The organism is Telluria sp. GW821-FHT07G12 (genome assembly GCF_059418525.1).
Map to the genome: position 1 here is coordinate 1 of NZ_JBWKQA010000011.1, position 57,671 is coordinate 57,671.

Sequence of the window (57,671 nt, forward strand, 5' to 3'; positions counted from 1 at the left end):
CAGTCAACGTGCGCGTAGTGACGATTTGCGGTTTCGTACTCGACGTGCGCGGTGTTGATGGTGATGCCGCGTGCTTTTTCTTCCGGAGCCGCGTCGATCTGGTCGTAGGCCTTGGCTTCACCGCCGAATTTCTTCGACAGAACGGTTGCGATTGCAGCCGTCAGGGTGGTTTTGCCGTGGTCAACGTGACCGATGGTGCCGACGTTCACGTGCGGCTTGGTCCGTTCGAATTTTTCCTTTGCCATTTTGATCTTCCTTTAAAAGATTTATTTTCTTTTGTGGGACAGGGCGTGAATTACCGCTTTTGCCCTGTCCCCAACTGACTAGATTTTACTGACTAAATTACTTCGACTTTGCAGTCACGATGGCGTCCATCACGTGCTTCGGAGCTTCAGCATAGTGCTTGAATTCCATCGTGTAGGTCGCACGGCCCTGGGTTGCCGAACGCAGCACGGTCGAGTAACCGAACATTTCCGACAGCGGGACTTCGGCCTTGATGATCTTGCCGCCGCCGCCCGGGATTTCGTCCATGCCCTGCACCATACCGCGGCGGGACGACAGGTCGCCCATCACGGTACCGGCGTAGTCTTCCGGCGTTTCCACTTCCACCGACATCATCGGCTCGAGGATGACCGGGTTGGCGCGCTTGCAGCCTTCCTTGAATGCCATCGAACCGGCCATACGGAACGCGTTCTCGTTCGAGTCAACGTCGTGGTACGAACCGAAGGTCAGCGTCACTTTGACGTCGACCACCGGGTAACCAGCCAGCACGCCGGCGGTCAGGGTCTCGCGAACACCCTTCTCGACTGCCGGGATGTATTCACGCGGAATGACACCGCCCTTGATGGCGTCGATGAACTCGAAGCCCTTGCCCGGCTCTTGCGGCTCGACGGTCAGGACAGCGTGACCGTACTGGCCGCGACCGCCCGACTGCTTGACGAACTTGCCTTCGACGTCCGACACACCCTTGCGGATGGTCTCGCGGTAAGCCACCTGCGGCTTGCCGACGGTCGCTTCCACGCCGAATTCACGCTTCATGCGGTCGACGATAATTTCCAGGTGCAGCTCGCCCATACCACCGATGATGGTCTGGCCCGATTCTTCGTCGGTACGCACGCGGAACGACGGATCTTCCTGAGCCAGACGGTTCAGTGCCAGACCCATCTTTTCCTGGTCAGCCTTGGTCTTCGGCTCGACGGCCTGCTGGATCACCGGCTCCGGGAACACCATCTTTTCGAGGATGATCGGGGCCGCCGGATCGCACAGGGTTTCGCCGGTGGTCGCTTCTTTCAGGCCGACAGCAGCGGCGATGTCGCCGGCGCGGACTTCCTTGATCTCTTCGCGCTGGTTCGCGTGCATCTGCAGAATACGGCCGACGCGTTCCTTCTTGCCCTTGATCGGGTTGAAGACGGTGTCGCCCGACTTGATGACGCCCGAGTACACACGGAAGAAGATCAGCTGGCCGACGAACGGGTCGGTCATGATCTTGAATGCCAGTGCAGCGAATTTCTCGTCGTCCGACGCCTGACGGGTGACCGGCTGGTCGTCCTCGTCGGTACCGCCGACCGGCGGAATGTCGACCGGCGACGGCAGGTATTCGATGACCGCGTCCAGCATGGCCTGCACGCCCTTGTTCTTGAAGGCGGTGCCGCACATCATCGGAACGATTTCCGAAGCGATGGTGCGCTGGCGCAGTGCCTGCTTGATCTCGGCTTCCGACAGTTCGCCTTCTTCCAGGTACTTGTTCATCAGGTCTTCCGACGCTTCAGCGGCGGTTTCGACCAGTTTCTCGCGCCATTCCTTGGCCGTTTCCAGCAGTTCGGCCGGGATTTCGCGGTAGTCGAACTTCATGCCCTGGGACGCGTCGTCCCAGTAGATCGCCTGCATCTTGACCAGGTCGACCACGCCGAGGAAGTTTTCTTCGGCGCCGATCGGGATCTGCAGCGGGATCGGGTTGGCCTTCAGGCGAGCGCGCATCTGCTCGTACACCTTGAAGAAGTTCGCACCGGTACGGTCCATCTTGTTGACGAATGCCAGACGCGGGACTTTGTACTTGTTAGCCTGACGCCACACGGTTTCCGACTGCGGCTGCACGCCGCCGACTGCACAGTAGACCATGCAGGCGCCGTCCAGAACGCGCATCGAACGCTCCACCTCGATGGTGAAGTCGACGTGGCCCGGGGTATCGATGATGTTGAAGCGGTGCGGCTCGAAGTTGTTGGCCATACCCTTCCAGAAGCAGGTGGTCGCTGCCGAGGTAATGGTAATACCGCGTTCCTGCTCCTGCTCCATCCAGTCCATGGTAGCGGCGCCGTCGTGCACTTCACCGATCTTGTGGTTCACGCCCGTGTAGAACAGGATACGCTCGGTGGTAGTGGTCTTACCGGCGTCGATGTGAGCGGAGATACCGATGTTACGGTAGCGCTCAATAGGGGTAGTGCGTGCCATAATTTTTCCTAAATCTTTGAATGGACAAAACCGGGCAACATTTTGAAATCAAAACGCGCCCGGCCTGAACAACAGCTACTGCTAATGCTTTAGAAGCGGAAGTGCGAGAACGCCTTGTTCGCTTCAGCCATGCGGTGGACTTCGTCACGGCGCTTCATTGCGCCGCCACGGCCTTCCGCGGCTTCCATCAGTTCACCACCCAGACGCTGCGGCATGGATTTCTCGCTACGCTTGTTTGCGGCTTCGCGCAACCAACGCATAGACAGAGCCATACGACGAACCGGACGAACTTCCACTGGCACCTGGTAGTTGGCGCCACCGACGCGGCGGGACTTCACCTCGACCATCGGCTTGGCGTTGTTGATCGCGGCCACGAACACTTCCAGCGGGTCCTTGCCCGATTTGGTCTGGATGTATTCGAACGCACCGTAGATGATGTTTTCTGCGACCGACTTCTTGCCGGACAGCATCAGAACGTTGACGAACTTGGCGACATCGGTGTTGCCGAATTTTGGATCCGGCAGAATCTCGCGCTTGGGTACTTCACGACGACGTGGCATTTCAATTCCTTCCTGTCTTCAGTTGAGTGCTTATTCCGCACTCGCGAAAGGCCCTCATGACCCTTCACTTACTCGGCCTTACGGCCGGCTCAACTTATCTGTTAAATGTGACCTCGGTGTGACGAGAGCCGAAAATTACTTCTTCGCAGCCTTCGCACGCTTGGCGCCGTACTTCGAACGCGCCTGCTTACGGTCTTTCACGCCCTGGGTATCCAGTGCGCCGCGGACCATGTGGTAACGCACACCCGGCAAGTCTTTCACACGGCCGCCGCGGATCAGGACGACGCTGTGCTCTTGCAGGTTGTGGCCTTCACCGCCGATGTACGAAATGACTTCGAAACCGTTGGTCAGGCGAACTTTGGCGACCTTACGCAGTGCCGAGTTCGGCTTCTTCGGGGTCGTCGTGTAGACACGGGTGCAAACGCCGCGCTTTTGCGGGCAGTTTTCCAGTGCCGGCGACTTGCTCTTCACAACCGCGGCTTCACGCGGCTTGCGAATCAGTTGATTGATGGTTGGCATCGTTCTTAATCCAACAAAATTGCTACTACGTTGATGACCCGGACCGTCTTGCTGCCCGGGGACTGAAACCTAGTCCCGGATTGCCCGCCGTACAGGCGACGAAAGCCACTCACCAGTGGGAGCGGCCTCAATGCGTATACGATGTGCAGATTAATTCGAGAACTCGCGAGTATAGACCCGATATAGTGCAAGGTCAACTAGCTTAGCAAGCCGGGCGGCCCGGCAGCAGGGAAAGATGGCAAAAACGCCAGGAGAATGTCGCGCTTGCGATACAGGCATTGTACGCTGGTTTCCACTCGGCAAAGGCGAGATAATGACCGATTCTTTTCCCCTGCTTTGGCTTCGATGCGTTTCCTGCTGCGTCCGCGCAACCTCTATGTCCTGCTGAGTTATTGCGTACTGTCGTGCATGCCTTTCGTGCCGCGGCTGCTCGGCCTGCCGGTCGCGCACCCGGGCCAGCTTGCCGGCATCGAACTGGTCTGCTGGATCGGCGCCTGGGCCTTCTTCAAGCGTCCCGCGTACTTCCACTGGATGCTGCTGCCGGCCTTCCTGGCGCTGCCGATGGAACTCTATCTATATGTGTTCTACGGCCAGGGCATCTCGACCCACCATCTCGGCATCGTCTTCGAGACCAGCCCGGCCGAGGCGCTGGAATTCCTGGGCAGCAAAGTCTGGCTGATGCTGGTCGTCTTCGCCGGCGTGCTGGCCTGGTTCATCACGACCTGGATCGCCGCCTGCCGCACCCGCGACCTCGACTGGAACGACGTCTCGCGCTGGGTGGTGATCGCCGTGCTGGGCTTTGGTGTGGGCGTGTTCTTCTACGGGCGTCACTTCGGGATTGCGCCGCCGCCCCTGCGTGCCGTGGCCGGCAGTTCGGCGCCCTTGAAAAACAGCGTTGCCGAAGTCACCGCCGCGCCGCGCCCGGGCAGCGTGCCGCCTGCGCACCGCCTGCCGCCGCTCGCGCACTGGGCCAGGCTGCCGCTCGACCTGGACGCCTTCGCCCATTCCTGGCCCTTCGGCCTGATGGCGCGCGGCATCGACTTCTATAAAGAGCGGGTCTACCTGGCCGACCTGAACCGGAGAAGCGCTCACTTCCGCTTCGGCGCCCATGCGGCGCGGCCGGCGGAGGAGCCGCAGGTGGTCGTGATGGTGATCGGCGAATCCTCGCGCTACGACCGCTGGAGCCTGAACGGCTATGCGCGCGAGACCAATCCGCTGCTGTCGCAGGAAACCAATATGGTGGTGCTGCCGGACGTGATCACCTCGGTGTCGGCGACCCGCCTGTCGGTGCCGGTGATCATCTCGCGCAAGCCGGCCATCGAGAGCCTGAAGGACGGGTTCTCGGAAAAATCCTTCCTGACGGCGTTCAAGGAGGCAGGCTTCAAGACCTTCTGGCTGTCGAACCAGATCTCCTTCGGCAAGTTCGACACCCCGGTCTCGGTGTTCGCCAAGGAAGCGGACGTGATCGATTTCCTGAACCTGGGCGGCTTTACGGACAACTCGAGCTACGACGAGGTGCTGTTCGGTCCGCTAAAACACGCGCTGGCCGACCCGGCGCCGAAGAAGCTGCTGGTGCTGCACACCCTGGGCAGCCACTGGAACTACAGCCACCGCTATCCGAAGCAGTTCGATAAATGGCAGCCCTCGCTATTCGGCGTCGACAAGCCGGTCTACACCGACATCCGCCTCAAGGAGCAGCTGAACAACAGCTACGACAGCTCGATCCTGTACACCGACTGGTTCCTGGCCCACGTCATCGACGCGCTGAAGGACACCGGGCAGCCGGCCTCGATGCTCTACGTGGCCGACCACGGCCAGACCCTGTATGACAACAGCTGCCGCCAGGTCTTCCACGGCCACAACACGCAATACGAATTCCACATCCCGGCCTTCGCCTGGTATTCGGACGCCTACCAGGAACGCTACCCGGACAAGGTCGGCCAGCTGCTGCGCCACCGGAAAGCGAAACTCGCCACCGAAAACATGTTCCACACCCTGCTCGACCTGGCCGACGTCCGCTACCCCGGCGAGCGCCTCGAATGGAGCTTCGCGAACCCCGGTTTCAAGCAGCACAAGCGCTACGTCGACAGCTACGGCTGGACCGACTACGACGACGCCACCATCAAGGGCGAGTGCCACGAAGTCATCGCCAAAGGCAAGCCGCTGCCGCGCAACTAAAAGTCGCCCCAAAATTCGGGGTCAGAGCACATTATTTTCGCTAAGCCGTTGAAGACAAATCGGTTTTTCCAGAAAATGTGCTCTGACCCCGAATTATTTGTGATCCCCAGTCACAAATAAATTCGTCAAATTTTGTGAGTTCGCAAACAGATCACGCCGATCTGTTCAGGAACAATGGCCCGGCTATCCAGACAGTCCGATCCCTTTCCGAAAGCGAGCACGCGATGAAACGCACCATCAGCATGGCCTTCCTGTGCCTGGCCGTCAGCGCCGCATGGGCCCAGCAAGGCGACGGTACCGATACCGGCAACCAGATCCACATCTTCAAGCCGGACAAGGTCGAGCCCACGCCGCAGCGCATGGCTGGCATCAAGGCGCCGGCCGGCTTCTCGGTGACGCCCTTCGCCACCGGCCTCAAGAATGCGCGGATCATCGCGGTGGCGCCCGGCGGCAACGTGTATGTGAGCCGGCGCGACCAGGGCGACGTGCTGCTGCTGCGCGACGCCAATGGTGACGGCCGCGCCGACGGGCCGCCGGAAATTGTCGTCAGCCGCGCCGGCGCCCACGGTCTGGCGATCAAGGAAAACAAGCTCTACCTGGTGACGGCCAAGGAGCTGTTCGTCGCCGACATCAAGGCCGACGGCCGCCTCGGCGAGCTCAAGATGCTGGCCGGCGACCTGCCCGACGCCGGCCAGCACGCCAACCGCACCATCGCCTTCGGGCCGGACGGCATGCTCTATATGAGCGTCGGCAGCACCTGCAATGCCTGCAACGAGACCAACCAGGAAAACGCGACCATCCTGCGCTTCTCGGCCGACATGAGCAGCCGCAGCATCGTCGCCAGCGGCCTGCGCAACACCATCGGCTTCGACTGGCAGCCGCAGACCGGAGAGCTATGGGGCTTCGACCACGGCATCGACTTCCTCGGCGACGAAGAGCAGCCGGAAGAACTCAACAAGATCGAGCAGGGCAAGATCTACGGCTGGCCGCACGTCTACGCCGCCGGCAGCATCTACCCGCAGAGCACCCCGGTCGGCCAGATCTCCAAGCAGGACTGGAAGGCCCACAGCACGCCCATGGTGCTGGGCTATGCCGCCCACGCCGCGCCGATGCAGCTGGTGTTCTACAAAGGCACGGCCTTCCCCGCCGAGTACCAGGGCGACGCCTTCGTCACCATGCGCGGCTCCTGGAACCGCAAAACGGCTTCCGGCTACGAGATCGTGCGCGTGCGCTTCCAGAACGGCCAGGCGCGCGCCATCGAACCTTTCGTGACCGGCTTCCTGACCGATGGCGGCAAGACCCACATCGCGCGCCCGGTCGGACTGGCGATGGCGAAGGACGGTTCGCTGCTGATGGCCGACGATGCGAATGGCGTCATCTACCGCGTCGCCTACACAGGCAGCGCGCGCGGCGCATCAAGCGCCGAACTGAAAGCGCCGGCCGGCCCGATGCAGCAGCAGGCCAGCAAAGGCAGCGGCGTCCCGATCGCCATCACCCGTCCGCAGACCCAGGCGCAGGGCAAGCTGAGCGTCAGCTCGTCCAGCTTCGCGAAGGGCGGCGCGATCCCGGCCAGGTACTCGGAATACGCGGACGGCGTCTCGCCCGCGCTGTCCTGGAGCGCCGTGCCGAACGCGAAGTCCTATGTGGTGATCATGGAAGACCCGGACGCGAAGCCGGTCACGCCCTTCGTGCACTGGCTGGCCTGGAACATCCCGGCCTCGACCACCAGCCTGCAGGAAGGCCTGCAGGAGCAGCCGCGCCTGACCGAGCCGGAAGGCGTGCTGCAGGGCCGCACCACGCGCGGCACGGTCGGCTGGACCGGCCCGCGTCCGCCGGTGGGCGATCCGGCGCACCACTACCACTTCCAGGTGTATGCGCTGGACGCGATGCTGGACCTGCCCTGGGGCGCCGAGCGTGACCAATTGCTCGATGCGATGAAGGGCCATGTGCTGGCCAAGGGCGAGCTGCTCGGCACCTACGCCCAGAAACAGAAGCCGCAGAAGTAAGCCTCAAGGCGCCAGCAGCACGGGATCGACTTCCCCGTGCCGCTGGCGCGCAAGCCACGCCGCCACCTTCTCGGCTTTCCGCTGAATCTCGACACCGAAGCCGCGCTGCGCCAGCAAGGCCACCCCATTGGTCTGCCCCAGCACACCGGGCTCCAGCAGCAAGCCCTCTCCCTCACGCACAATGCGCCAGGGCGCCAGCCGGTGCGCCAGCAAGGGCCCCAGCACCAGGTTGTGCGAGGAGACCACGACCAGCGAGCGTTCCGCCAGCTCGTCCAGCACCGCCGATGCCGCCGCCACCGACTCTTCGTGATTGGTCCCGCGGAAGATCTCGTCGACCAGGCAGATCACCGGTCGAAGCGCGCTGGCCGCCAGCAGCTCGCGCGCCCGCGCCAGCTCGGCCACGTAGAGGCTGTGCCCATCCAGTAGCGAGTCCTCGTTCTGCATGCTGGCCACCACCGGCAGCGCCGGCAGCACGGCATGGCGCGCATAGCAGAAGCCGAAAGCGCGCGCCGCCACCAGGTTCAAGCCCAGCATGCGCAAGAAGGTGCTCTTGCCGACCCCGTTCTGGCCCGAGACGAAGGCGCCCTTCTCCGTCAAGGCCAGCGACAGCCCGCTGGCGTCCTGCAGCAGCGGATGCACGCCCGCTTCCAGTTCCAGCGCACGGCCGTCACTGCGCCCGGCCCAGCACCACAAGCGCACCTCCCGCAGATGGCGCGCCAGCGCAAGGTCGGCCTCGAGATTCGCGCACAGCCAGTAGCACTCACGTAAAAACTCACGCTGCTCGGCCACGATGTCCAGGGTCTTGAAGTAGTGCTTGACGTTGGCCAGCATGAACCAGTCGCCATAGGCCGCCACGTCGGGCACGGCCTCGCCGACCACGCCGCGCGTCAGGCTGCGGCTGAGCGCTCCCGCACGCCCGCCCAGGCCCGCGAACTCCTCCGCCAGCGGCTGCCCGCTGCCATCCAGCAGCGACACCGCGCGCAGCAGCATCCGCAGTCCCCAGGTGGTGGCGCGCCAGGGCCCGACCCGGTCGGTATAGCGCATCTGCAGCGTCATCAGCCAGTACATGACGACGCCGAAGCCGATCCAGGCCCAGGGCGTCCACAGTACCGCCGCCAGCGACGCCGCCAGGCCGACCGGCAGCAGCGCAGCATATGCGAGCCAGAGCGGACGCGGCGGCGCCTGCCAGGCCGGATCGAACAGCAGCTCCGCCACTTCGACGTCCGCGCGGCGCAGCGCACGCAGGCTGCGGTGCAGGCCGTCCAACTGCTGCGAAGGCGCCTGCAGCAGGCGCTCGATCCGCGAACGCCGCGCTGCACACTCCTCGGCCGAGGCGCCCGCACGCAGGCGGCGGTACAGCACCTGGCGTCCGAAGATGCTGACGTCCGCGGACAGGCTGTCCGCATAGCGCTCGAGCAGCAGGTCGCGCCAGGTCTGGTCGTCGAGCGCGCCCTCATCGCCGGACGCCGTCAGCCTATGCAGCTGGGCGACGTCCGTCGGCGCAAACGGATACCTGGGCGGCTCAACCTCCACCGGCGTGAACCCGCGCAGGAACTGGGTCAAGGCGGGCCGCCAGGCAGTAAAGAATCGCAAAGTGTTCAAGCTCATGCACGGATAATAGTGACTGTTGGCAAAATTTCAAGTCCTGTCCGCAGTGTCCGTAGCACAGTTCGTCCGGACACGGCGGACAGCTCATCCAGCACAGCGCGCTCTATACAAATCAAAGGCTTAGCGAACTGGCACGGATCGTGCAAATACAGCACCGTCCAAACCCGAATGTCCACGACCATGATTCGCGATACCTCACAACAAGATGCCGTCATCGCCGCGCCGGCCGGCCATGCCATCAAGCGCCGCGCCCTGCTGATCGGCGGTGCCGTCGGCGTCGCTGCCCTGTGCTTCGCCCTGTTCTCCACCTGGCGCAGCAGCGAAGCATCGGTCAGCGCCGCGCGCGTGCGGGTGGCCGAAGTCAGCCGCGGCACCCTGGTGCGCGATGCCTCCGTCAACGGCCGCGTGGTCGCTGCCGTCAGCCCGACCCTGTATGCCAAGGCCTCGTCCACCGTCAATCTGAAGGTCGCCGCCGGCGACACCGTCAAGAAGGGCCAGGTGCTGGCCGTGCTCGAGTCGCCCGACCTGGCCGACGTGCTGAAGCGTGAAACCTCGACCTACGAAGGCCTGAAGGCCGAGGTGGCGCGCCAGCAGATCCTGTCGCGCAAGCAGAAGCTGCTGGCGCAGAAGGAGGCCGACACCGCCGAGATCGAGCGCCTGTCCGCCCAGCGCACCCTGGAGCGCTACGACAGCGTGGCCCAGGTCGGCGTCATCGCCAAGATCGACTACCAGAAAGCCAAGGACGCGCTGCAGTCTGCCGAAATCCGCGCCAGGCACGCCGCGCAGGCCGCCGCGCTGGAAGGCGACGACGTCCAGCTGGCCCTGAAGACCAAGGTCAACGAGCTGGAACGCGCCAGGCTGTCGATGGAAGAGGCGCAGCGCCGCGTCGACGAGCTGACCGTGCGCGCGCCGGTGGACGGCTTCATTGGCACCCTGAACGTGCAGAACCGCATGGTGGTGGCCGCCAATGCGCCGCTCATGACCCTGGTCGACCTGTCGCGGCTCGAAATTGAAGTGGAAGTGCCGGAGACCTATGTGGCCGACATGGGCCTGGGCATGAACGCCGAGATCACCCTGCCAAGCGGCACCGCCACCGGCAAGCTGTCCGCGCTGTCGCCGGAAGTGGTAAAGAACATGGTGCTGGCGCGCGTGCGCTTCGACGGCGAGCAGCCGAAAGGCCTGCGCCAGAGCCAGCGCGTGACGGCGCGCCTGCTGATCGAGGAAAAGCCGAACGTCTTGACCCTGCCGCGCGGTCCCTTCGTCGAGCAGGACGGCGGCCGCTACGCCTACGTGGTCCGCGACGGCATCGCCACCCGCACCCCGATCACGATGGGCGCGACCAGCGTCTCGGCAGTCGAAATCGTCTCCGGTTTGAAGCAGGGCGACAAAGTGGTGGTAGCAGGTACCGATGCATTCAATAACGCGACCCGCGTCTCGATCAATCAATAACAATCCATTCAAAGGACATGACCATGCTGCGCATGACTAACCTCTCCAAGGTGTACCGCACCCACATGATCGAGACGCACGCCCTGCGCGGCTTCGAGATCGAAGTCAAGGAAGGCGAATTCGTCACCGTGACCGGCCCCTCGGGCTCGGGCAAGACCAGCTTCCTGAACATCGCCGGCCTGCTGGAAGAATTCACCTCGGGCGAGTACATCCTCGACGGCGTCAACGTGAAGGGCCTGGACGACAACCAGCGTTCGCGCCTGCGCAACGAGAAGCTCGGCTTCATCTTCCAGGGCTTCAACCTGATCCCCGACCTGAACCTGTACGACAACGTCGACGTCCCGCTTCGCTACCGCGGCTTCAACACCTCCGAGCGCAAGAAGCGCATCGAGGACGCGCTGGCCAAGGTCGGCCTGGCCTCGCGCATGAAGCACTACCCGGCCGAGCTGTCCGGCGGCCAGCAGCAACGCGTGGCGATCGCGCGCGCGCTGGCCGGCACCCCCAAGCTCCTGCTGGCCGATGAACCGACCGGTAACCTGGACACCGCGATGGCGCGCGGCGTGATGGAGCTGCTGGAAGAGATCAACGCCGCCGGCACCACCATCCTGATGGTGACCCACGACCCGGAACTGGCGGTGCGCACCACGCGCAACGTCCACATCATCGACGGCCAGGTGTCCGACCTGGTGCGCCGCGGCCCGACCCTGGTCGACACCAAAGCCAGCGTCAACGCATAAGGAGAGCGGAACCATGTTTGGCTATTACTTCAAGCTGGGCGTGCGCAGCCTGCGCCGCAACCCGGCGCTGACGGCCCTGATGGTGCTGACGCTGGCCGTCGGCGTGGCCGCCAGCGTCTCCACGCTGACCATCCTGCACGTGATGTCGGCCGACCCGATCCCGGAAAAGAGCGCGCGCCTGTTCGTGCCGCAGTTCGACAACGGCCGGGTCGACGACTACACCCCGGGCGAAGACCCTGGCGACATGCAGATGAGCTACCCGGACGCCGCCAACCTGCTCAAGAGCGGCCAGGGCGAGCGCCGCAGCGCCATGTACGGCATACCGGCGGCCATCGAACCGCCGCGCAAGGACATCCCGGCCTTCCAGGCCACCGGTCTGGCGCCGACGCGCGACTTCTTCAGCATGTTCAACGTGCCCTTCCTGCACGGCCAGGCCTGGTCCGAGGCCGACGATGCCAAGGGCGCCGACGTCATCGTGCTCGGCCGCGAAACCGCCGAGAAGCTGTTCGGCAATACCAATCCGGTCGGCCAGCGCCTGATGGTGATGGGCTTCCCCTTCACCATCGTCGGCGTGACTGACAACTGGGCGCCGCTGCCGCGTTTTTACAAGCTGATCGGCGGGAACCGCTTCGGCACGCCCGAGGAATTCTTCCTCCCCTTCTCGACCGCGATCCGCCACGAGACCCCGCATAGCGGCAGCATGAGCTGCAACGCCAACCGCGATCCGGGCTTCGCCAGCCTGCTGACCTCGGAATGCACCTGGATCCAGTTCTGGTTCGAGACCCGCACCAAGAGTGACCGCGCCGAGCTGCAGACCTGGATCGACAACTACGCCGGGGAGCAGCGCAAGCTGGGCCGCCTGAAGCGCAACGCCCCGAACAAGCTGTACGACGTCAACGAGTGGATGGAAAAACTCAAGGTGGTGGGCAACGACAGCAAGCTGTCGGCCTGGCTGGCCTTCGGCTTCCTGGTGCTGTGCCTGGTGAACACGGTCGGCCTGCTGCTGGCAAAGTTCTCGGTGCGCGCTTCCGAGATCGGCGTGCGCCGCGCGCTGGGCGCTTCGCGCACCGAGATCTTCCACCAGTTCCTGATCGAGACCGGCGTGGTCGGCCTGGTCGGCGGCGTGCTGGGCCTGGTGCTGGCCTTCGGCGCCCTGGCCCTGATCGGCATGCAGAGCAAGGGCATGGGGAACATCGCGCACATGGACTGGCAGATGCTGGGCCTGACCTTCGTGATGTCGGTGTCGGCGGCGATCCTCGCCGGCCTGCTGCCGACCTGGCGCGCCTGCCAGGTGACGCCGGCCATCCAACTCAAATCGCAGTAATCGGGAGACATTCATGGAAATCCGTCCCATCCTGTCCGCGCTGATGCGCAATAAAACGGGCCCGATCCTGGTGGCCCTGCAGGTCGCACTGAGCCTGGCGATTCTGGCCAACGCCATGCACATCGTGAACGAGCGCCGCGCCGCGATGGCGCGCCCGTCCGGCCTGTCGGACGAACACGCGACCTTCTACATCATCTCGCGCACACTGAACAGCGACAGCGCCGAGCAGCAGCTGGCCAGCATGAAGCGCGAAGCCGACATCCTGCGCGCCGTGCCGGGCGTGGCCTCGGTGGCGAACGTGTCGCAGATGCCGCTGTCGCGCAGCGGCAGCAACAACAGCGTCACCGTCGACCGCAAGCAGAAAGTCCAGAGCACCAGCGCGTCGACCTACATCTCGGGCGATTCGCTGATCAAGACCTTCGGCCTGAAGCTGGTCGAAGGACGCGACTTCCAGCCGCAGGAACTGGTCGACCTCAACGAGAACACGAGCAACGAGCTGCCCAAGCAGGTGATCATCACCAAGGCGCTGGCCAACAAGCTGTGGCCGGATGCGCCTGCGGCCGGCAAGACCATGTTCTGGGGCACCGGCGAAGAGGCCCAGGGCGCGCTGGTGGTCGGCGTGGTCGAGCGTCTGCAGGCCGCCCACGTCAATCTGGAAGAGCGCTCCGAGTATTCGGCCATCGTCCCGGCACGCCTGTACGGCAACCCGGGCAATCTCTACGCGATCCGCGCCGAAGCCGGCCAGCGCGACCGCGTGATGAAGGAAGCCGAGGCGGCGCTTCGCAAATCCTCCGCCAGCCCGATGATCCTGCGCCTGAAGACCGTCGACCAGGACCGCAAGGAGCTGTACCGCTCCGACGCCGCCCTGTCCTGGATGCTGGTGACGGTCAGCGTCCTGCTGCTGATCATCACCTCGTCCGGCATCGTCGGCATGGCCAGCCTGTGGGTCACCCAGCGCCGCAAGCAGATCGGCGTGCGCCGCGCACTGGGCGCGCGCAAGCTGGACATCCTGCGCTACTTCATCACCGAGAACTTCATGATCACCAGCGCCGGCGTGTTCGGCGGCGTGACCCTGGGGCTGGCGCTGAACCATCTGCTGGTCAGCAAGCTGGAAATGGCGCGCCTGCCGGCCGGCTACCTGGTCGGCGGTGCGGTGGTGTTCTGGGCGCTCGGCATCCTGGCGGCCTACGGCCCGGCATGGCGGGCGGCGAGCATTTCGCCGGCGACCGCTACCCGCAGCGTCTGACGCCGGTGTATGCTTGCACCTATGCCTACAGTCCTGATCATTGACGACAACGCCGCCGTCGGCGTCGCCCTCGACGTGCTGTTTTCCCTGCACGACATCGCGGCGCTGCACGCGGCCTCGCCCGAGGAAGGTCTGGCCGTGCTGGCGCGCCAGCCGGTCGACCTGGTGATCCAGGACATGAACTTCACGGCCGACACCACGTCGGGCGAGGAAGGGGTGGCGCTGTTCCGCGAGATTCGCAAGCGCCATCCGGACCTGCCGGTGATCCTGCTGACGGCCTGGACCCACCTGGACGCCGCGGTCGACCTGGTGAAGGCCGGCGCCGCGGACTACCTGTCCAAGCCCTGGAACGACGACCGCCTGCTGGCGACGGTGACGAACCTGGTCGAACTGGGCCAGGCCAACCGCGCCCTCAACCAGCGCCTGCAGCGCGAGCGCCGCGCGCGCCGCGAGCTGGAACAGAACTACGACCTGCGCGGCCTGACCTGGGCCGACCCGGCCACCGAACGCGTGCTGACCCTGGCCTGCCAGGTGGCGCGCGCCGACGTGCCGGTCCTGATCACGGGGCCGAACGGCACCGGCAAGGAACGCATCGCCGAAATCATCCAGGCCAATTCGGCGGTCCGCAACGGGCCCTTCGTGGTGCTCAATTGCGGCGCCCTGCCCTCCGAGCTGATCGAGGCCGAGCTGTTCGGCGCCGACGCCGGCGCCTACACCGGCGCCTCGAAAGCGAGAGAGGGCAAGTTCGAGGCGGCCGACGGCGGCACCCTCTTCCTCGACGAGATCGGCAACCTGCCGCTGGCCGGGCAAATGAAACTGCTGCGGGTGCTCGAGACCGGACGCTTCGAGCGGCTCGGCTCGAACCGCGAGCGCCAGGTGAAGGTGCGCGTGATCAGCGCCACCAACGCCGACCTGCAGGCCATGATCCGCGCCGGGACCTTCCGCGAAGACCTGTTCTACCGTCTGAACGTGATCGAGCTGAAGCTGCCGCCGCTGGCCTCCCGCCCCGGCGACATCCTGCCGCTGGCCCAGGGTTTTCTCCCGCCCGGCAAAACCCTGCACCCGAGCGCGGAAAGCGCGCTGCTGGCGCACACCTGGCCGGGCAATGTGCGCGAGCTGAAGAACGTGATGGCGCGCGCCAGCCTGCTGGCGGTCGGCGAGGTCATCAAGCCGGCCGAACTGGGCCTGCCGCTGCCTGCCGGCGGCAGCCAGGAGGCGGAGCCGGACCGCGACGCCATCGTGCAGGCGCTGGCGCGCGCAGGCGGCGTCATCGCCCAGGCCGCGGCCGATCTCGGGCTGTCGCGCCAGGCGCTGTACCGCCGCATGGAGCGCCTCGGTATCGCGCGCGCCGCGTGAGTCTTTGGTGAGCCTGGCATGAGCCCCAAAGGGAAGCGCTTCAGGCTCTCGCTCGTCACCCGCTGGTCGGCCCTGGTCGGCACGCTGCTGGCGGTCGGGATCCTGATCGCGCTGGCCCTCGACCATCTGCTGCCGGGCCAGCCGCTGGCCGTGCTCGGCATCTGCCTGGTGTGCGTGGTGCCGATCGCCCTGATCACGATCCGCTCGCAGATCCAGCCCATCCTGTCGCTGTTCCGCGCCCTGGAAGGCACGGTGGCGAGCTACCGCGACGGCGACTTTTCCTTCAGCCTGCACTGGGGCCAGAACGACGAATTGTCCGACCTGATCGAGGCCCACAACGCGCTCGGCCAGGTGCTGCGCGAACAGCGCCTCGACCTGGTGCAGCGCGAGCTGCTGCTCGACACCATGGTGCAGAACACACCGGTCGCCATGCTGCTGGTGGCGGAGCTGGCGAATGCGCCGCGCACCATCGTGTATGCCAACCTGGCCGCGCGCCAGCTGCTGTCGAGCGGCCGCAAACTCGAAGGCTACGCACTGAACGAGGTGCTGGAGCAGGCCGCGCCGGCCCTGATCGAAGCGCTGGGACGCGGCGGCGACGGCCTGTTCACCGCCGGCGAAGGCGAGGACGAAGAGGTCTACCACCTCGCGCGCCGCAACTTCAGCCTGAACGGCCGCAAGCACGAACTGCTGCTGCTGCGCCAGCTGACCACGGAATTGCGGCGCCAGGAAGTGCAGACCTGGAAAAAGGTCATCCGCGTCATCAGCCATGAACTGAACAATTCGCTGGCGCCGCTGGCATCGCTCGCGCATTCCGGCGCGGAGCTGGTGCGGCGCGGCCAGACCGAGCGCCTGCCGCAGATCCTCGAGACCATCGGCGAGCGCACGCGTCACCTGGAGAGTTTCATTCTCGGCTACGCCCGCTTCGCCAAGCTCCCGACGCCGCGCATCGACGCCGTGCCCTGGGAGGCCCTGGTGGCGCGCCTGGCCGGTCAGGTGTCGTTCCGGGTGATCGGCGAACTGCCGCCCGAGCCGGCCCAGATCGACACGGCACAGATGGAACAGGCCCTGCTCAATCTCCTCAAGAATGCGCATGAATCGGGCTCCTGGCCCGACCACGTGGAGCTGCAGATCCGCCGCGTGCAGGAAGTGGTCCGCATCGACGTGCTGGACCGCGGCAGCGGCATGAACGACGCCGTGCTGACCAATGCCCTGGTGCCCTTCTACTCCACCAAGCGCAGCGGCACCGGCCTGGGCCTGGCGCTGGCGCGCGAGATCGCCGAAGCGCACGGCGGGCGCATCACGCTGGCCAACCGCGAAGGCGGCGGGCTGGCCGTGACCATGATCCTGCCGGTGGGGCCGGGGTAAAATACCCCTATGCCTGCCCCCACCGACCCACGCTTCTCCCAGCCCGGCCACCCGCCTGCCACCATCACCGAATTCGAAGGCGTCCGCTCGCTCCACCTGGGCACGTCCTGGGTGCAGGGGTCGATGCGCCTGGCGCGGCCGGATGCGATCGAGCTCGAATACGTGCAGATGATGATGATGTGGATGCTGTTCGTGCAGCAGCCGCGCCGCATCGTGCAACTGGGGCTGGGCAGCGCGGCGCTCACCAAGTTCTGCTACCAGAAATTCCCGGAGGCGCGGGTGGCGGCTGCGGAGCTGAATCCGAACGTGATCGCGATCTGCCACGAATACTTCGGCCTGCCGCCGAACGATGCGCGCCTGGATGTGCGCGAGATGGATGCCCTCGACTTCGTGATGGACCCGGCCAACCGTGGCACGGTCGACGTGCTCCAGGTCGACCTGTACGACGAGGAAGCGCGCGGCCCGGTGCTCGATACACCCGAGTTCTACCAGGCCTGCGCCGATTGCCTGCGGGACGGCGGCGTGATGACCGCCAACGTGTTCGGCGACTTCATCAACTACGACAAGAACCTGCAGGCGATGGAGCTGGCCTTCGACGCCGTGGTCTGGCTGCCCGAGGTCCACGATGCCAACATCGTCGTCATCGCCTTCAAGGAGGCGCCGCAGATCGACTTCGCGCTGCTGTACGAACGCGCCGCCGAGATCAAGCGGCGCTACAACCTGCCGGCCAAGAACTGGGTCAATGGTCTGAAGGAGTGGATGCGGGATCACCAGGGGTGACGGCGGCCCGTTCGAGGACGCCCGCCATGGTCTGCATCTCCGCAGCCTCCTGGGCTCGCACCTGATACTGCTTGTACGCCGGGACCACCACCGCCGCCATCACGCCTATCATCACGATCGGAACGATGGCGGCAGCGCCGGAGCCCATGCCTGTGCGCGGCACGAACAGCGCCACGAAGGCAGCCAGCTTGTTGCGTGAAGGCTGGCGCAGCTCGTGGCCGGCGGCCAGCGCGCGCACCGCAGCCATGCGCTTGACCAGCCAGGGATAGTCGCCCACCAGCTCGTGGAAGGACATCCAGAAGCCCTCGGTGTGGCGCGCCTGATCGATATAGGCCTGGTTGTTCATCGTCCGCGCCCGCTTGCCGCCGGCCGCCAGCACCGCCAGGCCATGCTCGGCATTGACGGGATTGTCGCAGGCGGCCAGGCCATGGCGATCGCAGGTGTATTCGCGGGCGCGCGAATAGGCCGGGCCGATCAGCGGCAGCGCCAAGGCCGGCATCAGGATCGTCGACCAGCTGAGGTGCTTGCGCTTGATGTGGCCGATCTCATGGCCGATGTAGAAATTCAGCGCGTCCGGATTGTCCGCCAGGCCGTCCACCACATCCGAATACAGCACCAGGAAGTGACGCCCGAGGAAACGCGTCGCAAAGGCATTCAGCATGCCGCCCATCTGCATCAGGTAAGCCTGCGGTTCTTCCTCCAGGCCCAGCTTGCGGCAGCAGGCCGCGATCTGCTGCTTCAGGTCGGGGAACTGTTCCTCGGTGATGCGCACGCCATTGCCCTTGATGTAGGAAATCAGCGCCGACTGCGCCACGCAATAGAACAGGAAACCGAACAGCAGATAGACCAGGGCAAGGCCGAAGGTAATCACCAGCAGCACGCCCCAGATCAGTATGGACCACACCAGCATCAGCCGGAACAAGCGCTCCTCGTTGCGATACACCAGGTTCATGATCGTCCGCCCTCTTGTCGTTGAGAAAGAGGCACATTCAAGGCCATCTTTCGCCCCGCCGACATGATCCTTGTTGTGCCATTCGCACGGTTCTGCCTCAGGACAGGGATGGAATTGCGGCTCATCAATTTCGCTTCGTATTCTCACGAGCAAGATGGGCCGTCAACCAGACTCATCAGAGGGGAATATGACCAAACATCTCCATCGCAGTGTGCTCGCCTCCGCCATCCTGGCCGCCTTCGCTCCCGCTCAGGCCCAACAATCCGCCGCCGGCGACGCCACGGGAAGCAGCGCCGCCACCGTCGTCGTGATCGGCTCGCGCACCACGGCCAGGAGCGCGCTCGACACCACGGTCCCGGTCGGCCTGATCGACCAGAAGGACCTGCAATCGGCCGGCACGCCGGAGCTGGGCAAGGTGCTGCAGGAGCTCGACCCCTCGTTCAACTTCACCACCACCTTCATCAGCGACGGCACCGACATCATCCGCCCCGCCACCCTGCGCGGCCTGGGTCCGGACCAGCTGCTGGTGCTGGTCAACGGCAAGCGCCGCCACCAGCAGGCGCTGGTAAACGTCCAGCAGACCATCGGGCGCGGCTCGGCCGGCACCGACATCAATGCGATCCTGCTGTCCGCGATCCAGCGCATCGAAGTGCTGCGCGACGGCGCCGCCGCCCAGTACGGGTCGGACGCCATCGCCGGCGTGATCAACATCGTGCTCAAGCAGGGCCCGGGCGGCCAGCTGAGCGTGGCCGGCGGCACCACCGCGGAAGGCGACGGCGACACGATCAGCGTCAGCGAAAGCCACGGCTTCGCGCTCGGGTCCTCGGGCGGTTACCTGAACCTGGCCGTGGAGAGCCGGCGCCGCGGCGAGACCAACCGCGCCGGCGTCGACACCCTGCGCGTGAACCCGCCGCGCGTCACCCAGCGCATCGGCGACTCGCTGGCCAGGGATGCCTATTTGTGGACCAATGCCATGCTGCCGGTCGGTAGCAGCGGCGAACTGTATGCCTTCGGCGGCGTCTCGCGCCGCACCGGCGACGCCGCCGGCTTCTTCCGGCCGAAAGCGGATGGCCGCAACGTGCCCGCGGTCTATCCGGACGGCTTCCTGCCGAACATCCTGACCACGGTGCGCGACGCCTCGCTGGCAGTGGGCTTCCGCCATGGCCTGGGCGCCGCCTGGAACCTGGACGCCAGCGTCAACCATGGCCGCAGCGAACTCGCCTTCTTCGAGCGCAATTCGATCAACGTCAGCTACTGGTACGAGCCGAAGTGCAGCTGCTCGAACTGGAACGAATCCCCGACCGGCGCCAACACCGGCCGCCTGCGCTTCACCCAGACCACCGCCAACCTCGACCTGCGCGGGCCGCTGAGCGTGGGCAGCACCGAGCTGCAGCTGGCCGCCGGCCTCGAATACCGGCGCGACGGCTACCAGATCGTGGCCGGCGATCCGGTCTCCTACCAGTACGGCCGCACCAACAACCCGGCGATCCGCATCCTCGACCAGACCGGGCATATCGCGGCGGCCGGCATCCAGGGCTTCCCCGGCTATACCCCGGCGACCGAAGTGAACGAGGCGCGCCACAACAGCGCCGTCTACCTTGACGCCGAGCACAAGTTCAGCTTGCCGCTCACGCTGGCGGCGGCGCTGCGGCACGAACGCTATTCGGATTTCGGCGGCACCACCACCGGCAAACTGGCGCTGCGCTACGATCCGAGCCGCGAGCTCGGCCTGCGCGCCAGCGCCTCGACGGGCTTTCGCGCACCGAGCGTGCAGCAGAAGTTCTACAGCTCGGTCTCGACCAACCTGAACGCCGCGGGCGTGCTGACCGACACCCTCACCGCGCGCGAGGGCAGCCCCGTTACCAAGGCGCTCGGCATCGCGCCCTTGAAGGAGGAGACCTCGCGCAGCGCCAGCCTTGGCCTGGTGCTGCGTCCCGCACCGGGCTTCTCGTTCACCGCCGACGCCTGGCGCACCCGCATCGCCGACCGCATCGTCTTCTCGAGCACCATCGCCCCCGAGAGCGGTCCCTGCCCGACCGCCACGGCCTGTCCGATCAAGGCCGTGCTGGATCCGCTGCGCGTGGGCCAGGCGCAGTTCTTCACCAACGCGATCGGCACCACCACCCGGGGCCTGGATTTGATTGCCGAGCAAACGCTGCGCGGTTCCGCCGGCACGCTGGTGCTGTCCGGCCAGCTCGGCTTCAACCGCACGGAAGTCGATTCCAGGAAGTCCTCATCGAAGGTCTTGAGCGGCGCCCAGCTGTTCGATGACGCCCAGGTCACGCTGATCGAACGCGGCCAGCCGCGCCAGCACCACGTGGTGGCGGCCGACTTCACGGCCGGCCCGTGGAACCTGAATGCGCGCGCCACTTACTACGGCGAGGTGGCCGGCCAGGGCTTCACGGCACCCTTCGTGCAGACCTGGGATGCGAAATGGCTGCTCGACCTGACCGGCCGCTTCGCCTTCAGCAAGGCGTTTGCAGTCCGCCTTGGCGTGAACAACGTGTTCGACACCTACCCGAGCCGCTGGGACCCGGTGAAGGCTGCGCCTTTCCCGCAGATGGGCTTTACCTACTGCTGGGAGACCTGCCCGTTCGGGATCAACGGGCGCTCGCTGTACGCGAAGGCGGACTACAGCTTTTGAGTACGAGAGCGGTAAGTCAGCGCCGCTCGCGCCACCACAGGCCCAGCATGGCCAGCGCGAACGCCAGGCCGAAAGGCCAGACCGGGAGGGTGCGCGCGGCGCGGTCGGCAGCCGGCGCCGGTGTGCGGGCGGCATAGCGCGCAGTCGCTTCGCGGCGCTGGGCACGCTGCCACAGGGCCCAGTCGCCGTCCGCATAGACATAGAGCGCACTCTCCAGCGGGCGGGCGCCCTGTGCCTTCATTTGCAGCCAGCCTGGCTGCTTGGGCCACACGGCCACGCAGGAAGCGTCGACGTGCTCGGGGCGGTGCTGCCAGGGCAAGATGAGCGCCAGCGCCGGGAAGGCCAGCGTCCCGGACTTCTGCAGCGCCTCGCCGCGGGCGCAGACTTCCAGGCGCTGGGACGGCAGCGGCAGCTCGCCTGGAACCAGCCAGGCGATGTCTTCGTTGCGGCGCACGTGCAGGCGGTCGAGCACGGCCTGCCACCACAAGGCCAGCGCGCGCGGTTCCTCGATCGCATGGCGGTGCCAGCCACCCACGCCCAGCCAGGCGATGCGGCCCTTGTGCCAGTCGCGCGTCCACAAACCGTCTTCGCCCTGCCACTCGCCCGCAAGTGCGGCGGTCGGATTCATTCCGCCCGAAGCCATAGGCAGGCGAGTACCGATGGTCTTGTCGGCCGGCTGCGGCGCCAGGCGCAAGCCCACGCTGCGCGACCAGGCGCCGGGGTCGCCGGCATTCGCGCCCAGCACCAGCAGCGGCGCGCCCTCGGCCACGCGGGCCAGCAGCGCGCTTCTGGCGGCGTCGCCGGCGCGCTCGAACCAGGTGGCGTCGACGATCTCCAGGTCCGGCGTCTTCATCTCGGCGCGTGCGCTCTCGCTGCGGGTCAGGTTCTTGCCCAGCTCGACCTGCCAGTCGATCACGGCATTGCTGGCGGCCAGCAGGTCGTTCAGCGTGCGCAGGTCGAAGGACGGGGCGCCGAAGCGGCCGCGTACTTGCAGCGGCGACGGTTCGGTGACGGTCACCGGCACCGGTCCCTGGTCGACCAGCTTGCCGTTCGCATCCAGCAGCCGCGCTTTTAATACCAGACGCTCGGCCAGCGGCGGCAGCCACTGTACCGACAGCAGGCCATCGCCCCTGGCCTCGGCCAGCACCTCGTCGTTCTCGGCCAGCAGCTGCAGGCGGCCCTGTTCCTTCCAGGAGCGCTGCAGCGTCAGGGTGAACATGCGTCCCAGCGCGACCGTCGATGGGAAGTCGATGTGGATGACAGGCGTGGCCGGTACGGTCCAGGCGAGCGGCCGCGCCGGCAGGTCCTCCCATTCGGCGGCGCGCAGGCCGTCGCCTTCCAGCTTGATGCTGCGGATGCCATCCAGCGAGGCCGGTGCTTCCTTCGAATTCAACGCCAGGCTGACGCCCGCCTCGCCGGGGAGCGCAAAGCTGCCGACCGCACCGGCCAGCGCGATACCCGCGATTGCGGCCAGCAGCGCGTCGATCCAGCGCTGGCGTGCGCCGTAAGCCAGGACGCTGAATGCGCCGATGACGAGGGCGGCGATGGGGAGCCAGTTCATCGCAAGCCTCCCCGTACGGCGCGTTCAAACGGAGTCTCGACCCGCGGCGTGGCCTGCAGCAGCACGGGCGCCTCATGCACGGCGCCGCGCAGCCAGGCGCGCAGCACCGGGCGGCAGGCCAGGCAGCCGTCGGCGACATCCTGGATCGCGCGCTGGGCCGCCAGGCGCTGCTCGTCGACGCCGATGCGCTCGCGCACCCAGTCGTGGGCAGTACGGGTCCACAGCGAGGGCAGCGGGCCGTCGCCGGCCAGCGCCTGCACCAGTTCGCGCAGCTGCGCCGGCACAGTATCCGGTGCGCTCGACTGTTCGCGGCGGCCAGCGGCAGCGCCGGCCATGTCGCCCGTCATGCGCTTGTCCTCCTTGATCGGCGGCGGCGCAAAGGCCGTCTTGTGCAGGTAGATGCGCTCGGACTGCTGCAGTTCCTTGATCGCGTCGAGCGCCTTGTGCTCGGGCGGCAGCGCCGTCTTCGGGGTGATGGCGCGCAGCGCGTTCTCGGCATCCCACATCGCGGACAGGGCGCGCCGCAGCACCTTCTTGGTGGCCTCGTCGAACAGGGTCGCGTTTTCCGCCTGGTCGTGGGCATGGCCGAACTCGTGCAGCACGTCCTGCGGCCTGTTCTTGCCGCCGCCGTGATCGTCGTTATGGTCGTCCTTGCCGAACAGGGTCGACTCCTCGCCCAGGAACTGGCCGTAGCGGCGCCGCAGCGCGCCCTGGTCGGCGGCGATCGCTTCGCTGCGCTCGCGCACGGTGTCTGCGCTCATCTTCTTGGCGCGCATGTCGGCGATCAGCTGCTCGGTGTCGATGATGATCTGGCGCTGGCTGCGCAGGCTCTCGGGCTTGACCATCACCGGCAGCGCGGAGACGTCTTGCTCTTCCTCGGCCTGCGGGGCCGGCAGGCGCAGCGTGTAGGTCGGCGACTGCACCGTGTGCGGCTTCGCTGCGTTGTCGCTGGCGCGGACAAAGAAGTACAGTTCGTCGCCCGGCTCCATGCCGAGGTCGATCAAAGTCCAGTTCCTGGCCCAGTCGCGGCGATGCGGATCGCGGCCCGCCGGGAGCGGCAGCTCGCGGTCGCTGAAGCGGATGTTTTCTCCGCTGCCGCGCGCCAGGGTCAGGTGCAGGGTCGCCTGCTTCACCTGGTAATCGTCGCGCACCGCAATCGCCATCGCCGCCTGGGTGGCGTCGCGCGCCAGTTCCTTGATGATCTCGTTCGGCTGGCTCACCACGATCTCGGGAGCCTGGTCGGGCAGCACCTTCAGCGTGTAGCGGGCGCCGCGCCAGCGCCAGAAGATGGATTCGGTGGCGGTCCAGCGCGCGCATGCGGCGCCGGCCTGGAGTTGCTGGCCGTCGCTCAGTTCGATGGTCTCGACGGCATCCGCAGGCTGCTTCAGGCACCATTCGACCACGGTCTGTTCCGGCGCCGTCAAGTCGCGCGGCGCGGAGACGGCGGGTTCCACGCCCGTGTACTGCGGCGGCGTGAGCTTGACCGTCAGCGCCGCGGCGGCGGCTGCTACTTGCATCGCCCTGGCGCCAGGTAGGCCGGCAGCGCGCGGCTGCGCGCCGTGCGGCAGCAGCGTCGCGCCCCAGGCCAGTGCCGCCAGCGCCAGGTTCCCGGCCAGCCAGGGCAGACCCGGGCGCACGCGCTCGCGCACGATCGCACGGACGCGTGGGCCCGTGAGGCTGGCGCCGACGCGCTCCAGCAGGCGCCGCTGCTGCAGCTGCGCCACCGGCGATTCCGCCCGCAGCAGCAGCGCGGCGCTGTCTTCCATTTCCGGCACAGCGCCGTCCAGCCAGACGGTCCATTGCCGCTCCACCCGATGCTTCAGTCGCAGGCCGTCCCAGGCGCAGAAAGCCGACCAGGCCAGCAGGCCGGGGCCGGAGCGCAGCAGCAGCCAGGGCATGGCGCCGATGAGCCACAGGCCGCCACGGCGCAGCAGTGCGGCGCGCCACAGGCGGGCGAAAATCTCAGCGCCGGCGGACATGCGTCATTATCCTTTCCAGGGCAAACAGGACCAGCAGCGCGATGGACAGCGCATCGTGCAGGGCGCCGCCGTTCGGCCCCGCCGGCACATGCGCATCGACGACCGGCGCCTGCGCCGGCGCGGTGTAGGGCCGCAGCCCGAGATGCAGGCGCTGCCAGCTTTCGAACATGGTGCGGGCGCCGGCGGCATCCTGCGGCGGCAGCCAGGCGGCGCTCCACAGGCGGCCGCGCGGGCTGTCCAGGTAACGCAGACCGTCGGCCTGCGGCGCCTTCTGCAGTTCGGGGAAGGCGCCGCTATCGGCCACCCACCACAGCGGCGCACGCAGGCCCGCCGGCGGCGCTTCGGGCAAATCCCAGATGACCAGTCCAGTCTTCGGCCCCGCCTGTTCGTCGAATACGTAGCGCTGCGGACCGTCGAGCGCCCCGAACAGCTTGCGCCATTCGTCCGCGCGGCGGCTGAACACGGTCACGTGCCGTTCGTCCGCTGCCGGCGGCGCCGCCTGGGAACGCACGATCACCGCATGGCGCAGGCGCGGCAGTGTAGCCGGCATCGCCACGTCGCCGACCAGCAGCAGGCGCGCCTGCGGCTCGAATTCGCGTTCGTGCTCATGCAGCCAGCGGTAGGCATCGCGGTTCGGCAGGTCGATGCGGCGCGCCTCAGCCAGGCCGGCGTCACCTATCTGTTTATCCACGAAAGCACGCTCGGCGCCGGGCACGATCAGCACGCTGTCGCCGCGCCAGGGCAGCACGGGGTCGGCCAGCAGCGCGATCAGGGCCGCCAGCAGCAGGCAACGCAACAAGAGCAGGAACAGGTCGCTCAAGCGCCAGACGCGCAGCTGCACCGGTTCGGACTGCGGCAGGAAGCGCGCCGTCGCCAGCGGCATGGCCCTGGTCTGTTCGCGCTTTTGCCGGTGCCACAGGATGGGCAGAATCAAAACAGGCAGCGCCCACCACCACAGGCTGTTCATGAGCGACCTCCGGGCTTGCGCAGCCAGGCGCGCAAGGTCTCGGCCGGCGCCCGCTCGATCGGCGCCGCCACATAGGGAATGTCATGCGCGCGGCACTGCCGGGCCACCATGCCGAAATGTTCTTCGCGCCGGCGGATGTACTCGGTGCGCGCCTCGCCGGCGAAGCGGAACAATTTGGCGTCCCCTTCCGGGTCGCGCCAGGCTGTCGATCCATCGAAATCGGCCGCAATCTCGGCCTCGGTCTGCAGGCACAGCGCGCGCACATCGTGGCGCATGCCGCGCAGGCGCAGCATCGCTTCCGACAGCGGCGACGGCCAGTCAAGAAAATCGCTGGCCACGCAGACCACGCTGGGGGCGCGCGCAAAATGCAGGCTGGCGCGCAGCACCTCGCCGGCCGGCAGCGTGCCGGCGGCGTCGACGCGGTCCATGTGGGCCAGCACGCGCTGCAACTGGCGCGGCCCGCGCGCGGCCGGGGTGAAATGGGCACGCTCGCCCTGGCAAATCAGGAGCCCGAAGGCGTCGCCCTGGCGCTGCGCGATGGCGCCCACGCAGCCCAGCAGCAGGCGCGCCATGCCCAGCTTGTCCAGTCCTTCGATACTGCGGCTCGGCTCCAGCATCGATGCGGTCGCATCCAGCACCAGCCACACCGCGACATGGCTGTCGCGCTCGGCCTCGCGCACGTAGTAGCGGTCGGCGCGCGCCATCAGCTTCCAGTCCACGCGGCGCCACTCATCCCCGGGCGCGTAGGCCCGGTATTCGGAGAACTCGACGCCGGCGCCGCGCTCGCGCCCGGCGTGGATGCCGTGGCCCAGCCCCGCCAGCACGTGGCGGATGGCGAGATCGAGTTTTCCCGTGTGCGCAGCCAGCGCCGCACTTGCCAATACGGACACTTAGTCGATCCGGACTTCGTTGCGCAGCGCGGCGAGGATGTCGGCAATCGCAACGCCGTCCGCCTCCGCCTCGAAATTGCGCAGCACGCGGTGCGCCAGTACCGGCAGCAGCATCGCGCCGATGTCCTCGCGGGTGACCGCCAGGCGGCCCTGCATCAGCGCGCGCGCCTTGGCGGCCAGCACCAGCGCCTGGCCGGCGCGCGGACCGGCGCCCCAGCCGATGTGCTTGCGGATCGCCTCGACCTGGGATTCCGCCGGGCGGGTCGCGCGCACCAGCCTCGTCGCATAGCGCAGCATCGGTTCGGAGATCTCGATGTCGCGCACCAGTTGCTGCAGGCGCAGGAGCGTTTCGAGCGTCATTGCCGGCTCCGCGTCGGCCAGGCCGGCGTGGGTGGTGGCGCCGACCATCGCGATTTCTTCATCCTCGGTCGGGTAGCCGACGTCGATGCGCAGCAGGAAGCGGTCGAGCTGGGCCTCCGGCAGCGGATAGGTGCCGGCCTGCTCGATCGGGTTCTGGGTCGCCAGCACGAAGAAGGGGCGCGGCAGCTTGTGCGTCTGGCCGGCGAAGGTGACGGAACGCTCCTGCATCGCCTCCAGCAGCGCCGACTGGGTCTTCGGCGGCGCGCGGTTGATCTCGTCGGCCAGCAGCACCTGGGTGAAGACGGGCCCCTGCTGGAAGCGGAACACGCGCTGGCGCGTCGCCTGGTCTTCCTCGAGGATCTCGGTGCCGACGATATCCGAGGGCATCAGGTCGGGCGTGAACTGCACGCGCCGGAACTGCATGTCGGTGGCCTGGGCCAGCGATTTCACCAGCAGGGTCTTACCGAGCCCCGGCACGCCCTCGACCAGCGCGTGGCCGCCGGCCAGCAGGCAGGTCAGGAGCAGGTCGATCACATCCTTCTGGCCGATGATCACCTGGCCCATGCTCGCCTTGAGGGCGCTCACGCGCGACACCAGGTCGGTAATCTCGTTCTCAGTCCATGCCTCTGCCACTTGCTATGCTCCCAACGCGTATTGAATGATATTGACCGCAAAGCGGGTGTTGTCGACCGCCAGCCAGCGCTTGTTGCGGAAGTCGTAGTCCCACTCGCAGCCGTAGTCCTTGTTCGAATACAGCACGCCGATGCGGCCATTGACCTCGATGGCGCGCAGGTATTCGTGCACCAGGTCGTCGCCCCAGCCGTTCAGCTCCACCGTGGTGTTGGGCGGGCCGTCGAACTTGAAGAAGCTCGAATACAGGCGGTGCGTATTCGGGATTTTTACCAAGGCCTTAGTCCCGAACATTTTGGCCAGCTCGGCCTCGAAGGACTTGGCGAACAGGCCGTCGATGTCGTGGTTGCAGTCGTCCACGAAGACGAAGCCGCCGCCCTTCACGTAGCGCTCGAAGTTGCGGCGCTCGGCGGGCGTGAACTGCACCAGCTTGTGCCCGGCCAGATAGCAGAACGGCGCCTGCAGCATCTTCGGGTCCGACAGGTTGACCACGCGCTCGGCCGGGTCCACGCGCAGGGTCGTGTACTCGACCAGCGAGTTGAGCACGTTGCTGGGCATGCGGATGTCGACATCCCAGTCGCCCGACTCGTACATCAGGCGCGTGAAGTAAAAATCGTAGACCACTACATCACACGGCGTCGGACAGCGAAGTGAAGTTGAAATCGCGGATACGCATCGGCGGAATCACCATCTGGTAGGCCACTTCGTCCGGCCCGATGATGACCGGCTTGCCCAGCTCATCGACGTTGTTGAGCATCGTGATCGGGCTCTCGTTGAAGCGGAAGTTCTTGATCGGGTACTTGATCTTGCCGTTCTCGACGTAGAAGGTGCCGTCGCGCGTCAGGCCGGTCAGCAGCACCGATTGCGGGTCGACCATGCGGATGTACCAGGTGCGGGTCACGACCACGCCCTTCTTCGTACTGGCGATCAGCTCTTCCAGCGACTTGCTGCCGCCGGCCATGATCATGTTGCCGGCGCGGGCGGTCGGCGCCACGCCGTTCTTCTGCGCCCAGAAGCGCGAGTACTCCAAGTTGGCGACCTTGCCGTCCTTGATCAGGTCGCGGCGCTGGCGCGCCAGCATCGAGCCGCTGTCCCAGGGGCTGACCGGCACGTCCTTGTCCCAGGGGTCGGACCACACGTTCACCTGTTCGTCGAACAGCTTCTCGCCCAGGCGGTTGCCGCCGCCCTTTTTTGCCAGGAAGCTGCGGCCCTCGTCGGCCTGGCGCGCACCGAAGGCGCCGAACATGCGGCCCAGCAGCTCGGAGGTCGCGGCCGGCTCCAGGATCACCGTGTAGCGGCCCGGCTCCAGCGCCTTCGCGTCGACCGAGCGCAGCGCCTTCTCCATCGCCACGTCCGAGGCTTCGCGGGCGTCGAAGCGCCTGGCGTCGCTGGCCGAACGGGTCACCCAGCCCGAGCCGCGGCCGTCTTCGGTGCGCGCGGTGCAGGTGAAATCGAGGCCGGTGAACTCGCGGTGGCCGAACAGGCCCTTCGAATTGGCAATGGTCTCGAAGCCGGTGGTGTCGGTGAAGAAGCCGGCCGTCACCAGCTTGTTCTTGCGCCCGGCCAGGATCGCGTGCGCGGCGACTTCGGCGCGGAAGTCCGGGTCGATCGCGGCGGTCGATGCAAAGTATTCGCCGCTCGCCTTGAATTCCTGCTTGCCCGGTATCGGCACGTATTCCGGATTCTCGGGCGCCAGGCGCGCGGTGTCCTCGGCGCGGCGCACGGCCTGCTCGAGCGACTTGTCGTCGAATTCGTTGATCGATGCCGTGCCCTGGCGCTTGCCGAAAGCGACTGTGACGACCAGCCGGCGGTCTTCGTTCAGGCCCGCGGTGGACACGCTATTGCGCGCAAAGCGGATATTGCCCTGGCGGCTGCCGTTGATGGCGACGCTGCACTCGTCCGCCTTCGAGAAGGACAGCACGCGGTCGCAAATCCGTTTTGCTTCTTCCTGGTTCAGCTGTTTCAATCTAGTCTCCTCAGCCGATCTTGCGGCCGGTATTGATCACTTTGACGCCGTTGAAGCGGGTGGTCGAGGCGCCGTGCGAGACCGCGCTGACCTGGCTGGGCTGCCCTTTGCCGTCGAAGAAGGAGCCGCTCATGCGCCAGTCGCGCTCGTCGCAGATGGCGCTGCAGGCGTTCCAGAATTCCTGGGTGTTCGACTGGTAGGCCACGTCTTCCAGCATCGGGCCGATCTTGCCGTCCTTGATCTCGAAATACAGCTGGCCGCCGAACTGGAAGTTGTAGCGCTGCTGGTCGATCGAGTAGGAACCGCGTCCCAGGATGTAGATGCCCTTCTTGACATCCTTGACCATCTCGTCCGGCGTCAGGCGCCCTTTGCCGGCCGCCAGCGAGACGTTCGGCATGCGCTGGAACTGCACATTGCTCCAGCTGTCCGCGTAGGAGCAGCCATGCGATTCCTTTTCGCCGATGATGTGGGCCTGGTCGCGCGTGGCCTGGTAGTTGACCAGGATGCCGTCCTTGATGATGTCCCAGCGCTTCGGCTGCACGCCCTCGTCGTCGTAACCGACCGCGCCCAAGGAGCCGGGGGTGCTTTTATCGGCGAAGAAGTTCACCTTGTCTGAGCCAAACTGGAATTTCTTCGTCTCCCATTTATCGAGCGTGCAGAAGCTGGTGCCGGCGTAGTTGGCTTCGTAGCCCAGCACACGGTCCAGTTCCGTCGGGTGGCCGACCGATTCGTGGATGGTGAGGAAGAGGTTTTCCGGCGCGATCACCAGGTCGTACTTGCCCGGTTCGACGCTTTTCGCCGTCAGCTTTTCGCGCGCCTGGCGGCCGGCGTTTCGCGCTTCTTCGACGATGTCGTAGCCGCCCTTGTACAGGGTGGTGACGCCGCCCGCGGCCAGGATCTTGTGCTCCGGACGCACATCGAAGTATTCGTAGCCCATGCCGACCGGCGGCGCCAGCCCGGCGCGCGAACGGAACTTGCCGGTCGCCTTGTCGACCGCGGTGGCGGTCAGCGGCGCCCACAGGCGGTGGATGTCCTGGTCGATGTACGAACCGTCGGTGGAAGCGAAGTACTTCTGCTGGTTCACCTGGAACAGATTCGCCGTCATGAAACTGGCGCCGGCATCCAGACCCGCCTTGTTCGCGGCGATCAGCATCTCGGCCTTTTCCTTCACCGGCACGCTGCGCCAATCCTTCTTGATCGGCGTGGCCCAGGCCACCTCGCCCACGCCCTTGGTTGGCGCCAGGCGCACCGGCTCCGTCTGCAGCTTCGCATTGGCGCGCGCGATCGCCACCGCCTGGCGCGCGGCATTCGCCACGGCGTCCGGATTCATCGCATTGGTGGCGGCGAAGCCGTAGGCGCCATCGGCAATCACGCGCACGCCGACGCCGCTGGACTCGGTGTTCGTCACGCTCTGCACCGTCAGGTCGCGGGTGTTGATGAACTGGTTCAGGTAGCGCCCGATGCGCACGTCGCAATAGCTGGCGCCGGCCTTGGTGGCCGCGTTGAGGGCGGCGTCGGCCAGCGCCTTCTTGAAGCTGCGCGGCATGCTGGACTGCAGCTCTTCGGCGGCGATGGCATTGCCGAAGACGGGAACCAGGATCGCGCCGGCGGTGCCGGCGGCCAGGTGGAGGAAAGTACGGCGTTCCATTGAATTAGACGGCATCCGACAGCGAGGTGAAGTTGAAGTCGCGGACCTTCATCGGCGGAATCGACATCTGGAACGGCACCTCATCCCCACCGATGATCACCGGCTTGCCGATCTCCTCGATGTTGTTCAGCATGGTCACCGGGCTCTCGTTGAAGCGGAAATTCTTGATCGGGTACTTGATCTTGCCGTTCTCGATGTAGAAGGTGCCGTCGCGGGTCAGGCCGGTCAGCAGTACCGATTGCGGGTCGACCATGCGGATGTACCAGGTGCGGGTGACCAGGATGCCCTTCTTGGTGCTGGCGATCAGGTCGGCGGTGGTCTTGTCGGTGCCGGCCATGATGATGTTGCCCGGGGTCGCCGTCGGCTTTACGCCCTTCTTCTTGGCCCAGTACTGCGAGTAGTTCAGGGCGTTGACCTTGCCGTCCTTGATGATGTCCATGCGTTCGCGCGCGATCAGGTTCTGGGTATCCCAAGGCAGCACCGGCACGTCCGGATTCCAGGGGTCGGCCCAGATGTTCACCTGGCTGTCGAACAGCTTGTCCCCCAGGCGCGAGGCGCCGCCTTTCTTCGACAGGAAGCTGCGGCCTTCGTCGGTCTGGCGCGCATCGAAGCCGAACAGCATGAAGCCGAGCAGTTCGGAAGTCGCGGCCGGCTCCAGGATCACGGTGTAGCGGCCCGGTTCCAGGGCTTTCGCATCGACCGAGCGCAGCGCCTTCTCGATCGCGACGTCGGCCGCTTCGCGCGGGTCGAATTTCGACGCATCGGTGGCCGAGCGCTTGACCCAGCCCGAGCCGCGGCCGTCTTCGGTGCGCACGGTGCAGGTGAAATCGAGGCCGGTTTCATTCTGGTGGCCGAACACGCCGTTGGAGTTGGCAACGGAAGTAAAGGAGGTGCTGTCGCTGAAGAAGCCGGCGGCCACCAGTTTATTCTTGCGGCAGGCCTCGATCGCGTAGGCGGCAGCCTGGGCGCGGAATTCCGGATCGATGGCGGCGGTTTTCTTGCTGAAGGTCTCGGAAGCGCGGTAGTTCTGCTTGGCGACGGCCGGCATGAACTCCGGATTCTCCGGCGCCAGCCTGGCCAGGTCTTCCGCGCGGCGCACGGCTTTTTCCAGCGACTTGTCGTCGTACTCGTTGATGGTGGCGGTGCCCTGGCGTTTGCCGAAGGCGACCTGCACGGCAATGTTCGTGTCTTCCGCCAGGCCGGCGGTGGAGACGGCGTTGCGCGCGAAACGGATATTGCCCTGGCGGCTGCCGTTCACGGTCACGCTGCATTCGTCGGCCTTGGACAGCGACAGCACGCGGTCGCAGATATGCTTGGTTTGGTCCTGGGTCAGGATGGTCATGGTCGTTGTGCTCCTGCCTTAGCCGATCTTGCGGGCGGTGTTGATGACGTTGATGCCGTTGAAGCGCGCGGTACTCGAACCGTGCGAGACGATGGAGATCTGCGGAGGCTGGCCCTTGCCGTCGAAGAAGGAGCCGCCCATGCGCCAGTCGCGCTCATCGCAGATGGCGCTGCAGGCATTCCAGAATTCCTGGGTGTTCGACTGATAGGCCACATCTTCCAGCATCTGGCCGATCTTGCCGTTGTTGATCTCGTAGAACAGCTGGCCGCCGAACTGGAAGTTGTAGCGCTGCTGGTCGATCGAGAACGAGCCGTCGCCGACGATGTAGATGCCCTTCTTGATGTCCTTGACCATCTCGTCCGGGCTCAATCTCTTCTTGCCCGCCTGGAGCGAGACGTTCGGCATGCGCTGGAACTGCACGTTGCTCCAGCTGTCCGCATACGAGCAGCCGTGCGATTCCTTCTCGCCGATGATGTGGGCCTGGTCGCGCGTGGCCTGATAGTTGACCAGGATGCCGTCCTTGATGATGTCCCAGCGCTTGGTCTTGACGCCTTCGTCGTCGAAGCCGACGTTGCCCAGCGAGCCGGCGGTGACCTTGTCCGCTACGATGTTCACCAGCGGCGAACCGTAGTTGAATTTCTTCGACTCCCATTTATCGAGGGTGGCGAAGCTGGTGCCGGCGTAATTCGCCTCGTAGCCCAGCACGCGGTCCAGTTCCGTCGGGTGGCCGACCGATTCGTGGATGGTCAGGAACAGGTGTTCCGGCGAGAGCATCAGGTCGTACTTGCCCGGGACGACGGTCTTGGCGGTCAGCTTGCGCTTGGCGTCGCGGCCGGCGGCGCGGGCATCCTCGATCATGTCGTAGGAGCGGGTGTACAGCGTCGCCACGCCGCCGGCGGCCTTGATCTTGTCTTCCTTGCGCGCGTCCAGGTATTCGTAGCCCATGCCGACCGGCGCCGACAGGCCCTGGCGCGAACGGAATTTGCCGGTCGCCTTGTCGACCGCGGTGGCGGTCAGCGGCGCCCACAGGCGCTGGATGTCCTGGTCGATATACGAGCCGTCGGTGGACGCGAAGTACTTCTGCTGGTTCACCTGGAACAGCATCGACTGCATGAAGTTGGCGCCGCCTTCCATGCCGGCCTTGTTGGCGGCGATCAGCAGCTCGGCCTTTTCCTTGATCGGCACCGTGCGCCAGTCCTTGGTCACCGGCGTCGCCCACGACACCTCGCCCACGCCCTTGACTGGTGCAAGCTGCACCGGTTCGGACTGCAGCTTGGCGTTGGCCTTGGCGATCGCCACCGCCTGGCGCGCCGCGCCGGCCACGCCGTCCGGGGTCATGTCGTTGGTCGCGGCAAAGCCGTAGGCGCCGTTGCAGACCACGCGCACGCCGATGCCGGCCGACTCGGTGTTCACCACGTTCTCGACGTTCAGGTCGCGGGTGATCACGTACTGGTTGAGGTAGCGGCCGATGCGCACGTCGCAGTAGCTGGCGCCGGCCTTGGTGGCGGCGCTCAGCGCGGTATCGGCCAGCATCTTCTTGGCCGCAACGGGCATCGGATTGAGCAGTTCTTCGGCGGCGATTGCGCGGCCGAAGACGGGAACCAGCATCGAGCCGAAAGCCAGGCCGCTGATGTTGAGGAAGGTACGGCGTTCCATGACGTCTCCTGAAGTGGACAGTGGCCCGGCGGACGGACCGCTTGTTTGTACTGCGCTTGGTCTTCTTCGTTCTTGGCTGCTGAACCATATCAGCAAGTAAAGTTTTTGAATAGGCAATCTTTATGCCAAGCGCCTGAATCCCTGCTTGCGGCGCACGGGGCGGTCCGGTGTTCGGCTGGACAGTGTCCGCGCCCTGTCCGGGGAGTGTCCGCTCGGACGCCTGCGATACATACACATCTTTACTTGACGACAATTGTGACGTGGCCGATGATCGCCGGGCGGCACGGCATGGCGCCGATGCCATCGACCCTGGAGACGACACAATGAAACGATTCATCCTGGCCGCCCTGCTGGCAAGCGGCCTGGCCGGCCTCGCACAAGCCGCCGACAAGAACGACGACGCGCAGCTGCGCGCGGCCATCGCGGGCAGCCACCGGAGCAGCGCCAACGCGGCGCGCGACAGCTTCCGCCATCCCTACGAAACCCTGAGCTTCTTCGGCATCAAGCCGAACATGACCGTGGTCGAGCTGTCGCCGGGTGGCGGCTGGTACACCGAGATCCTGGCGCCCTACCTGCGCGATAACGGCAAGCTGATTGCCGCGGGCCCGGCGTTCAATCCGGCCAAGCGCGGCACGGTGGCGTTCAAGCAGAAGCTGGACGCCACCCCGGCGGTCTTCGGCAAGGTCGTGCAGGGCGTCTTCGAGCCGCCATCGACCTACAACTTCGCGGCCCCGGGCAGCGCCGACATGGTGCTCACCTTCCGCAATCTGCATAACTGGATCGACGACGGCGGCGACGAAGAGCTGAAGGCCGTGTTCAAGGCCGCCTACACCAGCCTGAAGCCGGGCGGGGTGCTGGGGATCGAAGAACACCGCCTGCCGGAAGCGATGCCGCAGGATGCAAAGACCTCGAGCGGCTATGTGCATGAGTCCTATGTGATCAAGATGGCCGAGAGCGCCGGCTTCAAGCTGGCCGGCAAATCCGAGATCAACGCCAATCCGAAGGACAAGGCCGACCACAAGAACGGCGTGTGGGCGCTGCCGCCGACCCTGACCAACAAGGACGAAGACCGCGCCAAATACCAGGCCATCGGCGAGAGCGACCGCATGACGCTCAAGTTCGTGAAGCCGTAAATACGCGATCGATGCTCACCGCGGCGAATGTGAAGCCGCGGTGAGAATTTGTGAATTTTTGCGCCGTCCCTCAGTGTATAGTCGGCGCATGAAATTGATCCGACTTGCCGCCGCGGCCCTGCTTGCCGCTTCCAGCCTCGCCACCCAGGCCCAGGACATCGACGCCAAGGCGCCGCCCACCCGGCCCGCGAACAGCTCCAGTATCGAAAAATCGGTCGTCAAGATCTTCACGACCTTGCGCCGCCCCGACCCCTACCGGCCCTGGACCAAGGCGACGCCGCAGGAAGCCACCGGCTCCGGCGTGGTCATCGAGGGCAAGCGCATTCTCACCAATGCCCACGTGGTGGGCTATGCCAGCCAGGTGCAGGTGCAGGCCAGCGAGGAAGGCGACAAGGTCGGCGCCACCGTGGTCGCGATCGCGCGCGGGATCGACCTCGCCATCCTCAAGCTCGACGACGAATCCTTCTTCGACGAACACCCCGCATTGAAGCGCGCCAGCGTGCTGCCCGACGTGCGCGACGCGGTCATGGCCTATGGCTACCCGATGGGCGGCAACTCGCTGTCGATCACCAAGGGCATCGTCTCGCGCGTCGAATACGTCCCCTACTTCTTCGGCGCCTCCGGCCTGCGCGTGCAGATCGACGCCCCGATCAATCCCGGCAACAGCGGCGGCCCGATCGTCGCCGGCGACCGCATGGTCGGCCTGGCCTACTCCATCATCGCCAGCGCCAACAACATCGGCTACGTGATCCCGAACGAGGAAGTCGAACTGTTCCTGCGCGACGTGGCGGACGGCCGCTACGACGGCAAGCCGCAGCTGCTCGACGACACCCAGACGCTGGAGAACCCGGTGCTGCGCCAGTATTTGAAGATCGACAAGTCGGTCCGCGGTGTGGTCGTGCACCGTCCGAACAGCAGCGATGCATCCTATCCGCTCAAGGAATGGGATCTGATCACGAAGATCGGCGACTACCCGGTCGACGACCAGGGCATGGTCAAGCTGGGCCCCAACCTGCGCGTGCGCTTCCAGTACCGCGTGCAGCAGGTGGCAAAGGACGGCAAGGTGCCGCTGACCGTGGTCCGCGACGGCAAGACGATGCAGGTGCAGGTGCCGGTCGCCGGCAAGCGCCCGCTCTTGATTCCGGACCTGGACGGCGGCTATCCCTCGTACTTCATCTACGGCCCGATCGTGTTCTCGCGCGCCACCGAGGAGTACCTGTCCTTCATTACCGCAAACGCCTCGACCTTGAACAACTACGGCTTCAACGGCAGCCCGCTGGTGACGCGCCGCGGCGAAGCGCCGAGCAGCCGCCACGAGGAACTGGTGGTGGTCAGCTCGCCCTTCTTCCCGCACAAGCTGGTGGCCGGCTACAGCAACCGCTTCGGCTCGGTGGTGGAATCGGTCAACGGCGTGCCGGTGCGCAGCCTGCGCCACCTGGTGGCCCTGCTGCGCGACCTGAAGGATGAACTGGTGGTGCTGCGCTTCGACCAGCGCGAAGGCGAAACCATGGTCCTGCCGCGCAAGACGATGGTCGAGGCCACCGAAGACATCCTGTCCGACAACGGCATCCGCTCGCAAGGCTCGCCGGACATGATGGCGATCTGGAACGGCAAGAAGACCTGAGCATGCGCCGCTTGTTCCCACACTGGATGGCCTGGCTGGGCCTGGCGCCGATGGCCGCCGCCTTCATGGCCGACCTTGCGCTGGCGGCGCCCCCGCAGACTGCACCCGCGCCGTCCACCGGCGTGACGCCGGCCCAGCTGGCGGCGCTGGCCTTCCCCGGCTGGAGCGAGAGCGCAGCGGGGCGCCTGCAGACCGTCACCCTGCCGCGCATGCCCGGCGTCACCACCAATCCCGCGCGCAGCGCATGGACCGTCGGGACGAACCAGGTGCTGGTCGAACCCAGGCTGGCGCTGCGCATCGACGCCAGCCACCTGACCCTGATCGCCGGCCTGGTGCCGGCGGAAGAAGGAAAGAGCGCCGCCAGCCACGGCACCCCGATGGCGCTGGCGGCTTACCAGTTCGAGCAGCGCGACGGCGCATGGAAGGTGACCGGCCGCCAGGGCGTGTTCGCGCTGCGCGGCTTCTTCGGCGAAGCCAGCCTGCGCGCGGTGCCGCTCGCCGGCCAGCGCCAGGCGGTCGCGGTCGAATACGGCAGCTGCTGGCAAGGCTATTGCGGCACCTGGCTGGCGATGTATGAACTGGACAAGGGCACTGTGCGGAAGGAGCCGGCGCTCGAGATGGCGCTGTCCGGCATCAATGTCGACGCCAGCGCCGACTGCATACGCCGCCTGCAGCCGCTGATCAAGCCGCATCTGCAGGAACCGGCGGCAAGGGAAGACAGCGCCGCTTCCAACAGCCACGACTGCTATGCCATCGAAAGCAGCTGGACGGTCGACGCCACGCGCGAGCAGCCGGGAGACTTCACGATCCGCTACCAGGGCGCGATCAGCCGCGCCGATGCGCATGCACTGCCGCCGGTCGCGATCGACCAGCGCCAGGTGCTGCGCTACAGCAGCGGGAAGTACCGGGCGGTGTCCGGATTTAATCCAGTTCCGCCGATTTGATACAACTTGGATTCCCGCTTTCGCGGGAATGACGGCTTACTTCTTCACCGGCGTGAAGTTCAAGTCCTGGAAGTCGTAGCTGAAGTCGGTCTCGGTGGAGATCGGCTGCATCTTCATGCGCTCGATGCTGCCGTCCGGGTTCAGCGCGAAAGTCACGTAGGCGTCGGCGTTGAAGTTGCGCTCCTTCCAGCGCACGATGAAGGTGTCGTGCTGGTAGTGCTCCAGTTCCCCGGTCAGGTCCGGCGTGCGCGACAGCGACAGCAGCTGTTTGCCGCCGACGTGCTTGATGGTGGCGATGCCGTACCACGGATCCTGGTAGTCGCCGTCGTAGGCGGTGCGCGCCAGCGAGGGCTGGGATTTGGCGGCGCGGGAGGCCGAGTTCTTGGCCAGGCGCGCCTTTTCCTTGGCGTGCATCTCGTCTTCGACGGCGGCGACGGCGCCGATCCAGTCGGTCTTGTCGTCCCTGTCCACCAGGCGGCCCAGCAGCTGCCACTGCAGCGCGTTCAGCGAACCGCCGCTTTCGGCATTCGTCAGGATCGCGATGCCCAGCTTCTCTTCCGGCACCAGCACCACCTTCGAATAGAAGCCCTGCAGGGCGCCGCTGTGCAACGCCAGCAGGCGGCCGTGGTAGTCGCGCAGCTGGAAACCGAGCCCGTAGGCGGCGAAGTTGGCCTTGGTACCGGCCAGCTTGGCGTTCGGCTCGCCGGTGCGCATCGGCGTCTGCGCGGTCCACAGTTCGCGCGCCTGCTTGGCGCTGAACAGGCGGGCTTCCTTGCCGTCCGCGCCCGTATTGGGCAGCTTGCCGCCGGCCAGCAGCACGTTCATCCAGCGCGCGATGTCCTCGGCGTTGGTGTTGATGCCAACCGCGCCGACCGCATTCGGCACCGGCATCGCCTTCACGGCGGCGATCTTGTCGTTGATCTTGCTGTGGGCGTTGGCGACGTTGGGGTTGCCCTCGTTCTCGGCCAGGCTGGTGGTGGTGCTCGCCATGCCGACCGGCGCCAGGATGCGCTCATGGATGGTCTCGCCCCAGGTCTTGCCGGACTTCGCGGCGATGATCTTGCCGGCCACGATGTACAGCAGGTTGTCGTAGGCGTAGCTGCTGCGGAAGCTGGTGCTCGGTGCAATGTAGCGCAGCTTGTGGATGATCTCGTCGGTCGTGAAGCTGGTGGTCGGCCACCACAGCAGGTCGCCGGCGCCGAGCCCCAGGCCGCTGCGGTGGGTCAGCAGGTCGCGCACCGTCATCTCGTGGGTGACGTAGGCGTCGTACATCTGGAAGTCCGGCAGATGCTTGGTAACCGGATCGTCCCAGGCCAGCTTGCCCTCGTCGACCAGCATCGCCAGCGCGGCGGCGGTGAAGGCCTTCGAGTTGGAGGCGACTTCGAACAGGGTCTTGGCGTCGACTTTCTCGGGCGAGCCGAGCTTGCGCACGCCGAAGCCGCGCGTGGCCAGCACCTGGCCGTCCTTGACGATGGCGATGGCGATGCCCGGCACGTCGAACTGCTTCATGACTCGTTCGACGTCGGCGGACAGGTTCGTGAGCTGGAGGGGTGCGCTGGCCGCGATGGGCGCCACCGGCGCGGTGGCGGCCGGGGTCTGCGCCAGGGCGGCGCCGGCGAATGCGATCAGGAGGGCTGCTGCGATGCGGTTCATGGAGTGCACGGGTGAGTTCCTTGGCTGGATAAACAGGCGCGAGCAGGATAGCACTTCGGCTTTGCCAAAGGTAGGTGCTATGATCGCCGCTTTGCTTCTCCCGCCTGTCGCTTCAATGGACGCCTTCCTCGTTTCCACCGGCATCGTCGCCCTCGCAGAAATCGGCGACAAGACCCAGTTGCTGGCCTTCCTGCTCGCCGCCCGCTTCCGGCGCCCGCTGCCCATCGTCTTCGGCATCTTCGTGGCCACCATCGCGAATCACGCCTTTGCCGCCGCGGTGGGCGCGCTGGTCAGCAAGCTGCTCGGCCCCGAGGTGATGCGCTGGGTGCTGGGCCTGGCCTTCATCGGCATGGCGGCCTGGATCATGGTCCCGGACGATATCGACGAGAACGAGGCTAGCCCGGCGCGCTTCGGCGTCTTCCTCACCACCGTACTGGCCTTCTTCCTGGCCGAGATGGGTGATAAAACCCAGGTGGCGACGGTGGCGCTGGCCGCGCGCTATTCGTCCGCGGTGGCGGTGGTGGCCGGCACCACGCTGGGCATGATGCTGGCGAACGTGCCGGCCGTGTACTTCGGCGACCGCATCGCCGGCCGCGTGCCCCTGAAACTCGTGCACGGCCTGGCGGCACTGATCTTCCTGGTGCTGGGCGTGGCCACGCTGCTAGGCGCAGGACGAAACCTGGGCTTTTGATGCGCTGGGCTTTTGATTCGCTCGGTTTCTAATCGGCCAGCTGCTTGACCCACACCGGCGCCGACCACAGCACCTTGCCGTCGTCCTGGGTCAGCTTCGCATAATAGAAGTGCGGCCCCGGCGCCGGCGTGAGCTTCACCGTCGCCTCCGACGCCATCTGCGTCACCATGCCGTTCCGGCCCGGCACCCCTTCCATGATCGCCACCGTGGCCGCGCGCCGGCCGGCATTGTTCGCAAACTGTACCGACAGCTGCAGCGGCCCGCGGTTGTCGAAGCGTTCGCCCATCATCTTGCCGTTGGCGGTGAAGACCAGCTGCGAGTCCTTGTCCATGGTCGCGAACACGCGCCGCGCTTTCAATGCGGCGAGAAAGCTGTCGCGGCTCAGGGCCTCGCCGGCCGGCAGCAGCACCGCGCTGCGGTTGGTGTAGGACGCACCCCAGTTGGCGCAGTGGTTGTCCTGGTTGCTGCTGAAGGCGACGTGGTAGCCGGCTTCGAGCAGCTTGTTGCAGGCGGCCTCGAAGTTGCTGCGCCGGGTCTCTCCCTCCTTGTCGTTGGTGGAGAAGGCCGAGCTGTTCATCACTTCGCACAAGGCCATCGCTTCGTCGCCGTCCGGCGTGTACGCCAGCGCCACGCCGTTCACCTTGAACTGGTCCTTCAGCGAGGGATGGTTGAACTGGCCGATCCAGCCGCGCTGGCGCATCAGCGTGTACAGGGCGGCGTAGTCGCTGCGCGGGGTCAGGGTATCCGCCAGCAGCTCGCCCTTGGCGTTCTTTTCCCAGCCCAGCAGCTCGCCGCTGTTGAAGATGTTCAGGTGGCCGCCATTGCTGATCACGCCCCACTCCATGCCGTACAGGGCGAGAAAATCCTTGTGCTGTTCGTTGAAGCCGCGCGCCGTCTGCAGGCCGGCCTGGTACAGCGCCTTTGCCGCGGCCGGGTCGGCGTCCGTTTTGGTGCCGTCCGAGCCGTCGTACATGTGGTTGTGCTCCGAGACCATCAGCATGTCGAGACCGTGCGCGCGCGCGTAGGGAAAGGCGGCGTCCGGGCCGAAGGGCGCGGTCTGCGGGTCCTGCGCGCCGCGGCAATCGTCGAGGGCGGCGCCGCCGTCGCTGTCGCGGGTCTGGCTGTGCAGGTTGCCGTAATAGACTGTAAAGGGGAGCGCGCCCGGCGCCGGCGCCGCCTGCAGCACGCCACGTCCGCCGGGCAGCGGCGCGAAGGCCGGCAGCGCGGGCGCCGGCAGGCTGCCGACGGCGATGTCCCAGGATTGCTCGACCTCCTCGCTCCCGCTGGCGGCGTGCAGGCGCACCTTGTACACGCCGGGTGAAGGCGGCCGGCTCCCCAGCTTGCCCTGCCAGCGCACCGGCACGTCGAGCGGGCGGCCCGACAAGGTCGCCTGCCCCTGCCAGCGTTGCACGGGCTGGCCGCTCGGCGCCAGCAGCTCGAGCCGCCAGTGCACGCTGCGGCGTCCCTGCAGTCCCGGGTAATCGAAGGACAGCGTGAAGGTGCGGGCATCGAGCTGCCGATCGCCGTGATAAGGCGCGGCTAGCGTGGCCTCGAATTCCTGGTGCTCGTGCATGACCGGCGCACTGGGTGCTGCGACGGCGGCGGCGAAGTGGAGGAAGCTGGCCGCTGCAAGGACGATGCAGCGGGACCAGGCCAGGGACGGGGTGGGGAATGAGGTTTTCATGATGCAATTTTTGCAATTGCATCACTCCCTCATCTTGATCACCGGATCATACCGATGTGAAATTGTTATTATTTAATTGACAAAAATAAAGGCTTGTCAAAAATGATACTCGGCACGCACCATGGGTGTGCTGGCGCGCTGCCCGCGGTTGCCGGTGGTGGCCGCCGTGTTGCCGAATTTGTTGTTCCAGAACTGATATTCCAGACCGACGCGGAAGCGGTTCTTCGGCTGGCCGAAGCGGCTGCCGATGTCGTACATCAGCTGCATGTCGAGGTTGGTCTCGGCGCCAGTCGGGTTGCCGACTTCGTCGCGGCCCTTGGCGGCGATGTAGTTCAGGTAGCCTTCGAAGGACCAGCCTGGCATCCATGCATCCGGCACCGGAATGCCCCAGCTGGCCGAGAACATCGGGTGATAGTCGTAGGTGTAGCGGCTGCGCACCTCGGAGATCGGCGGGAAGGCGCCGCTCGGCGCATTGCTCTCGCGGAGCAGCAGGACGCCGGTGCTGAGGAAGCCCGGCACGTCCCACATCAGCGTCGGCCCGGCCACCAGCATGCGCTTGCGCGAGTTGTAGCCGACGTCGTTCTTGGTATTCCAGTCGAAGCCCAGCACCAGGCCCAGGCCCTTCACGGGGCCATAGGCGATGGGGGCGCCGCGCAGCGCGCCGATGTCGAGCGTGTGGCGGTAGACGATATAGGCTTCCTGGGCGCCGTCGGTCTGGTTCAGCGAGCCGGGATCATTGCTGTCCGACTGCAGCAGGTCGGCATTGAAGTAGTTCGAGCCGTACTTGTAGCCGCTGGCGTGGGTCAGCGCGAAGATATGCTTCTTGATGTCGGCCGGGTTGTAGGGCTCGCGGAAGCGCTGTCCGTAGCGCCAGCTGATGGCCGTGTCGCTCCAGTCGGCGGCGCTGGCGGAGGGCGCGGCGCCGGCGGCGAAGGCCAGGAATCCAAGGGCGGCCAGGGCCGCGGCTTTGGTGCGTTCGCTCATCTTTTTTCCTATGTAATTTATCGAGGCGATCGTATGCTGAGATAAGGCTAGTGTAGCGGGAAGCCGCCACAGCCGGCGAGCGCTTGTCGCGTGCGCGCAAAGACCTGCCGGCGAGAAGCGCGGCAGGCGACGATCCTGGATAAATAAGCGCCGGGCGTCAGGGACGCTGGGCCAGCGCGAGACCGCCGGCCAGGCTCCAGGCCTGCGGATGGCCGAGACGCTGCAGGCACAAGGCCGCCCGCGCGCTGCGGTTGCCGCTGCGGCAGACGAACACCAGCGGACGCTGTGCCGCCAGCAGCTGGCCCAGATGCTCGGCCAGGCGCGACAGCGGCAGCGCCTGCGCCTCGCGGCCGCACAGGCGCATGCCTCCCGCTTCCAGCTCGCAGGCTTCGCGCACGTCGACCAGCAACGCATCCGCGTGCGTGCGCAGGAAGTCGTCCAGTCCCTCCGGCCGCAGCTGCTGCACTTCCGCCGGCTTCTGCGCCGCGTTCTTCACACCTTCCGCCGTGGTGCAGGGCGCGCCGCCGATATCGAGGCCATGGCACAGCACCGTGCCGCCATCGATCAGGCGCGCCAGGCCCTGCGCATCGGCATCCGCCATGACGGTCCCGCCGATGAAGGCAAGGCGCACCGCGGCGGCCTCCAGCCGGCCTTCATGCGCGCGGCCCAGCAGGTAGGCGGCGCCGCTGCCATCGCTGTCCGGGAGCCGCGCCAGCACCTCCTCGCCGATCTCGATCGCCGGCGCCGCACTGCCGTCGGCCAGCGTCACCATGCCGCCATCGCGCGGCCAGCCGAGCGTACCCTGTTCGCCGGCATCCAGGCCGAGGGCCGCGCGCAGCGTGGCGCGGGCATCAAGGCCGGCCGCATCGATGCCGGTACCCAGCACGGCCAGCATGCGCAGGCCGCTTTCCCGGACCTGGGCCGCGAGCCGCGCCGCCATGCCGGCCGGCGGGTCGATCGCCACGCAGGTGCTGGCGTCGAGGTCGAACAGGATCCAGCCATGGCGTCCTTCGCTGCTGACCTGCAGCAGGCCGCGCTTGTCGCCGCTGAGTTTCGAGGCCGCCAGCGCCGGCTGCCGCGCCGCCTGGCCGCAGCGGCGGATCCGCGCACAGGCTTCATCGATGAAGGCGTCGGTCGCCAGCGGGCCGAAGGACATGCGCACGGCGCCGCTGGTACGCCAGCGCGGCAAGCCCATCGCCTCCAGCACGTAGCTGGGCGCGGCCTTCGCCGCCGAGCAGGCCGAGCCCGCGCTGACGCGCACGCCGGCGGCGTCGAACAGGTCGAGCAGCTCCTTGCTGGCCATGTCCGGCACCGCGAAGTTCAGGGTGGTCGGCAGCGCCAGTTCGAAGGGTGCGTTGTACACGATGCCGGGGAAGGCTTCGTCCAGCGCCGCCGCCACGCGCGCGCGCATCGCGGCCAGCTCGGCGTGGCTGCGGAAGGTACCGCCCTCCTCCAGCGCTTCCAGGACGGCGCCCAGCGCCGCGATACCGGCCATGTTCTCGGTGCCCGAGCGCTGGCCCGCTTCCTGGCCGCCGCCGATCATCAGCGGCGTGTAGGGCGCGCCCTCACGCACGTACAGCATGCCGATGCCCTTCGGCGCGTACAGCTTGTGGCCGGAGAAGGGCGCGTAGTCGATGCGCGAGCTGGCAAGATCGAGCGGCAGCTTGCCGAGGGCCTGCACGCAGTCGACCATCCAGTAGGCATGCGGGGCGCGCTCGCGCAGCACGCTGGAGATGCCGTCCAGGTCCGAGATCACCCCGGTTTCGTTGTTGGCGGCCATGGTGCAGACCAGCGCCGCGCGCGGCGCGAGTTCGCGCAGCAGGTCCAGGCGATGGCGGCCGGCGCCTTCGACCGGCAGCGCGCACAGGGTCAGGTCCGTGCCCAGCAGGCGGTTCCAGTGCGCCAGGCTTTCCGACACCGCCTTGTGCTCGGTGGCGCCGTAGATCAGCAGGTCGCCGGCATCCAGGCCCGCGGCGCGGCGTTCGCGCACCGCGCACAGCGCCGACAGCACCGCGGTCTGGATGCCCTCGGTGGCGCCGCTCGTGAACATCACCCGGCCGGTCGCCGCGCCCAGCACGCGCCGCGCGCGCGCCCGCACATCGTCGAGGGTGGCCTTGGCCCGCAGGCCGGTCGCATGGCTGCTGCTCGGGTTGCCGAAGCAGGCCTGCATCGCCTCGAGCGCGGCGCTTGCCGCTGCCGGCAGTACCGGTGAGGTGGCGTTGGCGTCGAGGTAGAGATCGTGACTCATGAATTAAATGCCGAAAAAATTGCTAAAAACAAAAAATAATATGCGCACAAGCCGCCATACTTGAGTAATATGTTACGGACTGACGCAGGTTAAGATGTACTAAAATTCCTTTGTTTTCGCTTCAAAGAAGAACTGGCATTCTCATTCTTACTGCATAAATAAAATGAACTCACTCGACAAGTACGATTGCGCGATTCTTGCCGCCCTGCAAGCGGACGCTACCCTGTCGATTTCCGGGCTGAGCGAAAAAGTCGGCTTGTCCAGCACCCCGTGCTGGAAGCGGGTCAAACGCCTGGAGGAAGAGGGCTACATCGAGAGCCGGGTCAGCATCGTCAACCGCAACAAGGTCGGCCTGCCGGTCACGGTCTTCGTCAGCGTGCGCGCCAAGGAGCACGACGAAAAATGGCTGGAGCGCTTCGCCTCCGCCGTGATTTCCCTGCCCGAAGTGCTCGAATTCCACCGCATGAGCGGCGACGTCGACTACCTGCTGAAGGTGGTCACCACCGACATCGAAGGCTACGACCGCTTCTACAAGAAGCTGATCAAGACCGCCCAGCTGGCCGGCGTCTCCTCGGCCTTCTCGATGGAGCAGATCAAGTGCACCACCGCGCTGCCGCTGGAACTGATCTCGCACGGGCTCGCTGCCTGAAATAATTCGTGCGATGATGGCGCCCGTTAGGACATAACGGAGACGAAGTAAATGCCATCGATTTTCAAGATTGCGCCGCTGGCGCTGGCCGCCTCGCTGGCGGCCGCCCTGGCCACATTCAGCGCTTCCGCCCAGGCCCAGGACCAGGTCGTGCGCATCGGCGTGAGCGGCCCGCTGTCGGGCGCGAACGCGTTTGCCGGCAAGGACAACGAGAACGGCGTGCGGCTGGCGGTCGAAGAACTCAACGCGCAAAAGCTCAAGGCGGGCGGCAAGACCCTGCGGTTCGAGCTGATGTCCGAAGACGACCAGGGCGACCCGAAAGCCGGCGTGAACGTGGCCCAGAAGTTCGCCGACGCCGGCGTCAAGTTCGTGCTGGGCCCCTACAACTCGGGCGTCGCGATTCCCGCTTCGCGCGTGTACAACGATGCCGGCATCCTGATGTCCACGGTCGGCACCAATCCCAAGATCACGCAGTCGCGCTACCCGCACGTGTTCCGCATCGTCGCCAGCGACAACCAGGTCGGCGGTTCGATGGCGGCCTACGCGGCGAAGGAACTCAAGATCAAGACAGTCGGCGTGATCGACGACCGCACCGCCTTCGGCCAGGGCATCGCCGAGGAATTCGCCAGGCAGGCGCGCGCCTCCGGCCTGAACGTGGCCGGCCGCGAATTCACCAACGACAAGGCCAGCGACTTCGCCGCCATCCTGACTGCCTTCCGCGCGAAAAAGGTCGATGCGATCTTCTTCGGCGGTTACGCGCCGCAGGGAGCGCCGATGGCGCGCCAGATGAAGCAGCTCGGCTTGGCCAACGTGCGCCTGCTCGGCGGCGACACCCTGTGCAGCCCGGAGATGGCCAAGCTGGGCGGCGATGCCGTCGGCGACAACGTGCTGTGCGCCCAGGCCGGCGCCATGCTCGACAAGCAGCCGGGCGGCCCGGCCTTCAAGACGCGCTACAAACAGCGCTTCCAGCGCGACCCCGACGTCTACGCGCCGGCTTTCTACGACCAGACCATGTTCATCGCCCAGGCCATCAAGAACGCGAACACGGTCGATGCGGCCGCCGTCAGCAAGGCCCTGCACACGATGAACTACCAGGGCGTGGCCGGCACCTATGGCTATGACGCCGGCGGGAACCTGAAAAAGACCGCGGTGACGGTGTATACGTTCAAGAACGGCGCCTTGTCGCCGCTCGCCAGCTATTAATAGGCCGTCGTAAAGACTGGCTCTCCAGGCGGCGACAAGCGTATCCTTGTCGCCGCCTTGTTTTTATCGAATACAGAACCTCACATGAAAAACACCCTGAAGCTGGGCGCGATCGCCTGCGCCGCCATGCTCGCCTGTGCACCCGCCGGCGCCGCTGACACCAAGGCCGCCAGGCCGGCCGCCGTGAAGACCGCCGACAGCGCCGAATCGAAGCGCCTGAACAAGCTGGCCGACGAATACTACGACGCGCTGGCGCGCTTCGACCCGGTCTCGGCCGGCGAGAGCGGCGACAGCCGCTTCAACGACCAGATCGGCATGTCGATCGCACCGAAGAACCGTGCCGCCCAGTTCGCGCGCTACAAGGATTACCTGAAACGCCTGCACGCGATCAAGCGTGACGCCTTGCCGCAGCGCGACCAGACCAGCTACGACATCCTCGACTACGAGCTCACCACCGCCCTGCGCTTCGAGCCCTTCCCCGAGCACCTGCTGCCGCTCAGCCAGATGGACAGCCTGCCGGTGATGCTCGCGAACTACGCCGGCGGTGAAGGCGCCCAGCCCTTGTCGACGGTGAAGGATTACCAGGCTTACCTGAGCCGCCTGGACCAGCTCGGCCCCTGGATCGACCAGGCCATCGCCAACATGCGCGAAGGGGTCAAGCGCGGCGTGGTGCAGCCGAAGTCCGTCATGCAGTCGGCCCTGCCCCAGTTCAAGCAGCTGGTGGCCGCCAGGCCGGACGACAGCATTTACTTCACCCCGGCGAAAAAGATGCCGGCCTCGTTTGCCCAGCCGGACGGCAAGAAGCTGACGGCTGCCTACCGCGCGACCATCGAGCGCAAGCTGAACCCCGCCCTGCAGCGCCTGGTGAACTTCCTCGAGAAGGAATATATTCCGGCCTGCCGCGACAGCAGCGGCTGGAACGCCCTGCCGCAGGGCGCCGAGTGGTACAAGGTGCGCGTGGCCAGCCAGACCACGACCGATCTGCAACCCGAGCAGATCCACCAGATCGGCCTGAAGGAAGTGGCGCGCATCCAGGGTGAATACGGCCGCATCGGCCCGCAGATGGGCTACAACGGCCCGGCCGCCGGCCTGCCCGCCTGGGTCGCGCAGCAGGCGAAGTACAAGCCCTTCAAGACCGAGCAGGAAGTGCTCGCCGTGTACCGCCAGCTGGACGCCAAGCTGAAAACCACGCTGCCGTCCCTGTTCTCGCTGCGTCCGAAGACGCCGCTCGACATCCGCCTCGAGCCCGAGCTGTCGCGCGCCACCGCATCCGACCACTACACGCCGCCGGCGGTGGACGGTTCGCGTCCCGGCGTATTCTGGGCCGTCGTCAACGACCCGGCGCAGTACGGCAGCACCGGCATGGTCACGCTGTTCCTGCACGAGGGCCAGCCGGGCCACCACTTCCACATCGCCCTGATGCAGGAGCTGGACCTGCCGAACTTCCGCAAGTTCGGCGGCAACAATGCTTTCACCGAAGGCTGGGCGCTGTACGCCGAAACCCTCGGCAAGGAGATGGGCCTGTTCGACAAGCCGGAAGATTACTTCGGCCACCTGAACGACGAAATGCTGCGCGCCGCGCGCCTGGTGGTGGACACCGGCATGCATGAAAAGGGCTGGTCGCGCGAGAAAGCGATCACCTACTTCAGCGACACGCTGGGCTACAGCGAAGCCGAATCCCGCGCCCAGATCGAGCGCTACATGGTGTGGCCGGGCCAGGCGCTGGGCTACAAGATCGGTTCGCTGAAGATCCAGGAACTGCGCCGCCGCGCGGAAGCGGCGCTGGGCAGCAAATTCAGCCTGCCGAAGTTCCACGAGATCGTGCTGGGCGAAGGCACGCTGCCTTTGGAGCTGCTGGAGAAGAAGGTCGACCGCTGGATCGCCGAGTCCAGATAAGCCGCCCGGCTTAAAATAGCTCGTCCAGCATGAGGTGGAACTGCAGCTTGCCGCGGTCCATCTCGAGAACGCCGTATTGCTCCAGGAAGCTCTCCTGGAGCGATGCGCCGAACTCGCCCAGGCAGTTCCACATGATGGCCAGGTCCTGGTAGCGGTCGGCGATTCCGGCCCGGCCGACATCGATACAGCCCACCACTTCTCCATCCCGGATCAAGAGGTTGTCGAGCGAATAGTCGCCGTGCGTGACGACCGGATCGGGCGCCAGCGGCAGCAGCGCCTGCATGGCATCCCACACCTGCTGCGCCGTCCAGCCTTCACGCGCCTCATCGAAATCGTCTTCGTCGACCAGGCCGGCGTCGATCCGCGCCCGCGCATGGGCCAGCCGGTAAGCATGGTTGCTGGTGAAAGGACATTCGCTCGTGGGGATCGCATGCAGCCGGCGCAGGAAGCGTGCAAGGGCGCCGACGACAGCGCTGCGGCGCTCGGGCCGTTTCTCCAGGATCCGGTAAGCGCTCTCCCCAGGCAGGGCCGTCATCAACAGCCAGGCCTCATCCGCCGTGCGGGTGAACTGCAGGACCGCGGGCACCGGCAGGTAGCCGCCCAGCCAGCGCAGCCTCACCATTTCATCGGTGACCTCATCGGCAACGGCACCCCTGCCCTGCTTCAGGAACAGGTCCGGCGCACCGGCCTTGCCGTGGAGGCGGTGGACGGCGCCGCCCGATTCGCCGACGGTGTCGCGTTCCCATTCGTAGCCGCTCAGCGCGGCCGCAATACTCGCCGGTACAAGCTTCAGGTCCGTCATCGCAGGCTCCCCGGCAGTTCCTTGAAATCCGCCGTCCGCGGACTGCCCTGCAAGGCCGCCAGCAGCAAGGGCGGCGGCGCCACAAGCTTGCGCGCAGCCAGGTCGAACCAGCCAGCCGTCGAGGTCACGCGCGCCGCCAGCACGCCCTGGCGATAGAACTCGTTGCGGATGCACATGCGGCTGCCGTCCGCCGACAAACCCGCCAGCTCCAGCCGCACCGGCACTTCGTCCAGCAGCTGGACTTCGCGGAAGTACTCCACCTCGTCCTTCATCACCACCGGTCCAAGCCGCAGCCGCACGAACTCGGCCATCGGAAAGCCGTGCTCCGCAAAGAACATCAGGCGCACGTCGGCAGCCTTGTCCAGATAGGCCGTGTTGCGCATGTGGCCGTTGAAATCCATGTCGCCCCAGCTGGCGAAAAGCGTTTGTTCGTACATCGCTGCCTCCTTGTCATCCCTGCACTTTACAGCGCAAGAAGCGGCGGCGATACTGGCGCGATTGACATCATCGATAGCGATCCTGCCATGCACCTGACCGTCCTCGCGCTCGACGGCGTATTCGATACCGGCCTTGCGGCCATGCTCGACGTCTTCGCCACCGCCAACGAACTGGCGCGGCTGAAGCGCAAGGGGCCGCCGCCTTTCGAGGTGACGCTGGCCGGCGTGCGCGCCCGGGTGCGCAGCGCGCATGGCTTCGGCATCCCCGTCACGCGCATCGAACAGGCGCCGCCGGCCGACGCCGTGCTGCTGCCGGCGCTGGGCACCAAAACCCCGGAACTGCTGCTGCCGGCGCTGGCGCGGGCGGATGTCGCCGACGGTATCGCGTATATGAAAGAGAGCGCGGCAAACGGTGCGGATGCCGCGGCGGCCTGCATTTCGACCTTCGTGCTGGCCGAGAGCGGACTGCTGGACGGGGAGGAAGCAACGACGACCTGGTGGCTGGCGCCGCTGTTCCGCGAGCGCTATCCGGCCGTGCGGCTGGACGCCTCGCGCATGGTGGTGGACAGCGGGCGCTGCCTGACCTCGGGCGCGGCGCTCAGCCACCTGGACCTGGCCCTGCACATCGTGCGCCAGCGCAGCCCCGACCTGGCGGCGCTGGTGGCGCGCTACCTGATCGTCGACCAGCGCCCCAGCCAGTCGGCCTATGCGATCACCCACCACCTGGCGCATGCGGACCCGCTGGTGCAGCGCTTCGACCGCTGGACGCGGGCGCGGCTGGGCGAAAGAATCGTGCTGGAAGACGCGGCGGCGGCGCTGGCGACCAGCAAGCGCACGCTGGCGCGCCGCCTGCAGCAGGTACTGGGCAAGACGCCGCTCGAGCATGTGCAGGACCTGCGCATCGAGCAGGCCGTGCACCTGATCCGCACCGGCGCCGACAGCGTCGAGCGCATCGCCGCAGCCGTCGGCTACAGCGATGGCGCTACCTTGCGGACCTTGCTGCGGCGCCGATTGGGGAAAGGCGTGCGCGAACTACGCGGCGCTTAATTCGGTGTCACGCGCCACACCACGCCGCCGGCATCGTCGACCACCAGCAGCGCGCCATCCTGCGCCACCGTCACCGCCGCCGGGCGCCCCCAGACGTCGCGGTCGCTCAGCACCATGCCGGTCATGAAATCCTGGTACTGGCCGGTCGGCACACCGTTCTTCATCATCACGCGGATGACTTTATAGCCGGTGCGGATGCCGCGGTTCCAGGAACCGTGCAGGGCCACGAAGATGTCGCCTTCGTACTCTTTCGGGAAAGCGTGTTTCGCGCCGGCGGGGGCCTGGTAGACCACCATGCCGAGCGGCGCCGAGTGGGCCTGGATCAGCGTATCGGGCACGGTCACCTTGCCCTTCAGGTCGGGGCGGATGCCCTTCAGGCGCGGGTCTTCGTGGTCGCCCAGGTAGTACCACGGCCAGCCGTAGAAGCCGCCCTGCTTCACGCGTGTGACGTAGTCGGGCGGCAGGTTGTCCCCCAGTTCGTCGCGCTCGTTCACGCTGCAGAACAGGTCGCCCGTCTGCGGGTGCACGAGCATGCCGACGCAGTTGCGCAGGCCGTTGGCGAAGTTGCGGCGGCTTTTCCCGTCCACGTCGAAGGCCAGCACCGTCGCGCGGTCGGCTTCCTCGGCCCAGGCGCCGCCCAGGCCGTGTTCCTTCTCCCACTGCGCCAGCGGCTGCGGCGGCTCCTTGCCGATGCCGCTGGCGATATTGGTGGCCGAACCCACGGACACGAACAGGGTCTTGTCGTCCTTCGAGAAGGCCAGCGTGCGGGTGGTGTGGCCGCCGGTGGTGTCGCTGAGCTTCTCGACGATGGTTTCCGGCTCGCCCTTCGCCTTCAGGTCGCCGTTCGCATACGGGAAGCGCACCACCGAGTTGACGTTGGCGACGTACAGGTATTTCGGATTCGCGCCGGACGGCCACAGCGCCAGGCCGTAGGGCCGCGACAGGCCGGTGGCGAACACGCTCGCGCTGTCGCTCCTGGCGCCATCCTTCGAGCGCAGGATGCTCACCTGGCCCTTGCCCGTGTCGGCCAGGATGATGTCGCCGTTCGGCGCACGCAGAGCAAAGCGCGCCTTGCCGCTGTCCGCGGCGAAGGTCGAGACCTTGAAACCTTTCGGCACGGCCGGCATGGCGCCGTCCGGGCGCGCGGCGACCTTCGGACCATTGCCGGCGCTCTCGCTGGCGAAAGGCGCGACCAGCTTGTCGGCGCTGAGCTGGTGCAGGTCGCCCGGTTTGTCATCAAGCCAGGCGCCGGTTTTTTCAGCGCCGGCGGCCGACTTGGCTGCGGCTGCAGTGGCGGCGGGCGCGGCCGGCTTGCCGCTCTGCGAGGCCAGGTAATCGATCACGGCGCCGCGCGCCTTCGCATCGGCGATCCCGATCGGCATCGCGGTGCCCGGCACGTCCTTGGTCGGGTCGCGCAGGAAGACATCGAGTTCCTCGCGGGTCCAGGTTTTACCTGCGGCGCCGGTTTTCACGAGCGCGTCGGTGTAGTTGTAGCCGGCCACCGCGGCGGCCTTGCGGCCCACCACGTTGTACAGGCCCGGACCGGCGCGCGAACCGAGCTTCGGGTCGACCGTGTGGCAGCTGGCGCAGTTGCGCTCGAAGTAGGTCTGCCCGGCCGAGGGCGCGGCCTGCGCGGCGCTCGAGGCCAGCCAGGCCAGCGCGGCGACCTGGACGGCGAGGATGGTGCGATGCATATTATTCTCCTTGTCGAAACGCTCAGTCGATCATGAATACCGGATAGCGGCGCCATTCCGGCTCGCGGTAGCGCGCGCAGTTGGCGAAGACGAAGTCCAGCACCGCGCCCTGGTCTTTCAGCAGCGAGGGGTTGGCCGACTTCCACTCCGCGAACTTCGCAGCCAGCTCCGGTTCTTCGCGCAGCAGCTTCTCGGCTTCGTCCTCGAACACATAGTCCGAATATGCTTCCTTCTTTTCCAGCACGCTGTTGAACAAGCCCCAGCGGAAGAAGCTGTCGTGGCCCAGCGGCTCCAGCATCTCGACCGCGTAGCGCGCATTGTCCTGATCCAGCGGCACGATGTAGTCGCCGGCGCGCAAGGTGACCGTGGCGCAGCGGCGCTCCAGCTGCACGTCGTCATGGAACATGTGGCCTTCGTAGGCGTTCGGGCGCGAGCTCACGGACTTGACGTGGTAGCAGGCCAGTTCCTGCTCACGCTCAAGCTCAACGCGCTCCATGCGCACGCCGTTCCACTGCAGGCGCTCGATCGCTTCGCGCCACTGCTGCGGCACCACGTAGGCGCGCGGCGCCCACACGACCACGTCGGCCGGGAAGCTGTTGTAGTAGGCGATGTCCTTCTCGTAGGGCGCGCTGCGGTCGTACCACAGGCGCTGGTAGTCGCCCAGCACGCTCGGCTTGTATTTCGCTTCGTAGCCCTTGAAGCGGAAGCTGGACGGATTCGATTCGTCCATCGCCCAGTGGATCGGCCACTCGCGGCGCGTACGGCCCTGCTCCTTGGCCGCGCGGCGCAGCTGCACGATCCGTTCGCCGTTGGCGACGGTGAAATCGAGCGCCGTCTCGACCAGCGCGCGCATCGAGTGATAGCGGTCGGCGAAGGGCTTCAGCATGTGGGTCTCGGGCATGAAGCCGATCGTGTGGTGCAGGGCCGCGTAGCCGGTCGAGAAGCGCGGCGTCTCGAGGAAGTCGGCAATGCCGTCGTCCGGGCTGTCCTTGACCGGGTTCACGTAGGGGCAGGTCGGCCAGCCGCGCTTGTCCATCTCGGCGTACATGGCCGGCAGCATGGTCCCGCGCAGGAATTCGCCCAGTTCTCCGCCCAGCTTGTCGGCCTGGGTCTGGATCAGGGTCATGGTGTAACTGTAGTCGGCGCCGTTCGAGGTGTGGGTGTCGACCATCACGTCCGGGTCCCAGGCCGTGAAGAACTCGTTGAACACGCGTGCCGTCAGGGTGTCGCACTTGACGAAGTCGCGGTTCAGGTCGAGGTGGCGGCTGTTGCCGCGGAAGCCGAAGGACTCGGGGCCGTCCTGGTTCACGCGCGAGGTGTTCTGGCGGTTGAAGGCGCCGTCGACGTTGTACAGCGGGATGAAGATGAACACCGTGCGTCCCAGCGCGGCCAGGCGCGCTGGCTCCTGGCAGAAGTCGCGCACCAGCGCCATGCAGGCGTCCACGCCTTCCGGCTCGCCCGGGTGGATGCCGTTATTGTTGAAGAATACCGGGCGCTGGTCGCGCTTGATCTCGAAGCGGTCGAACACGCCGTCGGCGCTGATCACGCCGGCGTGGATCGGCACGCCGGCATCCGAGGTGCCGATCTGGCTGAAGCGCAGCACGCGTGGGTGGCGCTTGGCGAGTTCCTCGTACCAGGCGATGCAATCGGCCCAGGTGGTGGTCTGGTTCTGGTTGCCCTTTTCGAAAGGCGTCTTCAATTCATTGGACATGGTGACCGTGTGTGATGGTGATGCGAAGACCGTTACGATACCGCAGTATCGTTCTTGAGTGGCAGCTTGATCGCCACCGTGGTGCCGCGTCCCGGCTGGGAGCGCACCTGGATCGTGCCGCCGACGGCGAACACGCGCTCGCGCATGCCGATGATGCCGATGCCCTCGGAGGCCAGGGCCGGATCGAAGCCCTCGCCATCGTCGCCGACCTCGATGTGCAGGGCGTCGTCGTCCTCGGACAGCACCAGGCTGACGTGGGCGGCGGCGGCGTTCGCGTGCTTCATGATGTTCGACAGCGCTTCCTGCACGATGCGGTAGGCGGAGATCGCCAGCTCGTTGTTCAGGCGCGAGAAATCGCCCTCGGTGTGGAATTCGAAGGCGATGCCGGAACTGGAGCGGTAATGGCTGACCATCTCCTCCACCGCGCCGTGCAGGCCCAGCATGTCCAGCACTTCAGGGCGCAGGCGCCGCACCAGGCGGCGGCCGTTGGCGTACAGGTCGAGCGCCAGCTTGGTGATCGCCTGGGCCTTGGCCCCGATCTGCTCGACTTCGGGGCCGGGCACGGCCTTGGCCGCCAGCTGCTGGATGGTCTGCGATTCCAGGCGCACCGCAATCAGGGAGGCATTCAGCTCGTCGTGGATCTCGACCGCGATGCTCTTCCTCTCGTCCTCGATGATGTTGTTGACCTTCTGGATCAGCTTGCGCTTGTCGGCGTCGGCGCGCAGCGCCTCGTTGCGCGATTCCAGCAGGTCGCGGGTGCGCTCGGCCACCTTGTTCTCGAGATCCTGCTTGGAGCGGTCCAGCGCCACCGACATCTCGCCGATCGAGGCCTGCAGCTCGCCGACCTCGCCGCCGGTGGTGACCGGCAGCTCGACGCGGTAGTTGCCGCCGCGGATCGCGCGCAGCACCGCGATCGCCTCCTGCAGCGGCACCGTCAGGCTGCGCGCCAGGATATACGCGAGCAGGCCGCTCGCCACCAGCGCCAGCGCCGCCATCGCCAGCTCGATGCGGAAGCGCCGCAGCTGCTTGGCCACCATGCTGGTCGGCGACATCGTCACCCGCACCCGCCCTACCACCTCGGGGGCGAACGTGGGCGGGCGGGTGTCGCTGGAGGCTGAGACGTGCGGCGTGCCGTTGTCCGAGAACAGGTTGATCCACACCACCTGCTTGCGGATCGTCGCTTCGTAGTAGCGCGGCTCGGCCGAGATCGGGTGCTCGGAGACCACGCTGACGGTATTGCTGCCATTAGCGTCCACCACGTCGATGCGGTAGACGCTGCGGTCCGACTGCACCAGGCCCTTGATCGTCAGGCGCAGGTCGGACAGGTTGCCGGAGATGACGTTGTACTCGCTGGTCTCGGCCAGCGCGCGCGCCAGGATGCGGCCGCGTTCGGCCAGCTCCTCGTCGACCTGGGCGCGGTGCGAATACCAGGAATACGAGACGAAGGATGAGAACAGCAGCACCACCGGCAGCATGGTGATGAAGGCCATGCGCAGGCCGATGCTCCAGCCGCGCCAGAAGGACAGGGAGCGCTTCATGGCCTGCGGGCCACGTTGGCGCCTGCTTGCGCGCCGGCGGGCAGGCGGCTGAAGCTGCGCACCTCGTCGCCGACGTGCAGGTCGAGCGAGCGCGCCACGCCCTCGTTGACGATGGTGCGGAAGTAGCGCGGGAACTGCGGCGGCGCCAGTTCGCCGCCGGCCACGTAGGCGCTGGCGATCTCGGCGACCTGGGCGTCGATGTCCTCGATTTCGGAATACGTCGTGGCCAGGGCGCCGGCCTTCACCATGTCGCCGGAAAAGCCGATCACGCCCTGCTTGTGGCGGTAAGTCGAGAGCAGGATGTTGCGGATGTTTTCGGTGCTGTAGATGGCGCTGTCGGGCAGGGCCAGCAGCACGTCGGTCTGGGCGATCTGGTTCAGCAGGCGGTTGATGTCCTCGCCGTTGCCGGCCTCCAGCACCGCTACCTTGTCGGCCTCCAGCTCGGGGCGCAGGAAGGCGGTATCGAGGCCGAGGATGGCGCCCACGCGCACCGGACGGCGGTACAGCAGCGCGGCCAGGTGCAGCTGGTCAGCCGGCGCGGGTTCCGCGTACACAGCGGTGCTGGCCGCCGGAGACGTGCCGCCATGCGCGGCCTTGCTCATGATGGCGCGGTAGACCTGGCTCGAGGTGAAGGCGGAGATCACCACGCAGTCGCAGCGCCGCGCCGTCACGTCGCGCAGCGCGGCCGGGCCGATCGCCACGTAGACCATGCGGCGGCGCTGGGCCAGCTCGGTGCGGAAGGCGGAGAAGATCGGCACCAGGCGCTTGTACAGATCCTCGGCGATGCGCCGGGTCACGGTGCTGTCGTCGGCGGTGAGGATCTGGAAGCGGAAGCCCTGGACCGGGTCCTGGATGGGTTTGGCGGCATGGGCGCTCGCGGCCGGGCCAAGTGCAAGGGCCGCGATGGCGATGGCTGCGAGCGTCCTCCGCATGTCCCTCAGGGCTCGATCAGGCCGTGCTTCACGGCCAGCTTGGTGATGTAGGCCTGGCGGTGCACGCCCAGCTTCTCCTTCACCGACTGGCTGATGTTGCTGATCGTCTTGGTCGACAGGTTGAGGCGCTCGGCGATCTCGTTGTTGGTCAGGCCCTCGGCCATCAGCCTGAATATCTCCAGGCTGCGCTCGTCCAGCATCGACTGCGGCGAGACGTCGCCGCGCACCGCCAGGCTGGCCAGGCGCTCGGCGATCTGCGGCAGGAAGTACAGCTTGCCGACATGCGCCTGGCGCACCGCCTCGGCCAGGTCGGCCGGGTCGCAGTCCTTGGTCACGAAGGCGTGCGCGCCCATGCGATAGGTTTCCTTGATCAGGCTGTCCTGGTCGAACTGGCTGAGGAACACGATCTTCGCCTGCGGATCCGTTTTGAGGATGTTCTGGGCGGCGTCCATGCCGGTCAGCTCGGTGCCGAAGCGGATGTCCAGCACCGCCACGTCGGGCTTTTGCTCGGCGTACATCGCCACCGCCTCGCTGGGCGACTTGGCCTGCCCCACCACTTCCATCCCCTGGGCCCCGAGCGACATGGCGAAACCGGTCATCACGATCGGGTGGTCGTCCGCCAGCATCACG

Annotated in this window: 45 protein-coding genes (1 of these 45 running past the window's edge); 18 read left to right on the forward strand and 27 right to left on the reverse strand. The window is 66.4% G+C overall.

Annotated elements, in window-relative coordinates; all coding sequences use genetic code 11:
* The 4 genes from AC07PE_RS26140 to rpsL form a co-directional block, all read right to left on the reverse strand.
* Positions 1–245, reverse strand: a 245-nt coding sequence (locus AC07PE_RS26140) for a GTP-binding protein (RefSeq protein ID WP_498770092.1), incomplete at its 3' end; no start/stop codon positions are given.
* 97 nt (positions 246–342) lie between these two features.
* The gene (gene fusA, locus AC07PE_RS26145; protein WP_498770094.1) at positions 343–2,448 is read right to left on the reverse strand and encodes an elongation factor G; all 2,106 of its coding nucleotides are present in this window, start codon (positions 2,446–2,448) and stop codon (positions 343–345) included.
* Positions 2,449–2,537: 89 nt separating this feature from the next.
* Positions 2,538–3,008 carry a 30S ribosomal protein S7 gene (gene rpsG, locus AC07PE_RS26150; protein WP_047826132.1) on the reverse strand — a complete coding sequence of 157 codons (471 nt, stop codon included), beginning with the start codon at positions 3,006–3,008 and terminating at the stop codon, positions 2,538–2,540.
* A 135-nt stretch (positions 3,009–3,143) separates the two neighbouring features.
* Positions 3,144–3,527: a 30S ribosomal protein S12 gene (gene rpsL / locus AC07PE_RS26155; protein ID WP_036240557.1), complete on the reverse strand. Its 384-nt coding sequence runs from the start codon at positions 3,525–3,527 to the stop codon at positions 3,144–3,146.
* 345 nt (positions 3,528–3,872) lie between these two features.
* Between rpsL and AC07PE_RS26160 the strand changes: the two genes are divergently transcribed.
* Both AC07PE_RS26160 and AC07PE_RS26165 read left to right on the forward strand, forming a co-directional pair.
* Positions 3,873–5,705, forward strand: coding sequence for a phosphoethanolamine transferase (locus AC07PE_RS26160; RefSeq protein ID WP_498770097.1), 1,833 nt, complete (start codon positions 3,873–3,875; stop codon positions 5,703–5,705).
* Positions 5,706–5,929: 224 nt separating this feature from the next.
* Positions 5,930–7,711 carry a YbhB/YbcL family Raf kinase inhibitor-like protein gene (locus AC07PE_RS26165; protein WP_498770099.1) on the forward strand — a complete coding sequence of 594 codons (1,782 nt, stop codon included), beginning with the start codon at positions 5,930–5,932 and terminating at the stop codon, positions 7,709–7,711.
* Between the two features lie 3 nt (positions 7,712–7,714).
* Here AC07PE_RS26165 and AC07PE_RS26170 read toward each other — a convergent pair whose 3' ends face one another.
* Entirely contained in the window at positions 7,715–9,319 is a 1,605-nt protein-coding gene (locus AC07PE_RS26170) for a MutS-related protein (protein ID WP_498770101.1), read from the reverse strand.
* A gap of 168 nt (positions 9,320–9,487) precedes the next feature.
* On the opposite strand from AC07PE_RS26170, the gene AC07PE_RS26175 reads away from it, so the two are divergent.
* Genes AC07PE_RS26175 through AC07PE_RS26205 form a run of 7 tightly spaced genes read left to right on the forward strand, consistent with a single transcriptional unit; the run spans position 9,488 to position 17,576 of the window.
* Entirely contained in the window at positions 9,488–10,768 is a 1,281-nt protein-coding gene (locus tag AC07PE_RS26175) for an efflux RND transporter periplasmic adaptor subunit (RefSeq protein ID WP_498770103.1), read from the forward strand.
* A 23-nt stretch (positions 10,769–10,791) separates the two neighbouring features.
* Entirely contained in the window at positions 10,792–11,505 is a 714-nt protein-coding gene (locus AC07PE_RS26180; RefSeq protein WP_498770105.1) for an ABC transporter ATP-binding protein, read from the forward strand.
* Positions 11,506–11,518: 13 nt separating this feature from the next.
* Positions 11,519–12,829 carry an ABC transporter permease gene (locus AC07PE_RS26185; protein WP_498770107.1) on the forward strand — a complete coding sequence of 437 codons (1,311 nt, stop codon included), beginning with the start codon at positions 11,519–11,521 and terminating at the stop codon, positions 12,827–12,829.
* 13 nt (positions 12,830–12,842) lie between these two features.
* Positions 12,843–14,075 carry an ABC transporter permease gene (locus AC07PE_RS26190; RefSeq protein ID WP_498770108.1) on the forward strand — a complete coding sequence of 411 codons (1,233 nt, stop codon included), beginning with the start codon at positions 12,843–12,845 and terminating at the stop codon, positions 14,073–14,075.
* Positions 14,076–14,096: 21 nt separating this feature from the next.
* On the forward strand, positions 14,097–15,431 hold the full coding sequence (locus tag AC07PE_RS26195) for a sigma-54-dependent transcriptional regulator (RefSeq protein WP_498770110.1): 1,335 nt from the start codon (positions 14,097–14,099) through the stop codon (positions 15,429–15,431).
* 18 nt (positions 15,432–15,449) lie between these two features.
* Complete coding sequence (locus tag AC07PE_RS26200; RefSeq protein WP_498770112.1) at positions 15,450–16,796, forward strand: sensor histidine kinase; 1,347 nt, start codon at positions 15,450–15,452, stop codon at positions 16,794–16,796.
* Between the two features lie 9 nt (positions 16,797–16,805).
* Positions 16,806–17,576, forward strand: coding sequence for a spermine/spermidine synthase domain-containing protein (locus AC07PE_RS26205; protein WP_498770114.1), 771 nt, complete (start codon positions 16,806–16,808; stop codon positions 17,574–17,576).
* Here the strand turns inward: AC07PE_RS26205 and AC07PE_RS26210 are convergent.
* Complete coding sequence (locus AC07PE_RS26210) at positions 17,536–18,528, reverse strand: M48 family metallopeptidase (RefSeq protein WP_498770116.1); 993 nt, start codon at positions 18,526–18,528, stop codon at positions 17,536–17,538. The two genes, AC07PE_RS26205 and AC07PE_RS26210, sit on opposite strands and share 41 nt — an antisense overlap.
* Before the next feature lie 187 nt (positions 18,529–18,715).
* Between AC07PE_RS26210 and AC07PE_RS26215 the strand changes: the two genes are divergently transcribed.
* On the forward strand, positions 18,716–21,172 hold the full coding sequence (locus AC07PE_RS26215; protein WP_498770118.1) for a TonB-dependent receptor plug domain-containing protein: 2,457 nt from the start codon (positions 18,716–18,718) through the stop codon (positions 21,170–21,172).
* Between the two features lie 16 nt (positions 21,173–21,188).
* Here the strand turns inward: AC07PE_RS26215 and AC07PE_RS26220 are convergent, their stop codons facing one another.
* From AC07PE_RS26220 to AC07PE_RS26265, 10 genes are read right to left on the reverse strand one after another with little or no spacing between them, the layout of a single operon-like run.
* Positions 21,189–22,733 (reverse strand): hypothetical protein, encoded by a 1,545-nt coding sequence (locus tag AC07PE_RS26220; protein ID WP_498770120.1) that lies wholly within the window; start codon positions 22,731–22,733, stop codon positions 21,189–21,191.
* Entirely contained in the window at positions 22,730–24,712 is a 1,983-nt protein-coding gene (locus AC07PE_RS26225) for a hypothetical protein (protein WP_498770122.1), read from the reverse strand. The genes AC07PE_RS26220 and AC07PE_RS26225 overlap by 4 nt, the downstream gene beginning before the upstream one ends.
* Positions 24,696–25,679, reverse strand: a complete 984-nt coding sequence (locus AC07PE_RS26230; RefSeq protein WP_498770124.1) for a BatA domain-containing protein — start codon at positions 25,677–25,679, stop codon at positions 24,696–24,698. Before AC07PE_RS26230 ends, AC07PE_RS26225 begins: the two co-directional genes overlap by 17 nt.
* On the reverse strand, positions 25,676–26,569 hold the full coding sequence (locus tag AC07PE_RS26235) for a DUF58 domain-containing protein (RefSeq protein WP_498770126.1): 894 nt from the start codon (positions 26,567–26,569) through the stop codon (positions 25,676–25,678). The genes AC07PE_RS26230 and AC07PE_RS26235 overlap by 4 nt, the downstream gene beginning before the upstream one ends.
* Positions 26,570–27,562, reverse strand: coding sequence for an AAA family ATPase (locus tag AC07PE_RS26240; RefSeq protein ID WP_498770128.1), 993 nt, complete (start codon positions 27,560–27,562; stop codon positions 26,570–26,572).
* A 3-nt stretch (positions 27,563–27,565) separates the two neighbouring features.
* Positions 27,566–28,183, reverse strand: coding sequence for a DUF4159 domain-containing protein (locus tag AC07PE_RS26245; RefSeq protein WP_498770130.1), 618 nt, complete (start codon positions 28,181–28,183; stop codon positions 27,566–27,568).
* 4 nt (positions 28,184–28,187) lie between these two features.
* The gene (locus tag AC07PE_RS26250; protein WP_498770132.1) at positions 28,188–29,525 is read right to left on the reverse strand and encodes a TldD/PmbA family protein; all 1,338 of its coding nucleotides are present in this window, start codon (positions 29,523–29,525) and stop codon (positions 28,188–28,190) included.
* Positions 29,526–29,535: 10 nt separating this feature from the next.
* The gene (locus tag AC07PE_RS26255; RefSeq protein ID WP_498770134.1) at positions 29,536–31,173 is read right to left on the reverse strand and encodes a TldD/PmbA family protein; all 1,638 of its coding nucleotides are present in this window, start codon (positions 31,171–31,173) and stop codon (positions 29,536–29,538) included.
* Positions 31,174–31,177: 4 nt separating this feature from the next.
* Entirely contained in the window at positions 31,178–32,515 is a 1,338-nt protein-coding gene (locus AC07PE_RS26260; protein WP_498770136.1) for a TldD/PmbA family protein, read from the reverse strand.
* Positions 32,516–32,533: 18 nt separating this feature from the next.
* A complete protein-coding gene (locus AC07PE_RS26265) occupies positions 32,534–34,171 on the reverse strand; it encodes a TldD/PmbA family protein (protein WP_498770138.1) in 1,638 nt (545 codons plus the stop codon).
* Positions 34,172–34,494: 323 nt separating this feature from the next.
* Here AC07PE_RS26265 and AC07PE_RS26270 point away from each other — a divergent pair, with 323 nt between their 5' ends.
* From AC07PE_RS26270 to AC07PE_RS26280, 3 genes are all read left to right on the forward strand, one after another.
* The gene (locus tag AC07PE_RS26270; RefSeq protein ID WP_498770140.1) at positions 34,495–35,304 is read left to right on the forward strand and encodes a class I SAM-dependent methyltransferase; all 810 of its coding nucleotides are present in this window, start codon (positions 34,495–34,497) and stop codon (positions 35,302–35,304) included.
* Positions 35,305–35,392: 88 nt separating this feature from the next.
* Positions 35,393–36,928: a S1C family serine protease gene (locus tag AC07PE_RS26275; RefSeq protein WP_498770142.1), complete on the forward strand. Its 1,536-nt coding sequence runs from the start codon at positions 35,393–35,395 to the stop codon at positions 36,926–36,928.
* 2 nt (positions 36,929–36,930) lie between these two features.
* On the forward strand, positions 36,931–37,872 hold the full coding sequence (locus AC07PE_RS26280; protein ID WP_498770144.1) for a hypothetical protein: 942 nt from the start codon (positions 36,931–36,933) through the stop codon (positions 37,870–37,872).
* Between the two features lie 36 nt (positions 37,873–37,908).
* Here the strand turns inward: AC07PE_RS26280 and AC07PE_RS26285 are convergent, their stop codons facing one another.
* Positions 37,909–39,525 carry a serine hydrolase gene (locus AC07PE_RS26285; protein ID WP_498770219.1) on the reverse strand — a complete coding sequence of 539 codons (1,617 nt, stop codon included), beginning with the start codon at positions 39,523–39,525 and terminating at the stop codon, positions 37,909–37,911.
* Positions 39,526–39,640: 115 nt separating this feature from the next.
* Here AC07PE_RS26285 and AC07PE_RS26290 point away from each other — a divergent pair, with 115 nt between their 5' ends.
* The gene (locus AC07PE_RS26290; RefSeq protein WP_498770146.1) at positions 39,641–40,216 is read left to right on the forward strand and encodes a TMEM165/GDT1 family protein; all 576 of its coding nucleotides are present in this window, start codon (positions 39,641–39,643) and stop codon (positions 40,214–40,216) included.
* A 28-nt stretch (positions 40,217–40,244) separates the two neighbouring features.
* Here AC07PE_RS26290 and AC07PE_RS26295 read toward each other — a convergent pair whose 3' ends face one another.
* From AC07PE_RS26295 to AC07PE_RS26305, 3 genes are all read right to left on the reverse strand, one after another.
* The gene (locus tag AC07PE_RS26295; RefSeq protein WP_498770148.1) at positions 40,245–41,900 is read right to left on the reverse strand and encodes a CehA/McbA family metallohydrolase; all 1,656 of its coding nucleotides are present in this window, start codon (positions 41,898–41,900) and stop codon (positions 40,245–40,247) included.
* Between the two features lie 96 nt (positions 41,901–41,996).
* The gene (locus tag AC07PE_RS26300) at positions 41,997–42,884 is read right to left on the reverse strand and encodes an outer envelope protein (protein ID WP_498770150.1); all 888 of its coding nucleotides are present in this window, start codon (positions 42,882–42,884) and stop codon (positions 41,997–41,999) included.
* A 157-nt stretch (positions 42,885–43,041) separates the two neighbouring features.
* Positions 43,042–45,132: an aminotransferase class V-fold PLP-dependent enzyme gene (locus tag AC07PE_RS26305; RefSeq protein ID WP_498770152.1), complete on the reverse strand. Its 2,091-nt coding sequence runs from the start codon at positions 45,130–45,132 to the stop codon at positions 43,042–43,044.
* 163 nt (positions 45,133–45,295) lie between these two features.
* Between AC07PE_RS26305 and AC07PE_RS26310 the strand changes: the two genes are divergently transcribed.
* From AC07PE_RS26310 to AC07PE_RS26320, 3 genes are all read left to right on the forward strand, one after another.
* Entirely contained in the window at positions 45,296–45,781 is a 486-nt protein-coding gene (locus AC07PE_RS26310; protein ID WP_498770154.1) for an Lrp/AsnC family transcriptional regulator, read from the forward strand.
* 51 nt (positions 45,782–45,832) lie between these two features.
* Positions 45,833–46,984, forward strand: coding sequence for a branched-chain amino acid ABC transporter substrate-binding protein (locus AC07PE_RS26315; RefSeq protein WP_498770156.1), 1,152 nt, complete (start codon positions 45,833–45,835; stop codon positions 46,982–46,984).
* A gap of 84 nt (positions 46,985–47,068) precedes the next feature.
* Entirely contained in the window at positions 47,069–48,880 is a 1,812-nt protein-coding gene (locus AC07PE_RS26320; RefSeq protein WP_498770160.1) for a DUF885 domain-containing protein, read from the forward strand.
* Between the two features lie 10 nt (positions 48,881–48,890).
* Here the strand turns inward: AC07PE_RS26320 and AC07PE_RS26325 are convergent, their stop codons facing one another.
* Together AC07PE_RS26325 and AC07PE_RS26330 are read right to left on the reverse strand one after the other, a co-directional pair.
* Positions 48,891–49,682, reverse strand: a complete 792-nt coding sequence (locus tag AC07PE_RS26325) for an APH(3')-I family aminoglycoside O-phosphotransferase (protein ID WP_498770161.1) — start codon at positions 49,680–49,682, stop codon at positions 48,891–48,893.
* Positions 49,679–50,119 carry a thioesterase family protein gene (locus tag AC07PE_RS26330; protein ID WP_498770163.1) on the reverse strand — a complete coding sequence of 147 codons (441 nt, stop codon included), beginning with the start codon at positions 50,117–50,119 and terminating at the stop codon, positions 49,679–49,681. The genes AC07PE_RS26325 and AC07PE_RS26330 overlap by 4 nt, the downstream gene beginning before the upstream one ends.
* Positions 50,120–50,206: 87 nt before the next feature.
* Here AC07PE_RS26330 and AC07PE_RS26335 point away from each other — a divergent pair, with 87 nt between their 5' ends.
* Positions 50,207–51,166 (forward strand): GlxA family transcriptional regulator, encoded by a 960-nt coding sequence (locus AC07PE_RS26335; RefSeq protein ID WP_498770165.1) that lies wholly within the window; start codon positions 50,207–50,209, stop codon positions 51,164–51,166.
* Here AC07PE_RS26335 and AC07PE_RS26340 read toward each other — a convergent pair.
* The 5 genes in view from AC07PE_RS26340 to AC07PE_RS26360 are tightly spaced (at most 32 nt apart) and all read right to left on the reverse strand, a layout consistent with a single transcriptional unit that may run on beyond the window.
* Positions 51,163–52,860, reverse strand: coding sequence for a PQQ-dependent sugar dehydrogenase (locus AC07PE_RS26340; RefSeq protein WP_498770167.1), 1,698 nt, complete (start codon positions 52,858–52,860; stop codon positions 51,163–51,165). The two genes, AC07PE_RS26335 and AC07PE_RS26340, sit on opposite strands and share 4 nt — an antisense overlap.
* Positions 52,861–52,882: 22 nt before the next feature.
* Positions 52,883–54,571, reverse strand: coding sequence for a M14 family zinc carboxypeptidase (locus AC07PE_RS26345; protein WP_498770169.1), 1,689 nt, complete (start codon positions 54,569–54,571; stop codon positions 52,883–52,885).
* 32 nt (positions 54,572–54,603) lie between these two features.
* Positions 54,604–56,109, reverse strand: a complete 1,506-nt coding sequence (locus AC07PE_RS26350; protein WP_498770171.1) for a sensor histidine kinase — start codon at positions 56,107–56,109, stop codon at positions 54,604–54,606.
* A complete protein-coding gene (locus AC07PE_RS26355) occupies positions 56,106–57,041 on the reverse strand; it encodes a hypothetical protein (RefSeq protein WP_498770173.1) in 936 nt (311 codons plus the stop codon). Before AC07PE_RS26355 ends, AC07PE_RS26350 begins: the two co-directional genes overlap by 4 nt.
* A gap of 5 nt (positions 57,042–57,046) precedes the next feature.
* On the reverse strand, positions 57,047–57,671 hold the 3' portion of the coding sequence (locus tag AC07PE_RS26360) for a response regulator (RefSeq protein WP_498770175.1). 26 nt of this gene lie beyond the right edge of the window; 625 of the gene's 651 nt are visible here — the last part of the coding sequence; its start codon lies beyond the right edge, outside the window; its stop codon occupies positions 57,047–57,049.

What these genes read in the sequence shown, in the direction of transcription:
- AC07PE_RS26190 (WP_498770108.1), top strand. Translation starts at nt 12,843, where the DNA reads ATGGAAATCCGTCCCATCCTGTCCGCGCTGATGCGCAATAAAACGGGC.
- AC07PE_RS26285 (WP_498770219.1), bottom strand. Translation starts at nt 39,525, where the DNA reads ATGAACCGCATCGCAGCAGCCCTCCTGATCGCATTCGCCGGCGCCGCC.
- AC07PE_RS26270 (WP_498770140.1), top strand. Translation starts at nt 34,495, where the DNA reads ATGAAACGATTCATCCTGGCCGCCCTGCTGGCAAGCGGCCTGGCCGGC.
- AC07PE_RS26315 (WP_498770156.1), top strand. Translation starts at nt 45,833, where the DNA reads ATGCCATCGATTTTCAAGATTGCGCCGCTGGCGCTGGCCGCCTCGCTG.
- AC07PE_RS26170 (WP_498770101.1), bottom strand. Translation starts at nt 9,319, where the DNA reads ATGAGCTTGAACACTTTGCGATTCTTTACTGCCTGGCGGCCCGCCTTG.
- AC07PE_RS26255 (WP_498770134.1), bottom strand. Translation starts at nt 31,173, where the DNA reads ATGGAACGCCGTACTTTCCTCCACCTGGCCGCCGGCACCGCCGGCGCG.
- AC07PE_RS26335 (WP_498770165.1), top strand. Translation starts at nt 50,207, where the DNA reads ATGCACCTGACCGTCCTCGCGCTCGACGGCGTATTCGATACCGGCCTT.
- AC07PE_RS26210 (WP_498770116.1), bottom strand. Translation starts at nt 18,528, where the DNA reads ATGAACCTGGTGTATCGCAACGAGGAGCGCTTGTTCCGGCTGATGCTG.
- AC07PE_RS26175 (WP_498770103.1), top strand. Translation starts at nt 9,488, where the DNA reads ATGTCCACGACCATGATTCGCGATACCTCACAACAAGATGCCGTCATC.
- AC07PE_RS26220 (WP_498770120.1), bottom strand. Translation starts at nt 22,733, where the DNA reads ATGAACTGGCTCCCCATCGCCGCCCTCGTCATCGGCGCATTCAGCGTC.
- AC07PE_RS26320 (WP_498770160.1), top strand. Translation starts at nt 47,069, where the DNA reads ATGAAAAACACCCTGAAGCTGGGCGCGATCGCCTGCGCCGCCATGCTC.
- AC07PE_RS26180 (WP_498770105.1), top strand. Translation starts at nt 10,792, where the DNA reads ATGCTGCGCATGACTAACCTCTCCAAGGTGTACCGCACCCACATGATC.
- rpsL (WP_036240557.1), bottom strand. Translation starts at nt 3,527, where the DNA reads ATGCCAACCATCAATCAACTGATTCGCAAGCCGCGTGAAGCCGCGGTT.
- AC07PE_RS26280 (WP_498770144.1), top strand. Translation starts at nt 36,931, where the DNA reads ATGCGCCGCTTGTTCCCACACTGGATGGCCTGGCTGGGCCTGGCGCCG.
- AC07PE_RS26340 (WP_498770167.1), bottom strand. Translation starts at nt 52,860, where the DNA reads ATGCATCGCACCATCCTCGCCGTCCAGGTCGCCGCGCTGGCCTGGCTG.
- AC07PE_RS26165 (WP_498770099.1), top strand. Translation starts at nt 5,930, where the DNA reads ATGAAACGCACCATCAGCATGGCCTTCCTGTGCCTGGCCGTCAGCGCC.
- AC07PE_RS26310 (WP_498770154.1), top strand. Translation starts at nt 45,296, where the DNA reads ATGAACTCACTCGACAAGTACGATTGCGCGATTCTTGCCGCCCTGCAA.
- AC07PE_RS26205 (WP_498770114.1), top strand. Translation starts at nt 16,806, where the DNA reads ATGCCTGCCCCCACCGACCCACGCTTCTCCCAGCCCGGCCACCCGCCT.
- AC07PE_RS26200 (WP_498770112.1), top strand. Translation starts at nt 15,450, where the DNA reads ATGAGCCCCAAAGGGAAGCGCTTCAGGCTCTCGCTCGTCACCCGCTGG.
- AC07PE_RS26195 (WP_498770110.1), top strand. Translation starts at nt 14,097, where the DNA reads ATGCCTACAGTCCTGATCATTGACGACAACGCCGCCGTCGGCGTCGCC.
- AC07PE_RS26330 (WP_498770163.1), bottom strand. Translation starts at nt 50,119, where the DNA reads ATGTACGAACAAACGCTTTTCGCCAGCTGGGGCGACATGGATTTCAAC.
- AC07PE_RS26295 (WP_498770148.1), bottom strand. Translation starts at nt 41,900, where the DNA reads ATGAAAACCTCATTCCCCACCCCGTCCCTGGCCTGGTCCCGCTGCATC.
- AC07PE_RS26230 (WP_498770124.1), bottom strand. Translation starts at nt 25,679, where the DNA reads ATGAACAGCCTGTGGTGGTGGGCGCTGCCTGTTTTGATTCTGCCCATC.
- AC07PE_RS26215 (WP_498770118.1), top strand. Translation starts at nt 18,716, where the DNA reads ATGACCAAACATCTCCATCGCAGTGTGCTCGCCTCCGCCATCCTGGCC.
- AC07PE_RS26265 (WP_498770138.1), bottom strand. Translation starts at nt 34,171, where the DNA reads ATGGAACGCCGTACCTTCCTCAACATCAGCGGCCTGGCTTTCGGCTCG.
- AC07PE_RS26355 (WP_498770173.1), bottom strand. Translation starts at nt 57,041, where the DNA reads ATGCGGAGGACGCTCGCAGCCATCGCCATCGCGGCCCTTGCACTTGGC.
- rpsG (WP_047826132.1), bottom strand. Translation starts at nt 3,008, where the DNA reads ATGCCACGTCGTCGTGAAGTACCCAAGCGCGAGATTCTGCCGGATCCA.
- AC07PE_RS26160 (WP_498770097.1), top strand. Translation starts at nt 3,873, where the DNA reads ATGCGTTTCCTGCTGCGTCCGCGCAACCTCTATGTCCTGCTGAGTTAT.
- AC07PE_RS26290 (WP_498770146.1), top strand. Translation starts at nt 39,641, where the DNA reads ATGGACGCCTTCCTCGTTTCCACCGGCATCGTCGCCCTCGCAGAAATC.
- AC07PE_RS26185 (WP_498770107.1), top strand. Translation starts at nt 11,519, where the DNA reads ATGTTTGGCTATTACTTCAAGCTGGGCGTGCGCAGCCTGCGCCGCAAC.
- AC07PE_RS26350 (WP_498770171.1), bottom strand. Translation starts at nt 56,109, where the DNA reads ATGAAGCGCTCCCTGTCCTTCTGGCGCGGCTGGAGCATCGGCCTGCGC.
- AC07PE_RS26300 (WP_498770150.1), bottom strand. Translation starts at nt 42,884, where the DNA reads ATGAGCGAACGCACCAAAGCCGCGGCCCTGGCCGCCCTTGGATTCCTG.
- AC07PE_RS26275 (WP_498770142.1), top strand. Translation starts at nt 35,393, where the DNA reads ATGAAATTGATCCGACTTGCCGCCGCGGCCCTGCTTGCCGCTTCCAGC.
- AC07PE_RS26260 (WP_498770136.1), bottom strand. Translation starts at nt 32,515, where the DNA reads ATGACCATCCTGACCCAGGACCAAACCAAGCATATCTGCGACCGCGTG.
- AC07PE_RS26325 (WP_498770161.1), bottom strand. Translation starts at nt 49,682, where the DNA reads ATGACGGACCTGAAGCTTGTACCGGCGAGTATTGCGGCCGCGCTGAGC.
- AC07PE_RS26305 (WP_498770152.1), bottom strand. Translation starts at nt 45,132, where the DNA reads ATGAGTCACGATCTCTACCTCGACGCCAACGCCACCTCACCGGTACTG.
- AC07PE_RS26225 (WP_498770122.1), bottom strand. Translation starts at nt 24,712, where the DNA reads ATGTCCGCCGGCGCTGAGATTTTCGCCCGCCTGTGGCGCGCCGCACTG.
- fusA (WP_498770094.1), bottom strand. Translation starts at nt 2,448, where the DNA reads ATGGCACGCACTACCCCTATTGAGCGCTACCGTAACATCGGTATCTCC.
- AC07PE_RS26345 (WP_498770169.1), bottom strand. Translation starts at nt 54,571, where the DNA reads ATGTCCAATGAATTGAAGACGCCTTTCGAAAAGGGCAACCAGAACCAG.